The organism is Scytonema millei VB511283 (assembly GCF_000817735.3).
In the GTDB taxonomy this organism is placed as follows: domain Bacteria; phylum Cyanobacteriota; class Cyanobacteriia; order Cyanobacteriales; family Chroococcidiopsidaceae; genus Chroococcidiopsis; species Chroococcidiopsis millei_B.
The window spans coordinates 1-57,671 of record NZ_JTJC03000013.1; the positions used below are offsets into that span (position 1 = coordinate 1).

44 protein-coding genes and 2 pseudogenes (1 of these 46 running past the window's edge) are annotated in these 57,671 nt (G+C 45.4%); 23 read left to right on the forward strand and 23 right to left on the reverse strand.

Translation table 11 applies throughout. The annotated features are described in order from the left end of the window. Positions 1 to 95: 95 nt before the first annotated feature. The 3 genes and pseudogenes from QH73_RS25285 to arsM all read left to right on the forward strand — a co-directional run. Positions 96 to 359 (forward strand): annotated as a pseudogene (locus tag QH73_RS25285) (arsenic resistance protein); the annotation flags it as partial. Between the two features lie 68 nt (positions 360 to 427). Continuing rightward, the gene (gene arsC, locus QH73_RS25290; RefSeq protein WP_201278349.1) at positions 428 to 841 is read left to right on the forward strand and encodes an arsenate reductase, glutathione/glutaredoxin type; all 414 of its coding nucleotides are present in this window, start codon (positions 428 to 430) and stop codon (positions 839 to 841) included. Between the two features lie 43 nt (positions 842 to 884). Beyond that, entirely contained in the window at positions 885 to 1,688 is an 804-nt protein-coding gene (gene arsM / locus QH73_RS25295; RefSeq protein ID WP_039716896.1) for an arsenite methyltransferase, read from the forward strand. Between the two features lie 130 nt (positions 1,689 to 1,818). Here the strand turns inward: arsM and QH73_RS25300 are convergent, their stop codons facing one another. Beyond that, positions 1,819 to 3,162 carry a glycosyltransferase family 2 protein gene (locus QH73_RS25300; protein ID WP_039716897.1) on the reverse strand — a complete coding sequence of 448 codons (1,344 nt, stop codon included), beginning with the start codon at positions 3,160 to 3,162 and terminating at the stop codon, positions 1,819 to 1,821. A 314-nt stretch (positions 3,163 to 3,476) separates the two neighbouring features. Here QH73_RS25300 and QH73_RS25305 point away from each other — a divergent pair, with 314 nt between their 5' ends. Together QH73_RS25305 and QH73_RS25310 are read left to right on the forward strand one after the other, a co-directional pair. Then, a complete protein-coding gene (locus QH73_RS25305; RefSeq protein WP_039716898.1) occupies positions 3,477 to 4,229 on the forward strand; it encodes a class I SAM-dependent methyltransferase in 753 nt (250 codons plus the stop codon). A gap of 134 nt (positions 4,230 to 4,363) precedes the next feature. After that, positions 4,364 to 5,455 (forward strand): iron-containing redox enzyme family protein, encoded by a 1,092-nt coding sequence (locus QH73_RS25310; RefSeq protein ID WP_039716899.1) that lies wholly within the window; start codon positions 4,364 to 4,366, stop codon positions 5,453 to 5,455. A 54-nt stretch (positions 5,456 to 5,509) separates the two neighbouring features. On the opposite strand, the gene QH73_RS25315 is transcribed toward QH73_RS25310, so the two are convergent. The 5 genes from QH73_RS25315 to QH73_RS25335 form a co-directional block, all read right to left on the reverse strand. Further along, positions 5,510 to 6,226 carry a class I SAM-dependent methyltransferase gene (locus QH73_RS25315; protein WP_039716900.1) on the reverse strand — a complete coding sequence of 239 codons (717 nt, stop codon included), beginning with the start codon at positions 6,224 to 6,226 and terminating at the stop codon, positions 5,510 to 5,512. Between the two features lie 116 nt (positions 6,227 to 6,342). Further along, the gene (locus tag QH73_RS25320) at positions 6,343 to 7,674 is read right to left on the reverse strand and encodes an MFS transporter (RefSeq protein ID WP_236147176.1); all 1,332 of its coding nucleotides are present in this window, start codon (positions 7,672 to 7,674) and stop codon (positions 6,343 to 6,345) included. Between the two features lie 27 nt (positions 7,675 to 7,701). Further along, positions 7,702 to 9,300 carry an FAD-dependent oxidoreductase gene (locus tag QH73_RS25325; protein ID WP_039716901.1) on the reverse strand — a complete coding sequence of 533 codons (1,599 nt, stop codon included), beginning with the start codon at positions 9,298 to 9,300 and terminating at the stop codon, positions 7,702 to 7,704. 136 nt (positions 9,301 to 9,436) lie between these two features. Continuing rightward, positions 9,437 to 9,649: a DUF8622 domain-containing protein gene (locus QH73_RS25330; protein WP_236147177.1), complete on the reverse strand. Its 213-nt coding sequence runs from the start codon at positions 9,647 to 9,649 to the stop codon at positions 9,437 to 9,439. Further along, a complete protein-coding gene (locus QH73_RS25335; RefSeq protein WP_039716902.1) occupies positions 9,649 to 10,728 on the reverse strand; it encodes a PIN/TRAM domain-containing protein in 1,080 nt (359 codons plus the stop codon). Before QH73_RS25335 ends, QH73_RS25330 begins: the two co-directional genes overlap by 1 nt. 791 nt (positions 10,729 to 11,519) lie before the next feature. On the opposite strand from QH73_RS25335, the gene hemW reads away from it, so the two are divergent. Continuing rightward, a complete protein-coding gene (gene hemW / locus QH73_RS25340; protein ID WP_374189071.1) occupies positions 11,520 to 12,824 on the forward strand; it encodes a radical SAM family heme chaperone HemW in 1,305 nt (434 codons plus the stop codon). 132 nt (positions 12,825 to 12,956) lie between these two features. Here the strand turns inward: hemW and QH73_RS25345 are convergent, their stop codons facing one another. Continuing rightward, a complete protein-coding gene (locus tag QH73_RS25345) occupies positions 12,957 to 13,376 on the reverse strand; it encodes a hypothetical protein (protein ID WP_199197183.1) in 420 nt (139 codons plus the stop codon). Positions 13,377 to 13,717: 341 nt separating this feature from the next. Here QH73_RS25345 and QH73_RS25350 point away from each other — a divergent pair, with 341 nt between their 5' ends. The 4 genes from QH73_RS25350 to QH73_RS25365 all read left to right on the forward strand — a co-directional run bounded on the left by QH73_RS25350 (position 13,718) and on the right by QH73_RS25365 (position 17,284). Continuing rightward, complete coding sequence (locus QH73_RS25350) at positions 13,718 to 14,788, forward strand: glycosyltransferase family 4 protein (RefSeq protein WP_039716903.1); 1,071 nt, start codon at positions 13,718 to 13,720, stop codon at positions 14,786 to 14,788. Positions 14,789 to 14,821: 33 nt separating this feature from the next. After that, entirely contained in the window at positions 14,822 to 15,010 is a 189-nt protein-coding gene (locus QH73_RS25355) for a hypothetical protein (protein ID WP_132867541.1), read from the forward strand. A 309-nt stretch (positions 15,011 to 15,319) separates the two neighbouring features. Further along, a complete protein-coding gene (locus QH73_RS25360) occupies positions 15,320 to 16,348 on the forward strand; it encodes a zinc-dependent alcohol dehydrogenase (RefSeq protein WP_039717727.1) in 1,029 nt (342 codons plus the stop codon). A gap of 138 nt (positions 16,349 to 16,486) precedes the next feature. After that, on the forward strand, positions 16,487 to 17,284 hold the full coding sequence (locus tag QH73_RS25365; protein ID WP_039716904.1) for a hypothetical protein: 798 nt from the start codon (positions 16,487 to 16,489) through the stop codon (positions 17,282 to 17,284). 122 nt (positions 17,285 to 17,406) lie between these two features. On the opposite strand, the gene QH73_RS25370 is transcribed toward QH73_RS25365, so the two are convergent. The 4 genes from QH73_RS25370 to QH73_RS25385 all read right to left on the reverse strand — a co-directional run bounded on the left by QH73_RS25370 (position 17,407) and on the right by QH73_RS25385 (position 20,010). Next, a complete protein-coding gene (locus QH73_RS25370) occupies positions 17,407 to 17,943 on the reverse strand; it encodes a Dps family protein (RefSeq protein WP_039716905.1) in 537 nt (178 codons plus the stop codon). A 246-nt stretch (positions 17,944 to 18,189) separates the two neighbouring features. After that, positions 18,190 to 18,807 (reverse strand): helix-turn-helix domain-containing protein, encoded by a 618-nt coding sequence (locus QH73_RS25375; protein WP_052290197.1) that lies wholly within the window; start codon positions 18,805 to 18,807, stop codon positions 18,190 to 18,192. A gap of 238 nt (positions 18,808 to 19,045) precedes the next feature. Beyond that, entirely contained in the window at positions 19,046 to 19,612 is a 567-nt protein-coding gene (dps, locus tag QH73_RS25380) for a DNA starvation/stationary phase protection protein Dps (RefSeq protein WP_039716906.1), read from the reverse strand. A gap of 134 nt (positions 19,613 to 19,746) precedes the next feature. After that, positions 19,747 to 20,010, reverse strand: a complete 264-nt coding sequence (locus tag QH73_RS25385; protein WP_015154887.1) for a ParB N-terminal domain-containing protein — start codon at positions 20,008 to 20,010, stop codon at positions 19,747 to 19,749. A gap of 239 nt (positions 20,011 to 20,249) precedes the next feature. Here QH73_RS25385 and QH73_RS25390 point away from each other — a divergent pair, with 239 nt between their 5' ends. Next, entirely contained in the window at positions 20,250 to 21,935 is a 1,686-nt protein-coding gene (locus tag QH73_RS25390) for a SpoIID/LytB domain-containing protein (RefSeq protein ID WP_374189072.1), read from the forward strand. A 36-nt stretch (positions 21,936 to 21,971) separates the two neighbouring features. Here the strand turns inward: QH73_RS25390 and QH73_RS25395 are convergent, their stop codons facing one another. From QH73_RS25395 to QH73_RS25405, 3 genes are all read right to left on the reverse strand, one after another. After that, entirely contained in the window at positions 21,972 to 22,151 is a 180-nt protein-coding gene (locus tag QH73_RS25395) for a hypothetical protein (RefSeq protein WP_132867542.1), read from the reverse strand. After that, complete coding sequence (locus QH73_RS25400) at positions 22,120 to 22,419, reverse strand: ferredoxin (RefSeq protein WP_015154889.1); 300 nt, start codon at positions 22,417 to 22,419, stop codon at positions 22,120 to 22,122. Before QH73_RS25400 ends, QH73_RS25395 begins: the two co-directional genes overlap by 32 nt. A gap of 153 nt (positions 22,420 to 22,572) precedes the next feature. Beyond that, a complete protein-coding gene (locus QH73_RS25405) occupies positions 22,573 to 22,749 on the reverse strand; it encodes a hypothetical protein (protein WP_165587781.1) in 177 nt (58 codons plus the stop codon). A 460-nt stretch (positions 22,750 to 23,209) separates the two neighbouring features. Here QH73_RS25405 and QH73_RS25410 point away from each other — a divergent pair, with 460 nt between their 5' ends. The 6 genes from QH73_RS25410 (at position 23,210) to QH73_RS25435 (ending at position 30,159) form a co-directional block, all read left to right on the forward strand. Beyond that, positions 23,210 to 24,073: a Tab2/Atab2 family RNA-binding protein gene (locus QH73_RS25410; RefSeq protein ID WP_039716908.1), complete on the forward strand. Its 864-nt coding sequence runs from the start codon at positions 23,210 to 23,212 to the stop codon at positions 24,071 to 24,073. A gap of 159 nt (positions 24,074 to 24,232) precedes the next feature. Then, entirely contained in the window at positions 24,233 to 25,540 is a 1,308-nt protein-coding gene (locus QH73_RS25415; RefSeq protein ID WP_201278350.1) for a TldD/PmbA family protein, read from the forward strand. A 59-nt stretch (positions 25,541 to 25,599) separates the two neighbouring features. After that, the gene (locus QH73_RS25420; RefSeq protein ID WP_039716910.1) at positions 25,600 to 26,187 is read left to right on the forward strand and encodes a GDSL-type esterase/lipase family protein; all 588 of its coding nucleotides are present in this window, start codon (positions 25,600 to 25,602) and stop codon (positions 26,185 to 26,187) included. Between the two features lie 167 nt (positions 26,188 to 26,354). Further along, the gene (locus tag QH73_RS25425; protein WP_039716911.1) at positions 26,355 to 29,048 is read left to right on the forward strand and encodes a chloride channel protein; all 2,694 of its coding nucleotides are present in this window, start codon (positions 26,355 to 26,357) and stop codon (positions 29,046 to 29,048) included. Between the two features lie 148 nt (positions 29,049 to 29,196). Beyond that, the gene (locus QH73_RS25430) at positions 29,197 to 29,616 is read left to right on the forward strand and encodes a WD40 repeat domain-containing protein (RefSeq protein WP_132867543.1); all 420 of its coding nucleotides are present in this window, start codon (positions 29,197 to 29,199) and stop codon (positions 29,614 to 29,616) included. A gap of 360 nt (positions 29,617 to 29,976) precedes the next feature. Further along, entirely contained in the window at positions 29,977 to 30,159 is a 183-nt protein-coding gene (locus QH73_RS25435; protein ID WP_132867544.1) for a hypothetical protein, read from the forward strand. A gap of 46 nt (positions 30,160 to 30,205) precedes the next feature. Here the strand turns inward: QH73_RS25435 and QH73_RS25440 are convergent, their stop codons facing one another. The 3 genes from QH73_RS25440 to lpdA all read right to left on the reverse strand — a co-directional run bounded on the left by QH73_RS25440 (position 30,206) and on the right by lpdA (position 33,069). Next, the gene (locus QH73_RS25440; protein ID WP_039716914.1) at positions 30,206 to 30,463 is read right to left on the reverse strand and encodes a DUF5340 domain-containing protein; all 258 of its coding nucleotides are present in this window, start codon (positions 30,461 to 30,463) and stop codon (positions 30,206 to 30,208) included. A 204-nt stretch (positions 30,464 to 30,667) separates the two neighbouring features. After that, on the reverse strand, positions 30,668 to 31,549 hold the full coding sequence (gene trpC, locus QH73_RS25445; RefSeq protein ID WP_039716915.1) for an indole-3-glycerol phosphate synthase TrpC: 882 nt from the start codon (positions 31,547 to 31,549) through the stop codon (positions 30,668 to 30,670). Positions 31,550 to 31,638: 89 nt separating this feature from the next. Beyond that, a complete protein-coding gene (gene lpdA, locus QH73_RS25450; RefSeq protein WP_039716916.1) occupies positions 31,639 to 33,069 on the reverse strand; it encodes a dihydrolipoyl dehydrogenase in 1,431 nt (476 codons plus the stop codon). Between the two features lie 89 nt (positions 33,070 to 33,158). Between lpdA and QH73_RS25455 the strand changes: the two genes are divergently transcribed. The 6 genes and pseudogenes from QH73_RS25455 to QH73_RS28490 all read left to right on the forward strand — a co-directional run. Then, on the forward strand, positions 33,159 to 33,404 hold the full coding sequence (locus QH73_RS25455) for a hypothetical protein (protein ID WP_132867545.1): 246 nt from the start codon (positions 33,159 to 33,161) through the stop codon (positions 33,402 to 33,404). Positions 33,405 to 33,543: 139 nt separating this feature from the next. After that, complete coding sequence (locus QH73_RS25460) at positions 33,544 to 34,482, forward strand: helix-turn-helix transcriptional regulator (RefSeq protein ID WP_165587782.1); 939 nt, start codon at positions 33,544 to 33,546, stop codon at positions 34,480 to 34,482. 229 nt (positions 34,483 to 34,711) lie between these two features. Next, on the forward strand, positions 34,712 to 35,215 hold the full coding sequence (locus QH73_RS25465) for an AMIN domain-containing protein (protein WP_201278351.1): 504 nt from the start codon (positions 34,712 to 34,714) through the stop codon (positions 35,213 to 35,215). 134 nt (positions 35,216 to 35,349) lie between these two features. After that, the gene (locus QH73_RS25470; protein WP_052290198.1) at positions 35,350 to 36,840 is read left to right on the forward strand and encodes a TonB-dependent siderophore receptor; all 1,491 of its coding nucleotides are present in this window, start codon (positions 35,350 to 35,352) and stop codon (positions 36,838 to 36,840) included. 215 nt (positions 36,841 to 37,055) lie between these two features. Further along, on the forward strand, positions 37,056 to 37,295 hold the full coding sequence (locus QH73_RS29255; RefSeq protein ID WP_039716312.1) for an IS1096 element passenger TnpR family protein: 240 nt from the start codon (positions 37,056 to 37,058) through the stop codon (positions 37,293 to 37,295). Beyond that, positions 37,184 to 37,597 (forward strand): annotated as a pseudogene (locus tag QH73_RS28490) (ISKra4 family transposase); the annotation flags it as partial. The gene QH73_RS29255 and the pseudogene QH73_RS28490, both read left to right, overlap by 112 nt. Positions 37,598 to 37,829: 232 nt before the next feature. Here QH73_RS28490 and QH73_RS25490 read toward each other — a convergent pair. From QH73_RS25490 to QH73_RS25515, 6 genes are all read right to left on the reverse strand, one after another. Continuing rightward, positions 37,830 to 39,215, reverse strand: coding sequence for an aspartate aminotransferase family protein (locus QH73_RS25490; RefSeq protein ID WP_039716920.1), 1,386 nt, complete (start codon positions 39,213 to 39,215; stop codon positions 37,830 to 37,832). A gap of 156 nt (positions 39,216 to 39,371) precedes the next feature. After that, a complete protein-coding gene (locus QH73_RS25495; RefSeq protein WP_236147178.1) occupies positions 39,372 to 45,308 on the reverse strand; it encodes a non-ribosomal peptide synthetase in 5,937 nt (1,978 codons plus the stop codon). 16 nt (positions 45,309 to 45,324) lie between these two features. After that, complete coding sequence (locus QH73_RS25500) at positions 45,325 to 46,365, reverse strand: TauD/TfdA family dioxygenase (protein ID WP_039716921.1); 1,041 nt, start codon at positions 46,363 to 46,365, stop codon at positions 45,325 to 45,327. A gap of 15 nt (positions 46,366 to 46,380) precedes the next feature. Next, positions 46,381 to 51,321 carry a non-ribosomal peptide synthetase gene (locus QH73_RS25505; protein WP_039716922.1) on the reverse strand — a complete coding sequence of 1,647 codons (4,941 nt, stop codon included), beginning with the start codon at positions 51,319 to 51,321 and terminating at the stop codon, positions 46,381 to 46,383. Further along, complete coding sequence (locus QH73_RS25510) at positions 51,318 to 54,890, reverse strand: non-ribosomal peptide synthetase (protein ID WP_063777351.1); 3,573 nt, start codon at positions 54,888 to 54,890, stop codon at positions 51,318 to 51,320. The genes QH73_RS25505 and QH73_RS25510 overlap by 4 nt, the downstream gene beginning before the upstream one ends. Then, positions 54,880 to 57,671, reverse strand: partial view of an aminotransferase class III-fold pyridoxal phosphate-dependent enzyme gene (locus tag QH73_RS25515; protein WP_052290201.1) — the 3' portion only. The gene runs 1,558 nt beyond the window's last position; the window shows 2,792 of its 4,350 coding nt (coding positions 1,559-4,350); its start codon lies beyond the right edge, outside the window; the stop codon is at positions 54,880 to 54,882. The genes QH73_RS25510 and QH73_RS25515 overlap by 11 nt, the downstream gene beginning before the upstream one ends.

A 57,671-nucleotide genomic window follows, 5' to 3' on the forward strand; every position in this document is an offset into this window, starting at 1 on the left:
CAAACCTCCGAGACTTTTATCTACCTTGCCATGATCCGTATCATGGTTAGGCGGCTGGCATAAAATCTCACCCTTCAAAACTTTTCAAACATCCTCTAAAACTCAAACTTGCTTATGAAGATGCTGCACCTGCGGCGTTGATCGGAGCCAGCAATCATTTTGAAGTGGCGATCGCTACGGCGGTGATGTTATTTGGTCTAAATTCTGGCGCTGCTTTGGCTACTGTGGTGGGAGTCTTAATCGAAGTACCAGTCATGCTCATGCTAGTAGAAATTTGTAAGCGTACAGCAGCTTGGTTTCCTCGCGAACCAGAAAAAGCCTCCCTGCGCGATCCGCGTTGTGTCAGTGCTTTCAAGTAAGAAAAATTTCGATAGATTCTCTTCCAGTCAACTTATTTTTTTGACTTTTAACTTTTAACTTTTGACTTATGAAAAGAGTCATCTTTGTCTGTAAAAAGAATTCTCGCCGTTCCCAAATGGCAGAGGGTTTTGCACGAAAACTAGGAATAGGAAAAATTGAAGTTACCAGTGCTGGGTTAGAAGCGAGTCACGTCGATCCGGTGACAGTAGAAGTGATGTCAGAAGTTGGAGTAGACATTAGCCATCAAACTTCAAAATCCTTAAACGAATTTAACCCAGAAAATTACGATGCTGTCATTTCTTTATGTGGTTGTGGTGTTAACTTACCTGAGTCTTGGGTATTAAGAGAAGACTTTCAGGATTGGCAATTGGAAGATCCAGAGGGACAATCGATAGAAACTTTTCGACAGGTGCGATCGCAAATCAAAGAAAGGGTTGAATATCTGATTCAATTTCTAAGCAATGAAAAAGCTAATATTTAAATAAAATCTACTCAGCTTTCTAACGATTGAGGAAATTACAACTATGGACGGCAATGCAGTAAAACAAAACGTGAGAACGGCTTACGGTAAGATTGCTCAACAACAAACAGGTTGTGGCTGCGATACTCCTACCGCTGACACAACAGAATTTGCGGTTGCTTTAGGTTATGCAGAAGCGGAACTCAATATAATTCCAGCCGAGGCGAATTTAGGACTGAGTTGTGGTAATCCTACCGATTTAGCGCAACTCAAGCCAGGTGAGATTGTTCTCGATTTAGGTTCGGGTGCGGGTTTTGATTGTTTTATTGCTGCGACGAAAGTTGGTGCTACAGGCAAAGCGATCGGTGTAGATATGACACCAGAGATGATCGTCAAAGCAACAGAAAACGCTCAAAAATCGAATGTACAAAATGTAGAATTTCGATTGGGAGAAATTGAAAACTTACCCGTAGCAGACGAGACTGTAGACGTAGTTATTAGTAATTGTGTCATCAATCTATCTCCCGATAAGCCAAAAGTCTTTCAAGAAATTTATCGAGTTTTAAAACCAAATGGCAGAATTGCCATTTTCGATACAGCCCTCAAACAGCAACTTTCTGAGTCAGTGCGACAAGATATTGCTGCTTATGTTGGTTGTGTAGCTGGTGCTTTATTAGTAGATGAATATCAAAAGATTGTCGAAACTGCTGGATTTCAAAATGTCAAGGTAACAGTCAGACAAGCGTCTTCTTGCTGTGGAGATGCAGAAACAAAAGATCCAATAGGGCAAGCAATTGTTGCTGCATCAGGTGTTAATGCAGCTTGGCAAAATGATGTTGTCAGCGTCTACGTAGAAGGAGATAAGTAATTCAAAAGTCAAAAGCTAAAAGTTAAAAAATGAGTGTTTCAATAAAAAGGTTTCAGCTAAACCTGCTTTCTATCTTACAGTGAAGAAAATTTCCCCAAGCCCAAGTCTGAAATGAGAGGCTGTTTCAGATTTAACTTGTTCTATGGCAGTAGCTAAAAGCGGTATCCGTGCTGAAATTTACTTTTTTGACTTTTGCCTTTTGACTTTTAACTTTTGTCTTTCTTCGCTGGTGGCGCAATTGCTCTAACCGAATGCGCAAAGCTGAGATTGCTTCCTGAATTGGGACGAGTTGCCAACGCTGCTTCCAGATTCCTTCTGCTTGTTGACGCTGTTCTACCTTTTCCCAAAGTAAGCCGAAGGTTTGAGATTGAGCTAACTCTGACATTAACCATAGCCAGTTCACACCCAAGGCATTTGCTACCAGAGCGATCGCATTGTGGGTTGGTTGGTAGTCATAAAGATAACTCCACCACAGGACTCTCAGCTGATGTCGCCACTCAAATCGAGCTTCTACTTCAGCCGCCGACTCTACCAAAAATTGTTGCTGCGATCGCCCCATTTCCACCCATTTGCTCAGTTGGTTCGCCAATCCTACATCTGTGCGTCCTGTAGTCCGAGCTGATGTGAAGACGCGCACGCGGGTACTGTGACGAAAACGAGCATTAACTCGCAATAGTGCTTGGTAGAACGCCACATCTTCAGGAGTGCGGACTGGTTGCATTCCTCCTGCTTGAGCATACATCTCAACTGTGACGGCAAGGCTCGCCCCGTAGTGTTGAAAGTGGCGGGGGATGAGATCGGTTGGATCGGGTTCTAGATAAGCTTCTAACTCGGCAATCAGAAAGCGGTAGCCGACTTCGCGCAGATGACAAGCTCTTGTATAAGGATCTAAAGCCGTGCGACCTTCACGATCTGTAATAATTCGTCCGCCTACAGCGTCAGCACCGTTGGCAATTTCGTCTAAGATAGCAGCGATCCAAGTCGGCGTAACCCGCGAATCTCCATCTGTAGAGGCAATGACTCGTCTTTTACCACCAATAGAACTCAGACGACGATAAGCTTCATCCATCAAGACTTGACGCACTCGACCGATATAAGCCTCAGCCGCAGGAAATGTTTTTTCAACTACGTGTAGAACCAGATCGGGATGAGTATTCGCAAAATTGCGGGCGATCGCAGCTGATTCATCACTGCAATTATTTGCCAGCAGAACGATCTCATAGCGATTGCGATCGAGCGACTTTCCAGTTAAATCGAGCTGATGGTACAAAGCCAAGAGCGTACTTCCTAAAGTATCGGCTTCATTACGCACGGGAACGATAACGCAAACTTCGCACTGGGATAGTGGCAGAGTTGTAACTAAACGCTGATGAAATCGCTCGAATAACCAACTTTGATAGGATGATGCTTCGCGATCGCGCCAATTCTTTTTGCCATGCCAAAGAACACGCCGAGGCGTGTCAGTCCAATTCATTACGATTTGTAAAACTTTGTTACGTGTTAATTTTGCTACTTAAATCAGGAACATGAAATCTGTCCAATGGCTGATTATCGCTATTAAAGTAACTCCTAAATTAGATATGACGTTAAAGTCACGTAGGCTATTCAGTCGAGATCTGCTTAAAAAATGACGCAAAAGCAGATGAAAACAGAAGATATTGAATATAAAAGCTTTAAGTCCATGTGATATTCAATACATATCTTAATCTATCCAATTGAGGATGGATAGGATGTTTTTCGTACTGATAAATTGCTAGATAAATGTTTAAAGTAAATTAGGGCGTATCAATGGCATTATTGAGGGAAGAGTTACCACCCGACCGGAAAACCTCTGAAGAAGAACGCTTTCAAGATGACTATTATTCTTACTTTGAGGCTCCTGAAAATGCTACGCGGTATGCCCCTTCAGTTTGGTTCCTCAATGAGGCTTTTCAGCAACAATCATTTTCCGTACTAGATTTGGGATGTGGCAACGCAGCTTTGAGTAAATATTTACCAGAGCGTTGTGAATATGTTGGAGTCGATCATAGTGAAGCAGCGATCGAACAATGTTTAAGCCTATATCCTAAAAAGCAATTCATTGCCCAAGATTTATCAATATTACTACCGGAACTTGCTTCAGACAATAAGAAGTTTGATGCAGTAGTACTAGCTGGGCTACTATTCCACAATGTTGATAAAGAAACTTTAGAGAAAAAAGACGATCGAGACCTGATTCAATTTTGTTTGAGTCAGTTGACAAGCGAAAAGGGATATTTGGTGATTATTGTGCCTTTTGCCTATGGCAACCATCCATCGCACAATTTGTTTGTTCGAGCCGAATGGTTGCAAAGGTTAGTAGAAGATATGCTAAGTGCGGCAAAGGCAAAAATTGTCTACGAAAATATCTCTCTCCAAATCGGGTTGGATGAAAAAGTTCGGCAGCAGAAGCAAACCCCTGACTGGTTTGTGGCAGATAGCAATGCAGATTATGCCAACAATTATGCTGGAACGTATATGGCGGCTTGGACGTTTATTGCTTCAGCTAATGGTAATGGGTAATTGCTTATTTCACTACTCTTGTACTGGCGCACAGATGTACGCTCCTACGACTTATTAAATAACCAATGGTAGATGTATCGTGCAGTAACGATGAGTGAAGATTATTAGAGTTATCTCAAGGATGAAGCAGATAAATGCACAGCGACATCGTAACCTCAAGCGCTGAGCCAAAGATTACGCCAACGCTAACAGCCACTCAATACTACGAACAGGCACAGCAGTTTATTCAACTGCTAGAAATGGAAGATCTAGATCGAAAGCTGACTGCACAGCCTCAAATCGCGACTGAGTTTGAAAAAGCGATCGCAACGGCAATTGAGGCGGCTTATTCGCAAGCATCTAGTGATGATGCAGCACATCTGTTTCTCCAGCGCGTACTTTATCGCATCAATCGGCTAAAACTATTCTGGTATGACGATTTGCGGCGCTATACTAACGAGCGATCGCCCTACTTAAGCAAAATTCGCGATCGGATTGAGGCAGTTTGGCAGCAGTGGGAATTGAGCCAATTCGATCTCGTTGCATTTCAAGGCATAGATATCAGACAAGCACTACTCGATCGCGTCGCTGTCGATCTCGAACCACCATTGTCTGACGATGCTCGGTACTTTCGCGATCGCGTCGGTGAAGCAGGCTACCGTCGTCTGTTGGCGATCGCGTCTCTAGATGGATTGGTAGAAGCAAGCCAGCTATCCCGCACTCTGGGAGGCGTGGCAAATGAAGTGCATTCGGTGTTGACGCGATTGCTCGTAGAAGAATACGGTGGTGGTCGTTTGGGACGCAAGCACTCTTCCCACTTTACAACGATGCTTGAAGCAGTGGAAATGCAAACTCAACCAGAGGCATATTTCGATCTCGTGCCTTGGGAGGTGCTAGCAAGCATCAATCATAGTTTCTTGCTCACCGAGCGCAAGCGTTACTTCCTGCGTTACATTGGTGGGTTGCTTTACGGAGAGCTTTCCGTACCAGCTGGGTTTCGCAACTACCGAGCTGCTGGCGAACGACTGGGACTATCAGCAAACGCCATGAGTTATTGGGATTTGCATATCAAGGTAGACGAACTACACGGACGCTGGATGTTAGATGATGTTGCCTTACCACTCATATCTCAATATCCTCATGATGCCTGGGAAATGGTGTTAGGCTACGACCAGCAAAAGTTTTTGAGCGATCGCGCAGGTGCAGCTGTAGCGCGATCGGTACGGGAAGCAGAGCAAATGGGATGATAAAAAAGCCCCCCTTTTTAAGGGGGGTTGGGGGGATCTTCAAGATCTCTGAGATTACAAACAAGTCATCAACCGAGAAAATTCTGTAGATAAATCGACTTTGCAACCACGTTTTTTGGTAAATAAAACACCCGCTAGAAGATAGATATTTCCCGAACAAAACGCTCTGTTATCCTTTTGTAGCTCTTGAATTCGGTTTTTAACTTTTTGCTCGGAGCTATAATAGCCAAACTTTAGAGGTGAAATCATGAAATTGCTAACAGAGTATCCTTGGGCGATCGCGTAGTTAATTAATCCGACTGGATCGGAATAACTAGAAACCATAACCAGGACATTTTCGTAATTTAACGTCAAAAGCTTTTGAGTGATGGTAATTCCATCTATACCACCATGTAATAAAGGCTGCAAAAGCTTGTTATCCAGTGCTGGTAGATAAGGTGGGTTTGAAATCAGATATTTAGCATGTGGTTTAGTAGCATCAAAAAAGCAGCGATTATCTACTTTATACTTGTCACTGAGTTCGTATGCTTCAACCTTTGAATTTGCCTCTTGACAAGCTAGATTATTTAACTCAAATCCATGTACGATTCCGTTGAACTTTGTTCTTAGTAGTGACTGAATTACAGGACTACCATCGCCAGAACCAAATTCTGTAATTGATTCTGAATTAGAACAATTTTTTAAAACTAAAGTTTCTATACAATGTGAATAAAAATTAGATTCTTCTGGGCAAAAGAAAATATTTTGTAAGGGTTGAGGTGAGGTAAGCATGTAACTCTATACAAGATGACTATAAAAACAGTAATGTACGAACATTTTTATCAACATCCATCTCAAGAGTTATAGCTCAACTCGCTAGTTTATTTTTAGAGCGATCTTTTTTAGTATTATTTATCACAATTCTCTAAATCTAGAGGAATAAAATAAAGGGTGAATATTCCTGGGATCGCTAGCAAGCAGACCAAAATAAAAAACATGGGATAGCCTAAAACTTGTTGAAGATAGCCGCTGATGAATCCAGGTAGCATCATTCCTAAAGCCATGATACCTGTAGAAATAGCAAAATGAGAGGTTTTGTATTCTTCCTTGGCAATATAAATTAAATAAACGCTATAGGCTGCCATTCCCAATCCATAACCAAATTGTTCTATAGCTACTAATAAATAAACTAATTGAATTGAAGGCTGAGTGTAAGCCATATAAACATAAAATAAATTAGGTAAATTCAGAGCGATCGCCATCCACCAAATTATTTTTTTCAGCTCAAATTCAGCAATTAATCCGCCACCAATTATTCCACCTAACACTAAAGCAAAAGTTCCTATAGTTCCGTAAGCTAATCCTACATCTGAAGTAGAAAGCCCTAGCCCTCCAACTGCGGTTTCATCCAACAAAAAAGGGGCAGATATTTTCACCAACATTCCCTCACCAAATCTGTAAAGTAGAATAAAAGCAAGAACTGCCAGAATTTTTGTTTGACTGAAGTAAGACCACACAGCTTGATTGTAAAAGCTAAAAATTGCCTTGACCGATACTTTTTGTTCTATATCATTAGTAGGGATAGGTAAAAGAAACCAGTGAAAAATAACGATCGCCGCAAAAATCAAGGCTGAAATGGCGATCGCGATCGTCCAACTTAAAGCAATATCTTCCAAATGTATTTCTAATTGTCCTGCTAAAAAGACAACAATTCCAGAAGCGAAAATTGAGGCAAATCTGTAAAATGTCGAGCGAATACCAACAAAAAATGCTTGTGCATCTCGTTCGAGGGCTAACATGTAAAAACCGTCAGCAGCAATATCGTGGGTAGCTGAAATAAACGCTCCAATTCCTAAAATTATTAGAGAAAATAAAAAGAAGTTGGAAACTTGAAACGAGTAAGCTAAACTTAATAAACAGAGAGTTATACCCAATTGAGTAGAGATCGTCCACTTTCTTTTCGTGGCGTAACCATCTACAATTGGTCCCCAAAACATCTTTAATACCCAAGGCAAGTACAAAAAACTCGTCCAAAAAGCAATTTGGGTATTATCTACACCTAATTGCTTGTAGAAAATTACAGAAACATTGTTAATGATGACGTAAGGAACACCCTCAGCAAAATATAGCGTCGGGACAAACAGCCAAGGGAAAACTCGACTATGAAAACGGGAGTCGGGAGTCGGTAGGGGCGCACCGCTGTGCGCCCGTACAGGAGAGTCGGGGGAAGAACTTTTCATCCCTATAAGCAAGTCACAAGTTAAAAGTTATAAAGTCAAACCCTGCAATTTCAACATCCCCACTAAATCTACATCGGGACGGCGTAATTCATCTGGCGCAGGCATTCGATCCAAGCGCATTAATTCTACAATGGCAGCAGCCTCCGTATCCCTTTGACTAGCCGCAGCAGCCAAAACGCGATCGCCTTGGACGTAAAATGCCATAAACTCTCGCTGTTGTAAGTCACCCTGAAAAATAATTTCATCCCACTGTTCGGCGTGCCCGACATAACGGAGGGGAAATTGAAATTGCATCGTCCAAAAAATCGGTACGCCACGATACTTTACCTGCTGTCCCGCCATATTATACGCAGCAATGCGTCCGTGTTGTGCCGCAACCCGCCAGTGTTCGATTCGCGTGGGTTCTCCCGTTCGCCAATCTGGATATCTGGCAATGTCCCCCGCAGCATAAACGCCATCAGCAGCTTGTAAATACTCATTGACTTGGACGCTACCATCTTTTGGGTGTAACTCCAACCCTTGCAAAAATTCAGTTGCAGGTTGAACGCCAATTCCTACCACTACCAAATCGGCATCCAAGCGATCGCCATTATCTAACACTACAGCTTCAACTTTGCCATTGCCTTCAATCTGAGTCGCTTTTCTCCCCAGATGGAACTTCACGCCATTTTCTTCATGAACTTGTTGAAATACTTTGCCAATTTCCGCCCCTAGAATCTTCTCAAAAGGCAACGTAGAGGGGGATACTACCGTCACCTCCAAACCCTGTTGAGTCAATCCAGAAGCGGCTTCCATGCCAATAAAACTAGAACCAATAACCACAGCACGTTTAGCATCACCTGCTACCGCTAAAATGCGATCGGTATCGGCAAAGCTACGAACCGTAAAAATATTTTGCAAGTCGCTACCAGGAACGTTGAGTTGGCGTGGCTTACCACCTGTGGCTAATAGTAAGGCATCATATTGCAGCGGATCGCCACTGGCAAAAGAAATTAACTGACTATTGACATCAACTTGCACCACCTGTTTGTTCAGCCAAACTTCAATCTGGCAGTCTTGGTAAAATTGAGCCGATCGCAGTGGCATGTCATCTTGAGTTACTTTACCCGTCAAGTAATCTTTACTCAACCAAGTGCGATCGTATGGTAATCGGTCATCCTGCGTCACCATCACGATCCGTCCCTGATAACCCGCTACTCTTAACGTCTCGGCGGCGTGCGCCCCTGCTGCCCCTGCGCCTAAGATGACAAACGTGCGTTTATCTTCAGGGTTATACTCAGCCATATTCGGCTGCCTGCGCCCAGCAGCATTTTCTGGAATACTAACAATAATGCGATCGCCTTCTATTTTTACTTTATATTTTTGTAGAGAATCCAAGCCTGGAGGTTCTTGCTGTTCGCCTGTCGTCAAATCAAAATAGGCATTGTGCCAGGGACAAACAACATGGTTTTCGCACAATACCCCTTCTGCTAGCGGTGCTTGGTAATGGGTACAATATGCCCCCAGCGCGTAATACTTATCTGCTAGACGCACCAGTAACACATCAGTCTCACCCACAGAGACTTGTCGCATTTCCCCATTTTGCAAATCGTTGACACCAGCAACGACAGCTTCCAGCTGCGGCATAGTTACACAAAAATAGAATTTAGTCAGATAGGGCGATCGCAGCCCTACTGTAGACTATCGAGCGATCGCCCCACATTTACACCCCCCAAAGGATGAAGTGGTGCGTGGTGACAGATAACTGATAACTGATAACTTTTCACTGATTTTTCCGTGCTTTCCAAGTGCCACCATAGCGGTAAAAAGGGTTATCTTCACTTACACTAGCCCAACAACTCTCACACACGAAAACCCACGTTGCCGACTCGTCGTATTGTACGCGAAACAAAATCGGTGCGGGTTGCCCACACCGATCGCAAAGTTTTGTCCGAAGCTTGCGCCCCATATGCCCCGTTTTACTTCCTATAACCATTAAGCATAAGCTGATGCTTGTGGTTTGGCGAAGATCATTCTTCCTGCTGAGGTTTGTAAAGCACTCGTTACAACAACGCGCAATTCGCCACCAATATAGCTACTACCATCCTCAACAACTACCATCGTTCCATCCTCTAGGTAGCCTATGCCTTGACTGGGTTCTTTGCCTTCCTTGAGAATCTTCAAGTCAATATTGTCTCCTGGCAGGTAACTGGGGCGTAGGGACTGTACCAGATCGTTGAGATTCAACACGGGGATTTTTTGTAGACTCGCTACCTGAGACAAGTTGTAGTCGTTGGTTAAAAGAGTACCGTTGATCTCTTGCACGAACCGGACTAACTTAGCATCTACTGTAGGGACATCTTCGTAGTCAGTCGAATGAATGGCAATGCGTTCTGGATAACTTGCTTGGATGCGGTTGAGGATTTCTAACCCCCTCCTACCCCGCAATCGTTTGAGATCCTTTGCCCCGTCTGCTAGTTGCTGCAATTCTTGGATGACGAACTGCGGCACGAGAATTTGTCCTTCTAGAAATCCGGTAGCTAGCAGCGTTTCGATTCGACCGTCGATAATACAACTCGTATCTAAAACCTTAGTTGCCGCAGGTTTTAGCGTTCCCTCTGCGACTAACATCGTCTCAACTGAATTGGGATTGATCAGCCTCAAAAATGTCCGTCCGTGGGTGTCAGCCAGATTGATACCTGTAAAAGCGAAAAGGATGCTACCTAAAACCGCGACTAGGGGCTTGATAAAGCTAAAATCCTGCGGAATCGGTAGCAGAAAGAGGGGGGCTAGCATTAAGTTGGCGATTAATAGCCCCAGCACCATGCCAATTGCGCGTGTCAATAAAACGTCAACTGGCATCTCTCGAACTTTGGTTTCGAGACGGCGATAGGTCGTTTGAAAACTCAGTCCAACTCCACCACCGATCATTGCCGCAAAAACAGCGATGACTAATCGTAGCGCATCGAGATTGGTAACTTGCCGCTGCACGGTTTCTGGCAACAGCTCTATGCTGTAGAAGCCGATTCCGGCTCCTGCTATGATGAATGTAATAATTATGATTGCGTCCAGCATTGGTTAAGTCCAATTGAATTGGGGTTATACTCCATTGCTTGGATTCCCCTGTCTGGGTTGGTATGAGAATCAGCAATTTATCGATACTGGCTCTATGATATAACCTTGAGGTTATGAGGTGCTGTCCGATCGCGACGGTTAATACTACTCTTAACAAGAAGATTGTTAAAAAATAGTTTGTTTAGAAGGAGACAGGAAACAGAATGGAGCGAAAACGCAGTTCAGGTCTATTTTTTTCTTTCCCAATATCTGTGGTTCTCTTTCTTTTGGCATAATTATTTTTGGATTACCAAGCTTCAAATATATAACTATAGTTTTTAACTTCATTCTTCTATCTCCTTCTCTCCTATTTTCTTTTGTAAACTTTCAATTGTTCATAAACCAAATTTTATCCTGCTTGAGACAGGAAGCGAAATCAGTTAAGAGTTAATTAAGGCAATGTTTTTGTTAGCAGATCGCATCGAGTTTCCAAATCAATTTTCATAAACTTTATTAAACAATCATTGACAAATCTCAAGTTATCGATCCCCACTTTCAGTCTCAAGGGTAATATTACCGAAACTTTAGTTCAGTCTGAGTAACAGAAATACGAATTCTTAGATATCTCTAAAGACAAGATTCTAGCTGCGATTCGAGTTCTTTTGCCCTAAAAACTATAAAGATTTAGTATATAGAGCTACCCATTTTTGGTATGATTTTTACTAGCGAAGCCAAGTAGTAAAGCAAAAAGACACTATCAGAATCAAAAGAATTTATTCATTCCTGTTGTTTTGCGATCGCCACTTTTTACCGTGACTACCAGATTAAATCTGACTCCACGAAACTTAACTTTAGAATTAGCACATTTAGGGATTCCCAGTGCAGCTTACATACATATCCCATTCTGTCGGCGGCGCTGCTACTATTGCGATTTTCCAATTTCCGTTGTGGGGGATCGCTTGCGGGGTGAGACATCTGGCACGATTTCTCAATACGTACAGATTTTGTCTCAAGAGATTGCCGCTACACCAGCTCTAGGAAAACCTTTAGAAACAATTTTTTTTGGTGGTGGTACGCCTTCATTATTATCGAGCAGTCAGCTAGCGCAAATTATAGAAGAGCTCGAACGTCAATTTGGGATCTCTCCTCAAGCCGAAATTTCAATGGAGATCGATCCAGGTACGTTTACCCTCGCCCAACTCCAAGAATACATATCGGCTGGGGTAAATCGATTCAGTCTTGGCGTACAAGCATTTCAGCCAGAATTGTTACAAGCTTGCGGGCGATCGCACGATCTGAATGACATTTGGCAAGCTGTAGAATTATTTCGTCAGGCTCAAGTACCAAATTTCAGCATCGATCTGATTTCTGGATTACCGCGCCAAACCCTAGAACAGTGGCAAGAATCGCTCTTAAAAGCAGTGGCGATCGCACCCAATCATATTTCAATTTACGACTTAACCATTGAGCCTGGAACAGTTTTCGGGCGCTACTATCAATCGGGGGCAAGTCCATTGCCTTCAGACGAACTGACAGTGCAAATGTATTGTCTTGCCCAGCAAACTCTGACAAAGGCTGGATACGAACACTACGAAATTTCCAACTACGCCCAGCCAAACTATCAATGTCATCACAATCGAACTTATTGGGAAAATCGTCCCTACTACGGTTTTGGTATGGGTGCAGCTAGCTACACCAATAATCAAAGATTTACCCGTCCCCGTAAAACAAAAGAATACTCTGACTGGGTAGAAGATTTTATCGCTGCTGGAGGAGTGTTAGATTGTCCTCAAACTCCACCGGAGGAAGTTTTACTAGACATTTTGATGTTGGGCTTAAGGTTGCAAGAGGGAGTCAGTTTATCTACATTATCTCAATTTGGAGATGACAAAATACAACAAATTTGGACTTGCTTGCAACCGTATCAGCATCAGGGCTGGATAGCAATGACAGGGGCGATCGCCCAACCTTTTTATGCAAAAGGCTGGAACAAAGTTATTGGCAACATGTTTTACGGCGAGAACCTCGTAGGCGATTGGCGATTACGGTTAACCGATCCGCAAGGATTTTTATTTTCCAACGTCGTTTTAGCAGATTTGTTTGAGAAGTTGGGATGAGTTATTGATAATTGGTGGTTGATGGTTGACGGTTGACGGTTGATGGTTGACGGTTGATGGTTGACGGTTGATGGTTAACAGTTGACGGTTAACTGATAACTGATAACTGATAACTGATAACTGATAACTGACTTACCAATCACTCCTTTGCGGCGCGGGGCGACGACTGGGTTTTTTTTCTGGTAAGACAACACTCACATCTCTAGCCGGACAGCCAACTGCTACAGCTAAGTTGATTTTTTGATTGGCAGCTTCGTTATCTACAAAAATATATGCCAAGTCAACATTCGCGCCGTTGACTCTCACCTCCCAGAAATCCTGACTGCCTGTCGTTGCCGCTGCTAAATCTTGGATCGCGATTTGGTTGGGAATGCGATCGCCACAAGGTTCGCATAACTGATATATAGTTTGACCGACTTGCAATCTAGAAACTGCCGCTAAAGCTTGTTCTTTACTAACGTAAGCGCATTGATCTGCCCATGCTTCGGTAGCAAATCCCAAACAAACGCACAAAGATACAAAAATTGGATGCGATCGCCACTTTTTTCTCACTGTCTTGCTCTAAATAGAGGTAGCTTATTTTAACTATTGCGGGGGATTTTTAGAGCGAATTTGGTGTGAAATTACGATATCCTCTCTACCCACAATTGCTGTGAGGTAGACATACAGATGATCCCGTGGATAGATGGCTCTACACGTTAGTAAGACTTAAATTAGAATCCTAGACTTGTAGTGAACTTTACCAAAAAACAAGCCCAGTTTGGTTGTTCGCATTCCGTTTTTCATGGTATGTAAAAACTAACCATGCCAAGTATTAATACTTGCGTTGGCTGGAAAATTCATTATTCCATACCACTTTTTTCTATCTTACTACTCAGCGATCGCAATTAACTATGAAAATTGCTCAAGTTGCGCCTTTGTGGGAGAGAGTACCACCCCTTACCTACGGGGGTACAGAATTAGTCGTGAGTCAGTTGACTGACGAATTAGTACGTCGCGGTCATGAGGTGACATTATTTGCTTCTGGCGACTCTCAAACTTTGGCTCGCTTAGAAGCAGTATGTCCTCGTGCTATCCGTTTAGATCCAGAAATTAAAGACTATACAGTCTATGAAATGTTGGAAATCAGTCAAGTTTATGAAAGAGCGGCAGAATTCGATCTGATCCACTCTCACATAGGCTTGGCAGTATTGGCAATTGCTTCCCGAGTCAAAACACCAACTATCCACACGCTACACGGTAACTTTACGCCAGAAAATAGCAAACTCTTTCAGCTACATCATCAACAACCCTATATCAGCATTAGCAATGCCCAAAGGCAATTAGATCTCAATTATTTGCGAACTGTATATAACGGGATTGATGTCGAAAAGTATTCTTTCTTTGCCCAACCCCAAGAACCGCCTTACCTTGCTTTTCTAGGGCGACTGTCACCAGAAAAAGGACCGCATCACGCGATCGCAGTTGCCAAGCAGACAGGTTTACCGCTGAAGATTGCAGGCAAAATTGATGCTAGCGATCGCTCCTTTTTTGAACGAGAAATTGCACCACAAGTTGATGGTAAGCAAATTGAATATATTGGGGAAGTCAATCGCGCTCAAAAAATCGAATTACTTGGCAATGCATCTGTAACTCTATTTCCGATTACCTGGGACGAACCATTTGGCTTAGTCATGGTAGAGTCGATGGCAACAGGCACGCCAGTCATCGGTCTGAATAGAGGTTCTGTACCAGAGGTCATTTCTCCTGGGAAGTCTGGATTTATTTGTAACACCATTGCAGAAATGGTTGCTACCGTACCGCAAGCTTTAGAACTCAACCGTCAGACTTGCCGAGAATATGTGGAGCAGCACTTTGGGATTGCGCAAATGGTAGATGGGTACGAAGCAGCTTATCAAGAATTACTTGCTAACCGCATTGCTCAAAATGGACGCATTCTCTCTCAGAATCTTGCTCTTTCATAAAGATTTTTCTTTTTAATATGGAGATAACCAAGTATGATTAGGAAAATCCAAACTTGTCCGTGTTGCGATAATGCTGTATTGCGACATATTCGACATGGGAAAGTTTACTGGTTTTGCACTCACTGTCGGCAAGAAATCCCCATTTTGGGGATCGAACGAACTCCCGTAGAGACTAGTATTTCTGAGGCGATCGCCCTCGGTCAACCTTCGGTCAAAGCATAAAAAGCCTGGGCGATTAGAAATCGCCGCTATACAAACCAAGTCCGCCTGCGAGGACTGACAGTAAACGTTAATCTCTTAACCCGCGCAGGCGGGTTTTGTACGCGGCTAATGTTGGGCAACCCGTTGCCCAACCGCCCGCTTCTGTGTAGTCGAGCCAGTGCGTTGTGGAGCCAGCGCCGTGCGGGGGTTCCCCCCGTTGAGGCGACTGGCGTGGGGTTCCCCCCGTTGAAGCAACTGGCGTGCGACTTACAGTTGCCAGATGCAATTGACCTGCTACAATCAACCGCAGAAGTTACAAAGCAAGAAAAAATGCTAGCTGCGGTGCTATATGGTCGAGAAGACTTGCGTTTGGAACAAGTCGCCGAACCTAACCCAGGAACGGGAGAGGTCATATTAGAAGTCACAGCAGCAATGACCTGCGGGACAGACCTCAAGGTATGGCGACGGGGCGGACATGCCAAAATGCTCAAACCGCCAACTCTGTTTGGACATGAAGCAGCTGGAAGAATTGTCGCAGTGGGTGCAGAGGTCAAGAATTGGCAAGTGGGCGATCGCGTTGTTGCGAATAATTCCGCTCCATGCATGAAATGCTTCTTCTGTCAACGGCAAGAATATTCCCTGTGTCTCAACTTAACTTGGAATAACGGTACATTTGCGCAATACCTAAAAATTCCTGCTCCAATTGTCGAACATAATCTTTTAGCAATCCCCCCTACCTTAACGGATGAATTAGCAGCGCTAACCGAACCTCTGGCTTGCGTGCTGCACGGAGTCGCTAGGTCGAATGTAAAAGTAGGCGATCGCGTCGTCGTGTTGGGCGATGGGGCAATTGGGTTGATGTTTGTTGCCGTATTAGCCCAGCAATCGGTACAGGTCATGTTAGTTGGCGGACGCGATCGCCGATTGCAAATCGGGGAAAAGTTCGGTGCAGCCCAAACTTACAACTACCGTCAACTAGCAGATCTTCCCGCCGTAGTCAAAGCACACACAGATGGATGGGGCGCAGATGTCGTTATAGAAGCTACCGGAATCCCCAGCGTTTGGGAAACTGCGATCGCCTGCGCTAGACCTGGGGCGACAGTCAATCTTTTCGGGGGTTGTCCCAGAGATACCAAAATTACTGTAGATACAGAACAACTGCACTACAGCGAACTTACACTGAAAGGCGTATTTCACAACACGCCAAAACACGTCTGCACCGCCTTAGCCTTACTCGCCCGTCAAGAAATTCCCTTCGAGTTACTCATTAGCGATCGCCGTCCGCTACAAGACCTAGAACAAGTATTTCACGAGATGCAGCAACGGCAAGTTATCAAAGTTGCAATTTATCCTAAGTGAGTCGTGAGCGGCTAGTGGCTGGTGGCTAGTGGCTTGACTCCTTTCTAGTCACCAGTCACGAGTCACTAGTCACTGATAACTGACCACTGATTTTGGGCATCCTAAGAAATAGGAATCAAGTTCTTGCGATCGCCTAAAATGTCACTCCCACTGCTTTTTGCTCAAGCATCAGTTAAACCAAAATCTATAAAAACTCAAACTGTATCGCCTCCACCTGCTGAGTTTCCCGTTCTTTGGGCATCTGCTTCTGGCGGACTTTTCATATTAATAGTTGGTCTTGCTGTTTTTTGCAAGCTGAAATTCAAGCAGCTAGAAAAAAAAGTGAGAATGGAACAATTCCGCACTCAAGAGACACAGAAACAATTAAAGCTAGCTCTAGAAACTATTCGGAGAATTGAGGAAAACCCAGATTTAATTAATTCTCGCGAACTGAATCTTGACTATTTACGAATGCGAATGGCGGAAGAGGTGTTCCATTTCGCCATCATCAGTCAAATTAAAGCCAAGATCAAAGATAAAATCTCTCAAGCCCTGCGTCCTGCTAATAACAATGCAGGAGTTGTAGGAATTGCTGGTAGTAGTGGTGGAAAGCAAGTTGATGAGATTGTTGAAGTGGAATATGAAACTGGGGTGGCAATTCAAAAAAATAAATGCGTTTTATTTCGCGTGCAAATTCGCCTAGCTAAATTACCAATTCAAACGACTTCTGCCACAGTTAAAGATATTATTGATTGTATTGAAACTTATCTCAGCCCAGCCGAAGACCACGACAATTGGCAACCGACAATTCAAGGAAGATTGGTATATATTCACTGGGATCAAAAAGCAAAACCCACACCTTTACTATTAATGGAGCAATCTAACGAAGGAGTGAACGTAAGTTTTCGCACCCAGCGATCGACCAAGAGTAAAGATTTATTCACCCATCGAATCTAAAAACTGTAGGGTGGGCAACGCCCACCTTATTTGTATTGCTACGAATTCAATTCGTCCTAACAAAAAAGGCAACAGACTATATCTGTTGCCTTTATTTACTCACAAACTATGGTTAAATTCAACTAACGCATAGCAGGAACTTTATCTAATTCAGACTTCTTACCATCTGCTTGCAGTGCTTCACCTTCGATGAAGGAACGTAGCATCCAAGCCATTTCTTCGTGACCTTCCATCAAACCAGTCAAGAAGTCAGCCGTACCTTCGTCATGAAACTCTTCAGAACACTTGTCGATATGTTCGCGCAAATTGCGAATAATCATTTCGTGATCGTCTACCAACTGAGCTACCATTTCAGTAGCTAAGGGTACATTATCAGCTTGCTCTTGGATAGAAGCGTACTCTACAAAGCCTTTTGCTGTACCTACAGGAAAGCCACCTAAGGCACGAACTCGCTCAGCGACAGAATCAATGGTTTCGGTTAAGGTTTGATATTGTTCTTCCCACAACTCATGCAGAGAACGGAACTGGGGACCAACAACATCCCAATGGAATTTTTTAGTTTTGATCAATAGCAAATAGGAGTTTGCTAGATCTTTATTCAACAATTCGATTACGCCTGTGCGTTGTTCTTCAGATAAACCAATGTTTAGCTTACGCATAATGTATTATTGTCTGCTCTCTTACTCCTCTTCTAGTGCAACAAATTAACCCCAGTCTGGGCATCAGCCATAGGGGAGATTATGTAATCGTCCTTCTGGTAAGGCTTTGAGCTAATAACTAGGGAGCAGGGAGTAGGGAGTAGGGAGCAGGGAAAGAAATGTGGTTTCTGACTTGTGACTTGTGACTTGAATTGTCTCCTTACCTCCCTTGTCTCCCTTGTCCCCTCACTCTTCACTCCTCACTCCTCACATTGGGCTGACCTTGGCTCGATAGAGCAGCTTATCGCCTTGACGATAGCCTATATAGCGCACGATGACTCTTTCACCTGGCTGGGCGCTGCCCGATAATAGTTGATGTAGTTGGGGATCGTATTCTACTTCAGCCCCAACAGAGGCGATCGCTTCTACATCCCATTGTTGCAATAACTGCTCGATTGGTTTTACCAATGGTAACAATTTGACTGCTGCTAGCTCGGGATTTTCCTTAGCTTTTTGGGCGGCTGTGGGCCATTGCAACAACCACGATTCGATCGCCTGTAAACTAGCTAGTTGAAATTCTTTTCTAAGTTCCTGTTTTTGTTTGGCTAGTTCTGCTTGCAAGCGTTCGTATTCTCTTTTTAATTCTTTTAATTCGGCAATTGGTGGTGAATTCTCACTAGGGACTACTTTACCATTAGGCGCGATCGCCGAGAAAGTGGTCATTAGCTCCCACAATGATACTTCTAACGCTTGACTGAGCTTGAATAACACATCTACCCGCATTTGCTCGATCTCTCCCCGTCGGAGCTTGCGGATTTGCTTTTCCGATACTTTTGCTTGTTGGGAAAGTGCCTTATAACTGGAAACACCCACCCGCTGCATCATTTGCTGCAACGAATGGGTGTAATCTTGACTTGACGGGAGTTGATGGTAAATCAATGTTGAGTGATGAGTAAGCGATCGGCTATCTGCGATTATGCCACTCACGACTCCCGTACGGGCGGGTTTAATTACAGAATTATTGACTCTGGTACAGGTCTTTTCCGACTCCCGTACGGGCGGGTTTAATTGCAGAATTATTGACTCTGGTACAGGTCTTTTCAAAAAAACCCGCCCCTACGACTTATTTAACAGCAACTGGCTGTTTCATGGCAGCTCCATCTTGTTCTGTAAGCCGTCCAGTTGGTTGCAAATGTGCTTCTAGGAACCACAACCGCATATCAATTGTACGAGAGACTTCTACGTACATATCGTTGGTATCTGCGTCGTTGACTTCTCCAGTTTTATCAATCGCTTCTCGTAGGTGCTTGCCATAGATTGCTAAGCGGTCGGCTAAAGCTGCAACGTGATCCTCACCACTGTTGATGTCGTAAGGATACTCTGGCAATATCGAAAACTGGGCAGCAGCGCGAGTTGTTCCTACTGCATAGCCACCAAGAGCTGTAATCCTTTCGGCAAACAAATCGATATATCCTTCAACTTCCGTAGCAATTTCATCAAATAATTCGTGCAGTTGAAAGAAATCTGTCCCCTTCACATTCCAGTGTGCCTGCTTCAACTGAGTTTTCAAATCGGTGGTAGCAGCCAGGGTTTGATTAAGTAGCTCTACCACTTGCAAGCGAGTGTCGGTAGGAAGATCGATGCGAGTGGGGTATAAGCGACGTTGATGTTGTTGATAATTGGTACTCATATGCCTCTACTCAGTGGTTTACTCGATTTTCTTAGCTTAGAGCGATATTGCTCTAGGATGGTACTTCACAATTCAATTTTTAATCTCTATTTCAGAAGCCAAGAGTCAAAATTAACTGGTCACTGGTCACTGTTCTATGCCATGTGCATCTTCAGAACTGCACGGGGAGCCTTGCGCACTCTGGCAAGGATTGTTTCTTTCCCCAAACGCTGACAAGCTTCGTAACGATGGCAGCCAGAGAAACCGTAGTATTGTCCTTCCACTTCCAGTACGTCAATTGGCTCTTGCTGTCCGATCTCTTGAATTGATTCCATTAATGCTTTAACCTTCTGCTGGTCGTTCTCCCGTGGCAAAGGTCGCCGAATCTGATTCAAGGGAATCTCTTGTACTTTTGTCATATCTATCGCTTTGCATCACCTCTTTCTAAATCATACTCGTTATGACTTTATTATGCAACATATATTTGTACTTTCTCTGCAACTCAACTAAAGAGAGATAAAAGAGATAAATTTGTTGGAGAAACTAGGTTACACATATTAGACATTGCACCTGCACGTTTATACCAATGGAAAGAAATATTTTTAAGTCAAAAGTCAAAAGTCAAAAGTCAAAAATTAGGAGCCAAGAGTCAGGAGTCATGAGTCATGAGCCAAGAGCCAGAAGTAATTCTTCTCCCTCAGCCTCCTCAGCTCCCTCAGCTCCCTCAGCTCTCTTCTGCGGCGTACTGACGATCGCCTGCTGGATGGGATTGGCTAGTGCAACTTTGGCAGCAAGGGGTGAAGAGACACAACTCAAAGTTGGCGTGGTGCAGCGCTTCGGGGATGAATTGACAGATGAATTGACGCTGCAAGCAACACCAGGCGATCGCCTCCAGCTCAAATTTAACAGCCCAACTCAAACTCAAAATCAAACTCAAAATCAAACAGTGCGACCGCAGGAAACTCAGCTCAGCGCTAGCAATGTCAAATTAGTAGTGCAGATGCAAACCTTGGTGACACCCGTATTGCAAGAGCGGGTAGTTCTTAGCACTCATCGTAGTTTTGAGACTGCGGAAGATGCGGCAAAGCAATGGCGTGCTTTAGGGATTGAGACAGAAATTGCTCAGCCGGAACAATGGCAAGTGTGGGCAAAACGCCAAGTTTATAACACACCGTTCCTGCGGCGAATGTTGCTCAGTAGCGTCCAGCTTCAAGGTAAGAAAACCGCACATTTAGACAGCCGAATTTTGCAGCAAGTGCCGATTGTGAGTTGGGAAATCAACGGCAATCGTTATAGTAGCGATCGCCTGGAAGTGAGTACAAATAAAAATTTAATCCAAGTTCGCCAAGGCAAAGAAGATAAATATGGAATTCCCTTTGCCGGAAAACTACAACTGCAACCGAATGCCTACGGGACTTATACCTTAGTCAACGATGTACCGCTTGAAACCTATTTACGGGGAGTTGTACCCCACGAAATCGGCAGAAATGTATCTTATGCGGCGATCGAAGCGCAAACGATTATTGCTCGAACGTATGCCTTACGGAATTTGCGCCGTTTTGCGATCGATGGGTACGAACTGAGCGCCGATACCCATTGTCAAGTTTATGTGGGCTTAAAAGATACCGATCCCAATGCAGACCGAGCAATTTTAGCAACTAGAAATAAGGTACTAACTTACAACAACGAGTTAGTTGACGCACTCTATTCTTCTACAACAGGTGGAGTAACGGCTGTTTTTAGCGATGTTTGGAATGGAGCGGACAAACCATACCTAAAATCTTTGGTAGATTCCGCTTACAGCGTTTGGAACTTATCGCGTCAGAGTCTTGCTGATGAAAACAACTTTCAACGTTTTATCAACATGCAACGGGGATTTAACGAAGCGGGAACGCGGCTGTTTCGCTGGCGCAGGGAAAGTAGTATCGAACAGCTTACCCAAGACTTACAAAAATTTTTAACCAAGAATCGGAGTCCGCTAGCTAACTTCAGCCGCATTCAGCAAATACAAGTGACGCAGCGATCGCCCGGAGGTAGAATCCTCAAACTCGCCGTACAAACCGATCGCAGTAACATTTTATTAGAAAAAGATGAAATTCGCAGTGCTTTTTCTTCACCGAGAAGCACTCTATTTTATTTAGAACCCTTATACGACCAAACCAAAGGAGAAAATGCCCTCCAAGGCTATGCTTTTGTCGGTGGTGGCTTAGGGCATGGAGTTGGTCTCAGCCAAACAGGTGCAAGTGGTTTGGCAAAACAGGGGTGGAAGAGCGATCGCATCCTCAACTTTTACTATCCTGGGACGCAAATTAGGGAGTGGGGAGTCGGGAGTCGGGAGTCGTAGGGGCGGGTTTTTTGAGTTTAGCTGTACTAAAACAAATTAATCTGCGGTTAAACCCGCCCGTACAGGGGAGTCGGGAGTCGTAGGGGTGAGGAGCGAGGAGCGAGTTTTCTGTTTGTCCTCTTTGTCTCCCTTTTGTCCTCTTTGTCTCCCTTGTCTCCCTTGTCTTCTCCCGTCTCCTAGATTCCTAGTAAAGTTCTTCTTCTTTGTGTGTTTCAATCGTACAGTCAGAAGTAGGATAAGCTACGCAGGTCAAAACATAGCCACCTTCGATCTGATCGTCATCTAAGAAAGATTGGTCGGACTGGTCTACCGTTCCAGATACCATTTTGCCCGCACAGGTAGAGCAAGCACCAGCACGACAGGAATATGGTAGATCTAACCCAGCTTCTTCAGCTGCGTCCAGAATATAGGTATCGTCATCCACATCAATCGTGGTGTTTAGCCCTTCTGCCTCGTTGATTAATGTGACTTTGTAAGTTGCCATTTAGTTGTCCTCTTTATAGACGGCAGGATAAAATAAGGTATACCTGTCCTCTCAACAAGTTGCCTTTCCGAATTGGCGATCGCGGCAGGAGGATCGCAGCTCTTTCATCTGAGCGTGGGCGGACAGAACGTTGAGACGAAACGTCCCCTTCCATCACTTTTCAGCAACCATGCGTTGGTCGCTCCCATACCCTAAGAGATCGCGTTTGCGATCTGAAATTTGGCACGATCGCAACTGCTCCTCGCCAAGGCAAGGAACTCGCTGAATATCCCAAAATCTAACTTTGGGATGAGTCAAACAGTACGGGTTACTGCTTAACAGCTTCGCCATGTTTATTTGACCACATCTCTGATACTACGAGAAAAATTCTCGCTTGTAACGCCGATCCAAGCCTGATTAGTAAAGGAATTTAGTTGTTGCAAACTCATAAGAAATGCTTATAGACAAAGGCAACTCATTCCTAAATATATAAAGCATTTTTATAGTTTATATTTTTTTAATAATCAATCCTGTATCAGTTATCAGTTATCAGTTACCAGTTATCAGTGAAGAATGGGTGTGGGGTGTAGGAAATTTTGAATTTTGAATTTTCTGGCTCCCCCAGCTCCCTCAGCTTCCTCAGCTCCCGATCGCTCCCTCAGCTCCCTCAGCTCCCCCAGCTCCCGATCGCTCCCTCAGCTCCCTGCTCCCTAACAACTGATAACTGACTCACCACTCACTACTGACTAATAAGTGTCAGAAAACGTGTATGTTGATGTTAGGTGAAGTAAAGAAATCGTAATGATAGTTCATGGGTAGCATTTGGGAGATAGATTTCTACTCCCGTCCAATCTTGGATGAGAACCAAAAGAAAGTTTGGGAGGTTGTGGTGTGCGAGAGTCCTTTGGATACGCGCACCGATCCCACTCGCCTGTTTCGGTATGCCCAGTATTGTCCCAGCACCCAAGTGAATTCTGCTTGGTTGCGGACAGCATTACAAGAGGCAATGGCAAAAGCTGGAACTGCACCTACGAAGTTTCGCTTTTTCCGTCGCCAGATGAATAATATGATTACCAAAGCCTGCAAAGATTTGGGCATTCCAGCGCAACCAAGTCGCCGCACTCTGGCGCTACTGCAATTGCTAAAAGAACGGATGGATGAAGTTTATCCGCAAGAACCGGGATATCAACCTACACCAAATCCATCTGTCAAGATGGAATCATCTCCACCACAGCGCTTACCAGATGCGCTAACCGGACAGCAGTGGGCGTTTGTGAATCTGGAAGCAACGGCTTTGGCTGATATGCATGAGTGGGAAATTGCTTTTGGAGAGGCCTTTCCTTTACAGATGGTGGGTTTATCACCAGAAACGATAATTCCGGGGCTGTTGATTTTCTCAGAAAGAGCCTTGCCATTAGCAGGATGGATATCTGGACTCGAATTAGCTTTTGTCAGGGTGGAAACTAGTCCAGTAGCACGATTGCTGCTAGAAACTGGTGCTAGCGAGAGTTGGATCTTGGCTAATCTGAAGAATCCGCAAACTGTAGCAGAAGCTCAAGCTTTTGTAAGCGCTAAGCAACAAGCCAATGGCGTACATTTTATTGCCGTGCAGTCCAATCCACAAACCGAGTCGTTCTCCGGTTTCTGGCTATTACAAGAAGTCTCTATACCGTAATTGATGGGACAAGAAGGATAAAGGGGGCAAGGGGACAAGGAGACAAGGAAGACAAGGGGGACAAGGAGACAAGGAATTTCCTCGCGCCTCTCGCCTTTTGCCTCTCAACTCTCGCCCCTCTCCCGACTCCCGACTCCCGACTCCCGACTCCCTAGAATTATGAATTACGAACTACAAAAAGATAACTTAGCAGAACGACTGTTGGAGCTAGCTGCTAAATGTGGGGCAGAGGCAGCGGAAGTGTATCAGGCGCGATCGCAATCTCGACCTGTCTTTTTTGAAGCTAACCGCCTCAAGCAGCTAGAAAGCGCCCAGACAGAGGGGACGGCTTTGCGCTTGTGGCGCGATGGTCGTCCAGGGCTAGCAGTTGCTTACGGTTCTGTATCACCTGAGGCGCTAGTCGGTTCAGCCCTTGCTCTCAGCGAACTCAACGAACCCGAACCGATTGAACTTGGTAGTCACTCTCAAACGATTTATCCCAATGTAGGGCAACCGATCGCTGTCGAACAGCTGATCGATTGGGGAAAAGAGGCGATCGCCCAGATCCGCGATGCTTTTCCTGAAGTCATGGTGAGTGCTGAGTGGGATTGTGAAATGGAAACAACCCGCTTGGTTAATTCCCTGGGGCTAGATTGCCACTACACCGATACGACACTCAGTTGTTACTTATCAGCAGAGTGGGTACGGGGTGATGATTTTTTAAGCGTATCTGACGGACAAACTCAGCGCGATCGCCTCCAACCAGAAGAAGTCGTCCGACAAATCTTACAACGGCTGGCTTGGGCAAAGGCAAATGTTGCGCCCTCCACAGGGCGTATTCCAGTTTTATTTACCTCCAAGGCAGCTGATATGTTGTGGGGAACGGCACAAGCGGCTTTGAATGGTAAGCGAGTCCTAGAAAAAGCTTCCCCTTGGGCAGAACGCCTTGGTCAGTCCGTGATGGCAAAAGCTTTGACGATATATCAAGACCCAGAAGCAGGACCATTTAGCTGTCCGTTTGACGATGAAGGGACTCCTACCCAACACCGCGTATTCGTTCAAAATGGAGTTCTACAAAATTTTTATTGCGATCGCGCTACAGGCAGACAGTTGGGTACTGCCACCACCGGAAACGGTTTTCGCCCAGGCTTAGGTAGCTATCCTACACCTGGGTTATTTAATTTATTAATAGAACCTGGTACGAAATCTTTGTCAGATTTGATTAACTTATTAGACGACGGACTGATTGTAGATCAAATGTTAGGTGGTGGCGGTAGTATTTCGGGTGATTTTTCAATCAATATCGATCTCGGCTATCGAGTTAAAAACGGTCGAGCGATCGGTCGCGTCAAGGACACAATGGTTGCAGGCAACATCTATAGCGCTCTCAAACAGCTAGTTGCCCTCGGCAGCGATGCTGATTGGAACGGTTCGTGTTACACTCCATCTCTAATTTTAGAAGGATTATCAGTGACGGGAAGGGGCTGACAGTTATCAGTTATCAGTTATCAGGGAGCAGATCGGCTAATATTCACAAATGACCGCTTATGCGTATCTGTTTTGTTGGCGATTCTTTTGTCAATGGTACGGGAGATCCTGAGTGTCTCGGTTGGACGGGGAGAATTTGTGTTGCTGCCCAGAAACAAGGGTATGATGTAACTTATTACAATTTAGGGGTTAGAAGAGAAACTAGCGCTGATATTAAAGCGCGGTGGTTGCAGGAAGTTTCTTGCCGCTTAAGCAAAGACTACGATGGTAGAATCGTGTTTTCTTTTGGGACAAATGATACGACTATAGAAACTGATAAAACTCGGATAAAATTTGTTGAATCTATAGAAAATGCACGCCAAATTTTACAGGTAGCTAAACAAAGATTTCCGGTCTTGATGGTAGGAGCGCCTCCCATGCTGGATACAGAACAAAATTCTAGAACTGTTTGTTTGTTGAAACAATTCGAGCAAATTTGCTTGACAATAGATATTCCTTATTTAGATATTTTCGCCACTTTACAAAAATCAGATACTTGGTTACAAGAAGTAGCAGATTATGACGGCGCTCATCCCCGTGCTGCTGGTTATCAAGAAATTGCTAACTTAGTTCAAAATTGGTCGGGATGGCAGTCTTGGTTGACTTGATGGATTGCCGATCGCGAAACTATTTAGGTAGCCCTTCAAGATTTTGTCTCAAATTATGACGAATTGTGGCATCCTGTAGCAAATGATGTGTGGGTAATAGATAGCGAGCAATACTTACCCTACAGTTACAATTTTCCTAACCTCCTGCCTCTAGACTCTAGCCCCTGATGCCTGTCCTCCGCCAATACTTGCGCCACTGGATGCGTCCCCGCCGCACCAGCGCGATCGCCGAAGCTTGTTTAATTGGATTAGTTGCCGCTTTGTCTGCGGTATTGCTGAAAGCTGGTTCTGGCTGGTTTGGGGCAATGCGAGTCCATCAATCTAACCTATTTCCAGCCTGGATTTTGCTGCCATCTTTTGGTCTGACTTTTGGATATTTGTCTGGTTTGCTGGTGGAACGATTAGCCCCAGAAGCAAGCGGTAGCGGTATTCCTCACGTTAAGGCAGTACTTGCCAACGCTGCGACAGACATATCATGGCGGACTGCTGGTGTCAAGTTACTCGCTTCAACCTTAGCAATTGGTTCGGGGTTGACCGTAGGTAGGCAAGGACCAACCGTACATATAGGTGCAGCCTTAGCCGCCCAATTTAGCCGCTGGGTTCCCACATCTCCCGACCACCGCCGCCAGATGATTGCCGCAGGTGCAGGTGCGGGATTAGCTGCTGCTTTTAATGCCCCCATTACGGGGGTTTTGTTTGTGGTTGAAGAATTACTCCGCGATTTGTCGAGTTTGACTTTGGGGACGGCGATCCTCGCTTCGTTCATCGGTGCCGTCGTGTCGCGGATTTTAGGTGGTCGCAGCCTAGATTTGAGTTTGGTATTGACTGCTCACTCAACCTCATTCTCGTTAATTGAACTGCCATTTTTCTTGTTACTGGGGATCTTGGCAGGGTTGCTAGGTTCTCTCTTTCATCGTGGCATTATTGCTAGTTTAAAATTTTATCGCCAGTTACACATTAGCTTATCCCTACGGATTGCCTTAGCTGGCTTAATTTCCGGTATGGCGATCGCCCTTTTACCTCCTACCTTTCGCGATAATAGTGGTTTGAGGGAATTTCTGATTACTGGAGATGCCAGTTTAGAATTAGCTGCGATCGCCTTTGTCGCGCAGTTTAGCCTCACTTTAGTCGCTTTTGGTTCGGGAGCGCCAGGAGGATTATTCGCCCCGAGTCTGATTATTGGTTCAGCTTTGGGTTATGTGGTTGGTTTGACCGAGTTTTATGTTTTAGGGATTGGTTCCCCGGCTACCTATGCCTTAGCAGGGATGGGGGCATTTTTTAGCGTCGTTTCTAAAGTCCCGATTACGGCGATCGCGATCGTGTTTGAGATGACCACCGATTTTAACTTAGTCTTACCGTTAATGATCGGCTCGGTAACGGCGTACCTAATTGCCGAACGGTTAGCACCTGGATCGATCTACGATAAAATCTTGCAACTCAACGGGATTAACTTAGAATCAGCAGCTACACCCAAGGGCTTTCTTGCTGAGTTGACAGCAGAAGACGTGATGCAACGCCGAGTAGAAACTTTAGGGGCGCAGATGACGCTGGATGAGGCTGTACAGGCGTTTTCTCGCTCCCACCATCGCGGCTTTCCCGTAGTTGATAATAGTAAGCTAGTTGGAATTATCACCCAAACCGATTTGGCAAAAACTCGCGATCGCTCCTTACCCGGGAATGCTCCAATTAGCGAGGTGATGACTCCCCAACCCGTCACCGTCAGTCCTCACGCGACTCTCGCCCATGTATTGTATTTACTCGATCGCTACCAACTCAGCCGCTTACCCGTAGTGGAAAATCGGCGAATGGTGGGAATTATTACCCGCGCCGATATTATCCGCGTTGAAGCCGACAAACTCAACGGCGAGACAGAACAGACGGGACCGCAGCCAGAACCATCTTACATAGTCTATCAAACGCGATCGCCCAGTACTGGACGCGGCAGAATTTTAGTGCCGATCGCTAACCCTCAAACTGCGGAATCGTTGTTGCAAATGGCTGCGGCAATTGCCCGCGATCGCGATTACGAACTAGAGTGCATTCAAGTTATCCTCGTCTCTCGCCGTAGTTCCCCCGCTGAAACTTCCGTGCAGACTGGGAAAAGCCGCAAGTTACTTCGTCAAGCCGAGGTGATAGCGAAAAAGCAAAAAATCCCCGTCCATACTCAAATTCGGGTAGCTCACGACACTGCTCAAGCAATATTAGAGACAATTAAAGAACAGCACATCGATATTTTGTTGATGGGATGGAAAGGTAACACCATCACCCCTGGGCGAATTTTTGGCAACGTTGTAGACACCCTGATCCGCCAAGCACCCTGCGATGTCGTATTGGTGAAATTACCGGAAGATAGGCAAGAGGCAAGAGGTGAAAAGCAAGAGGCTTTTTCCCAACTCCCTTCCCCGACTCCCGACTCCCTAGTACGGGCGCACAGCAGTGCGCCCCTACCGACTCCCTCATTTAACCGTTGGCTAGTCCCGATGGCAGGTGGTCCCAATGCGAAAGCAGCAATTAAATTGTTACCTGCGCTAGCTTCTCTAGGAGAAGAACCAGAGATCCAACTGTGTCAGGTGTTTGAATCTAAAGAGGCAAAACCCGATTTAAGCGTATTACAACAAGCAATTCGTTATTTAGTTAAATACCGACAATTATCAGGCAAAGTCACCGCAGTACCAGTTGTATCAAGTTCTGTTGCAGATGGTTTAATTAATTTGGTCAAGACTGAAGATTTTGATGTTGTGGTTTTGGGTGCCAGTCGAGAAGGGATGTTGCAGAATGCGATTAAAGGTAATATTCCGGCTCAAATTGCCAATCGCGTCGATAGTACGGTGATTTTGGTGCGCGGTGAAATTGATAAGTAATTAGGTTGAATTTACCTTTAGGTTCATTCTTTGTGACTACGCCGGAGAAGATCCCCCCAACCCCCCTTATTAAGGGGGGCTAAGAGGGAGCGAATCTATAAGAAAATAAGTAGAATTGGGATTTTCAAATATTCATGTAAAAAGTTGAATGGCAGGAAATTTTCAACACTTCAAAAAATTTACTCTTTCTCATACTTGGGAGACAACATGGTGTATCGCTTCAATGGCTCTCAGTCCTGATGGAACAATTTTAGTTTATAGCGAATTTGATGATTGGACTTTTAAAGATTCAGGTTTTGATGTATTTGATTTGACAATAGGACAGCAAGTTTGCTACTTCGATACTGGTAGAATTCGTGGTTATGGTAGAAGTTTTGCCCTTAGCCCAAACGGAAGAAAAATTGTTTGGAGAAGCGGTAATACAATTACAGTGGGAGATTTGACGATAGGAAAGGGAATTCGCACATTTCAAGACAGCGCTGGTTCGATCGCCGTTAGTCCTGACGGAAAAAGTATTATTTGTTTTTCACCCGAAATTGCTAAGATGTTCGATGTAGAGACGGGATAAACAATATCTGTTATTACATCTCCTTCAGAAGCAGAAAAGTTTATTACTACTAGCTCAGATGGAAAAATTATTATCAGTCAGTTAGATAATGCGATCGCCTTGTGGGATTTGCGATCGGGTCAGCAAATTTGCCATTTCACAATTACACTGCGAGATTTAAAAACAGGCAAAGAACTTCGGAGTTTTAAAGCTCTCACAAAGCCAGTTAAATTCCTAACACTTAGTTCTGATAAGCAGACTCTTATTACTATTAATTCTAACGATACAATTACGCATTGGGACATCAAAACGAGAAAAGAAACTCATACTTTTGAATGGCGCTGTAATCTACTGAAGGCTATAAGCACCGACAGCACAATAATGATTACTTCCAGCAAAGATGGAATTATTATCAGGGATTTATCTAGTGGAAAGAAACTAAACTTTCTCCCAAAAGATGAGGTAGAGTCTCTAATTATCAGTGCTAACAATCAAACGATCGCCTATAATAAATTTCGCGGCGGATATGGCGGTTATTTTGTCAAAGTTTGGCAAGCACTTTAGAGGTATTGAGCTGACTTTTATGAAGTAGAATTCTACATCTGTAAAATCATAAAACTGTAGAATGCTCTGTAGCAGCTAATTCGGATTCGCTTTGATTTAAAGACCAACGAAATTCATAATCTACATGAGCTTGCTGACAACTAGCTTCCAGTTGCTTTTGTTGAGCCGCAGCTTTACGTAAAGAAATAATCAATTGTTGCACTTGCTCTGACAACAGAGGATCTTGCCTAACAATAGGTAATGTTTGTTGCTCTAATAACTGCAATACGGCTTCGTAGTGAATTGGAGAAGGGAGGGGAATCATAAGTTAACTTGTAAGTCGTAAGTCGTAAGTCGTAATTGGGAAGAGCAAGGAAAGGAAAAGTTCTTCTCTTACTTGCCTTATCTTTCCCATTTTCTCCTCACTAATCAAAGGTTAAAAGTTAAAAGTTAAAAGTCAAAACTGAGGAGTCAGAATTTATGACCGATCGCTCACTACACCCCACACCCCACACCCTTTCTGCACTACTCACTCTATTAAAGAAGCGATCGCGGTTCCTGGTTCTGGCTGCTTGACTAAAGACTCGCCAACTAGCACTGCTGCTGCACCTGCTTGGGTGACTACAGCTACATCGGCTGGCGCGTGAATTCCCGACTCGCTGACAACTAAAATATCTCGTTGTTTCAATTGTGGCTGACGTGCGGTTAATAGGTGACTAGTTGTTTGCAAATCGACAGAAAAGTTTTCTAGATTGCGATTGTTAATCCCTACTAAAGTTACGCCATCCAAAGCCAAAACGCGATCGAGTTCTTCTAGAGTATGGACTTCAATTAAAGCGGCTAACTTCAAAGCTTTAGCAATTTTGATGAAATATTGTAAATCGCGATCGCTCAGAATTGCAGCAATCAACAACACCGCATCAGCACCCCGTAGCCGTGCTAGATACATTTGGTAAGGATAGATAATAAAATCCTTACACAACAAAGGCACATCCACCGCAGCGCGAATCTGTTCTAAGTAATCAAAACTGCCTTGAAAGAACTTGCTATCTGTAAGTACCGAAATACAACTTGCGCCACCTGCTTGATAAGAAAGCGCGATCGCAACTGGATCGAAATCTTCGCGCAATACGCCTTTACTCGGAGAAGCTTTTTTCACCTCAGCAATCACAGATGGAGAAGTCTTGCCTTGACGCAAAGCAGCGACAAAATCGCGGCTAGCAGGTAACGAAAGAGCTTGTTTTTGTAACTCTACTAGCGGTAGTTTCTCCCGCATTCGATCGACTTCAATCTCTTTATGCCACACAATTTCTTCTAAAATATGCTGCGGCTTTGCACCAGGCACTGATACCTGATAACTCAAATAACTGATATCAATAGACGGATTTGGCGGACGACGGCGGATTTGCATTAGTAGGGAGTAGGGAGTAGGGAGTGGTGACTAGTGGCTAGTGGCTGGTGGCTAGCCCTCACAAATGACAAATGACAAATGACGAATAACTAAGCATGAACTGCCCGTTTATATGCTTCATCCAAGACTTCAGAAAGGGTAGGATGGGCGTGAACGAGGAAGGCGAGGGAATGAACTGATTGACGATTGGCGATCGCAGCTGAGGCTTCGTGGATTAAGTCGGAGGCGTGGGAACCGATGATGTGGACTCCCAAGACTTCCCCTGTATCTTGACGGTAGACGACTTTGGCAATTCCGTCTGCATCGCCGTCTGCTAGCGCCTTGGAGTTGCCTTTAAAGTAAGTTCTGGCGGTTTTGATGGTAAATCCTTCCGCTTCTCCTAATTCCTTCGCAGCCGTTTCTGTCAACCCAACATAGCTAATTTCGGGGTGGGTGAAGGCAGCGGCGGGAATGCTGCGATAATCAATTTGACGCTGGCGATCGCAAATATTTTCGACTGCGACAATTCCTTGCGCGGATGCTGCATGAGCTAACATCATTTTCCCTGTAGCGTCGCCAATTGCCCACAGGTGAGGTACGGGTTCGCCGCCAGATAACACAGCCATGCTGTCATTGACGGGAATATAACCACGACGATCGAGTTCTGCGCCTACAGATTCTAAACCCAAATCCTTTGTAGCGGGAATGCGTCCGGTGGCAACTAAGCAGCCGTCTACTTCCAGCGTATCGACATATTCTTTCGTTTTAAAATTTGCCAGTTCGATGACAACTGGAGAACCAGGAATAACTTTCTTGGCGTAAATGCCGACATAAGTTTCAATGTCGCGGGGAGTAATTAAAACTCGTTCGGCAATTTTAGCAATATCGCGATCGAACCCTGGCATTAATTGGTCTAGGGCTTCAATCATGGTAATTTCGCAGCCTAAAGCTGAGTAAACATCGGAGAATTCTAAGCCGATGTAGCCGCTACCAATGATGGCTACCCATTGAGGTAAGGATTCTAATTTAACTGCTTGGTCGCTGGTAAATACAGTCTTGCCGTCAATTTCAATTCCTGGGGGAACGAAAGGTACGGAACCAGGAGCGAGGATAATATCTTTAGCGGTAATCGTTTTGTCGCCGCTATCGCTAGTCACCGTGACTTTCTGCTGTCCCGCAACTTTTCCCCTACCGCGAATCGTGTCAACTCCTACACGCTTGAGGCTATTTGTCAAGTCACCTTGCAGCTTACTGACCAAATTTAAAGCATGATTGGCGATCGCCTGACGGTCGAACCCAACATTTTCTACCTGAATACCTAGTGCTTTCAAATGGTGTGCATCGCGCAATTCCCGCACTCGTCCCGATGCTGCCAACAGTGCTTTAGAGGGAATGCAACCGCGATTGACACAGGTTCCGCCCATATCAGCTGCTTCAATAATCGCTGTCTTTAAGCCACAGCTGACGGCATGTAAGGCAGCTCCATGTCCGCCTACCCCAGCGCCAATAATGACTAAATCGTAATCGAATCCCTGACTCACTGAAGTCTCCTCGTGCTTGTTGCTTTTCTTATTCTCTGATTGAGATAGGTTTTAGTGCAAGTTTCTCCTGAAGGCGGGAGTAGGGAGTAGTGAAGAAAGGGTGTGGGGTGTGGGGTGTGGGGTGTAGGGAAGTTTTGAATTTTGAATGCGTGAATTTTGAATGCGTGAATTTTGAATGCGTGAATTGTTTTGCTCCCTCAGCTCCCTCAGCTCCCTCAGCCCTCTTCTCTCCCTCAGCTCCCGATCGCTCCCTCAGCTCCCGATCGCTCCCGATCGCTCCCTCAGTTCTCTTGTCTGCCTTGTCTTTCTTTAGCCCCTTCTTCGGATTTGCTTAAGCGATCGGCGAAATGCATAATACTACAATGTCCTATTAAGAATTTTTCTTATTTGTTAGATACCGAGCGTGAGAAATGTCTGTGGCATTTCGAGCAACACTGAAACATCTGGGTATTGAGATATTCGGGCATGGGGATAATGGAGTCACTGACTGAAGTAGAATTTGACGAATGGTGTCATGAAACTCTGGTAAAAGAGGAAACTTACTGCGATCGCCATGGATTCGATGTCATTTCCAGGCGACAACATGGCTTTGGCGAACATTACACTCGATTGGTGGAATTCCACTCTGGACTGGAACTAGAAATTTGGGAAGGCAACTTTTACCACGATGAGAGCGTATTGGGGCAACATGATGAGTTGATGCCTTTGGTGTCGAAGTTTTATCTGTCGGGCAATCATCACGTTCTTACCCCAGGAATTAAAGAGATTTCAGACGATTATGTTGAAAGCGGCGGACAGCATTATCTATTGTATTTACCTGACATCAATGAAATCGAACAGTGGTCGGCAGGCGATCGCGTTAAACAGATCCGCATACAATTTCCGCTTGATTGGTTGCAAGTCTATTGCAAAGAGCTAGATTCATTACCAATACCACTGCGATCGCTCCTCGATCGACCTAATCCACCGCGATTTCATCGATCGGGTGGAGGTATAACACCTACCATGTTACGGGTATTAAAACAAATTGACGATGCTCCATATTCGGGTGCGATCGAACGAATCTATCTTGAAAGCAAAGTTTTAGAATTGCTAGCGTTGCAATTCAATCAGTTGGCAGAAAACGAACGAGCTATCCATCCTCTCAGTAGTCTCAAACCCGTCGAAATCGATCGCGTTTATCAAGCACGAGATATTTTGATCGGACACCTCGACAATCCCCCATCCCTACTAGACTTAGCAAGAATGGTAGGGTTGGGCGATCGCAAGCTCAGACGCGGCTTCCGAGAAATCTTTGGCATTACCGTATTCGGCTACCTGCACGACTATCGCATGGAACAGGCACGATTGCTACTGTGTGTCAATAAAATGCGGGTAGCAGATGCAGCGCAGACGGTCGGATATTCTCATTGAGAACACTTCATTGCCTCGTTCAAGCGCAAGTTTGGTATTACCCCTAAAGAATGCCAGATGGGAAAAAAGTAGTTGCGAATTCTATTCGTCGGATGCTTTGAGGAACTTCAGCTAAGTGCCGCTTTTGGGATAAAAAATTGCCGTTCTACTGATATGGACATGGGATTCGAGATTCCGTAGGCTAATGCTACGACATTACTGAGAATCATTTTTTATTGGTGTGAGTGAGATGAAGGCACTGTGTTCCTGTTTATTGGGTTTTCAACTACTTAATTTAAGAGTTTTGGCAACAACTCTGGTATTACTTGTTGCACCGCCAGCTTTGGCAGAAGCGGTTAACGTCGTCGAATCTAGAGATGATTACCCTCCAGCTTCGCTGTCCCTACAGGGGGGTGCTTTGATGGCACAACAAACTAGCTCCCAAGTGACTGCGGTGCAACTGCAACAAACAGATAAAGGACTGGAAGTTATTTTAGAAACACCAGATGGAAAGTCATTGCAAGTCTTTCCTAGTAGCTTTGGCAAAACCTTTGTCGCCAATATTCCCAACGCTCAACTAGCAGAAGGTAAAACTTTTCGCCAGGAAAATCCCAGCTCGGGAATTGCATCTATTGCCGTGACTCAGCAGGGGACGAATAGTATTCGAGTCACGGTGACGGGAACCAGAGATTTACCCAAGGTGGACGTGGGAAGAGGCGATGCGGCGGGCTTCGCCAATGCTCTGTTACCCTAACTCTAACACCTGCGATCGCACCTACAGCACAACAACCCGCACTTACACCACCTACAACTGAAACAGAAACAGCACCAGAATCAACACTGCAAGAAGACAAATTTCCCCCTACACAAGGACAACCCGAACAACCAGTGGTAACGTCACCAGGAGATGAAGAACAAGAAATCGTGGTGACAGGCGAACAAGAAGGATATAGCGTTCCAGATGCTTCGACTGCGACTAGAACCGATACCCCCTTGCGCGACATTCCCCAATCGACTCAGGTTGTACCGCGTCAGGTGATTGAAGATCGGCAAATTACCAGAATTTCAGATGCAGTACGAAATGTGTCAGGTGTCACCGTCCAAAGAGAGTATGGTGATTATTCAGATGCCTATAACATTCGCGGATTTACGACTTATGACACCCTCAGAAATGGGTTTCAAGGATTTTCTACTATCGTTCCATCTAACAATATCGAACGAGTCGAAGTATTAAAGGGACCAGCTTCCATCTTGTACGGTCAGTTTGAACCAGGTGGAGTAGTTCACTACATTACCAAACAACCCCTGAGCGAACCCTACTATGCAGCTGAATTTACTGCTGGCAGTTATGACTATTACAGCCCTTCAATCGATTTTTCTGGTTCATTAACGGGGGATCGAAAGCTTCTATATCGCTTAAATACTGCTTACACTAGTTCTGACAGTTTTGTTGACTTTGTGGAGCGAGATGTATTTTCGATTTCCCCCACTTTGACCTACAGATTTAGCGATGCCACGACACTAGCATTAAGCTATGATTATATTCAATCGGATGGTGTTCATTATGATGGTTTCGCCCCCGATCCGCGATTTTTTCAGGCTCCTATCAATCGATTCACAGGGGAACCTGATGGTAATGACGATGAGACAGAAAGACACGAAATTAATTTAACATTCTTACATCGCTTTAACGACAATTTAGAGTTTCGCAGTAATTTCGCTGTCTCAATCGATCGCTCTAACAACTCTATTTTTCGACCGAGGGGACTTGAGGATGATGGTCGTACTGTAATTCGGTCTTACGAGCGCAATCTTTTTAATGACAATGACATCTACACTTTGCAAAATAACCTAATTGCAAAATTCAATACAGGAGCGATCGCGCCTCAGCTTTTACTAGGCTTTGATTGGTCAGAGGATACCCAAGAAAATGTGAATTTGTTTCTTGATGACGGAGAAGTTGCATCGCTCGATTTATTCGATCCTATTTATGGTACGCCAATTCCAACTCAACTCAATGGCACTGACGCTGAGTTTGAAAGTAGAATAGAAACCCATGCTATTTATCTACAAGACCAATTAACTTTACTACCAAATCTGAAACTCTTAGTCGGTGGCAGATATGATTTTGTTGATAACCGCACAATTACTCAATCTTATAGAGGCGAAAATATCCTTTCCACCGACGACATCACTGATGAATCATTTTATGATGAAGCATTTTCACCCCGTATCGGCATAGTTTATCAACCCATCGAACCGATTTCGCTTTATGCTAGCTACAGTCGTTCTTTTGCGCCAAATAACGCTCGGACAGCCAGCGGCACACCCATAGAGCAGATGCATCCATTTTCTACCGCCATGACAACTGGCGGGTAGGACTGAACTTCAAAAATCTATTTGACAAAAAATATTATGAATCCCAAGGTGACTGGATACGTTCTGGTGCGCCTTTTACTGTCTTGGGAACGGTTTCAGTAGAGTTTTAAATCCTTTGGCTTAATCTCAGATGAGATCCTAACCTTTTTAATCCTTCTATGAGGAGAGCGATTTTTTTCGGGGGAGATGGACTGGCAATGCGGTAAGATGACCCAATGTCAGATTCTGAGCAACTTGCCATCTACCAACTTCAGATTGTTATCCTGGGCATCAGTCCCATGATTTGGCGTAGGGTAAAGATCCGCAGTGACAGCACAATCGCCGATTTGCGTTACATTATCCAGATAGCAATGGGATTGTATACCGCACGTTATTTGGTAAGTTACATCTTAAATGCCATCGACTATTTCACTGCCCGTGCCAAGAACAGCCAACTCGTAGCTTTAACCCATTAGCCGACTTACTACCAGAACGCACTTCAACAGAACTATTGTACCTAGAGTCCAAGTTTGGCTCTTTGATGTCTTACGGACTCTGTGTGAAACTATTGCAGGAAGTACTAGCAACAGAAGAAGAAATCAACACTACATCGGTACGGAATAACTTACACTCAATTGGTCAACGTTTAGAGGACGAATTGAGTGAAGAAAAAGGAGGAGACATCGAAGGTTGTCCAAGAGATTGGCAGGAATTGCCCCGACCTGATTTACCTTTGGTACTGGGAATGGATGTCGGATATGTTCGTTCCTACGACAAAACATTTTGAAAATAAAAAAGTAGAAATTACGCTGACTGACCAAAATTGAGTCGTCTTCACAGCTTTGATGAATGCTAAAAGCTGGCGGAAAGCTGAAGCTGATGCCTCAAATTTTAGTGAATGGGGCGGAGCAGATAGTAGTAAACTAGGACAGCATACAGCAGTTTTGAATTCTGATAAAAGATTCTACTGGTGTTTGCAACTCATTAGAGAGACAACATAATCTAAAACTCTACTGAAGCAACAGACCTAGATTTTGGAGTTCCTCTACACTATCCTTAAAAACCTGCACAATGCGAACTATATCTTCATCAGTATGGGCTGCGGATAAGTATCCTCCTCCTCCAGGTAGAAGCAGAACCCCTCTGTCGATTAAGTTATAATTCAACAACATCAGACTCTCAAACGATGCAGAAATTCCCGAAGTCGCAGGACCGATAATCGAGCTGAAATTTGCCATGCGGAGCGGTACTGCTTTGGTGGCAAAGTAAGCATTCAATTCAGCAATAAATTGTGACGTGCGGTGAGCTAATTGCTCTTGCAGAGTCGATCCTTGCGACTTGAGATATTGAAGAACAGCTCGTGCAGCCGCGATCGCCAGTGGATGTTTGCGAAAAGTCCCTGCAAATAATGTCTGATTCGCTTGAGGATAGGAAGCATCTCCATAATTCCACATCCCACCATCGATGCGATCCATGTAAGTAGCCTTACCAGCGACGGCTCCAATTGGCATCCCGCCACCAACGATTTTTCCATATACGGCTAAATCTGCTGCCACATCAAAAAAAGCCTGAGCGCCACCTGGATGCAGGCGAAAGCCAGTCACGACTTCATCAAAGATTAACGCTATTCCCGATTCTGCGGTTAATTGCCTTAGTTGGTGGAGAAACATGCGGGGATCTCGATCTGGTCTTTGTCTTTGGATCGGACTCACTAACACAGCTGCTAATTCTTGGCGACGAGCTGCGATCTCATCGAGCGATCGCGGATGCATAAAATCTAAAACTAAAATATCCTCGGCAGCACTGGGTGGTATACCTGGATAAATTGGCACTGAATGCAGATTGTCATCTACCGTTTCTGCTTGAACCAGCGTTTGATCGCTATGACCGTGATAGGAATGTGAAAATATTGCAACTTTGTTGCGACCTGTGACTGTTCGTGCTAAACGGATTGCAGTCATGATTGCTTCTGTGCCTGTATTACTAAAGGCGACTCGTTCCATCCGCGTTAGTTCGCAAAATAGCTCTGCCACCTCACCCACAAACTCTAGTTGGGAACCGAGTTGTATGCCTTGCTCTAGCTGCTCTGTCAGAGCTGCTTGAATAAAGGGAGGATTGTAGCCAAAGAGATTGACTCCTAATCCCATGACGAGATCTATATATTCATTCCCATCGACATCCCACATTCTGGAACCCGCAGCACGTTTGCTAGCGATTGGATAGGTCATTTCTTTAAAGGGAAAACTGAAATCTTCCGTTCCTCGCTCGTCAGCTAAAAAGGGGCGATAGGTCTGCGCCAGTTGTTTTGATGTTTTTGTGCGCTCGGTGTAACGCATGATGAATTGCTCCAAATACGTTTGCTGGCGGGACTGGTTCTCTAGGGCTGTTGTTTTCATAGTTTTAATGAAGTTTTTCGAGCAGAAAATGTTTGAAAAGTCATTTGTCAGGTAGGGTGCGTTACACCAACGCATCCCACATTAACTTGATAACGGTTTCCAATTGGGTAAAACACGCGATCTGTAGGGGCGCACAGCTGTGCGCCCCTACACATGTCACGCACGCAGTCGAGAATTGCTATGAGGAGCATCGAGAAAACCGCTTTGAATCAGGTAGGAAAAGTAATTATTGAGTAACTGGGGATCTATGGGCGGACACGCAATCGGGATTTCTGCAAGTTCTTCCACCATGTTTCGCTCGGATGCTGGAGTTGAGCTAGAAGATTCTGTTTCGTCGCGATCGCTAAAAAAAGGTATGAGTGGATACAGGGGATTGTCTGGGGACATTTTTTCGTTAAGTAGCTCTGCTTGAAACTGGTTGTAATCAATTGGTTGAAGTGGATAGCCAAACGATCGCATCCAGTTCGTTAGCTCGAACCAGCGCCAGGGATGGGGATGACAGAGGTGAAATACGCGATCGCGAGATTTTTCCTGCTGCGATAAATGAACGATCGCTTTGCTGAGATAATCTACAGGAGTCATGTCTACGGTTGTATCGAGAGCGGGCGCGTATCCCAGTTGGATAATGCCTTTGATCGTTCTGTAGAGGCGATCGTTGGTATTACAGACACCCGTTTTGCTATCCCCCGAAATTCGTCCTAAGCGGTAAATGCAAGCAGGAATACCTCGGTGGTGGGCAGTTGCAACTAACTTTTCTGCTACCCATTTCGTTTGAGCGTAGCCAAAAGATGGTATGTGGTGGCGATCGCACTCGTACAGTTCTCGCATATTTCTAGTTTCAGTGCGATCGTTGGCGGACAACACGCTGAGAGTTGAAATGTAGTGTACTGGCTTAACTTTGGTTAGGCTTGCCAGTCGCAAAACTTCCTGAGTTCCCAGCACGTTAGTTGCTTTAAGGGCAGAGTAGGGATAAACCAAATTAATCGCCGCGCCATTGTGGTAAATGACATCGATCGCACTTGCCAGCAATTGAAACTGCTTGTCAGCAAGACCTAAAAGTGGTTGCGATAGATCTCCGATAACAGGGATGATGCGATCGCTCAAAGACTCATGCCAAAGCAAATAGGATGCCAAATTGTTTTGAATCTTCTGTTTGCCCGATTCAAGATTGGCGGCACGTACCAAGCAATAAATCTCAGCATCGGTCTGCTGTAGTAACTCGTAGAGTAAAAAAGCTCCTAGAAATCCTGTCGCTCCAGTTAAAAAGATTCGATGTGTTTTTTGACTGTGGCTAATGAGATCCCCCCAACCCCCCTTGTTAAGGGGGGCTAGAGGGGAAGAACCCCCCTTAACAAGGGGGGCTAGAGGGGAAGAACCCCCCTTGTTAAGGGGGGCTAGGGGGGATCTTCCAGGTTCTAGTTCTTGTGAACTAATATCATCTGTAGGCTGAAAAGATGTATCAGGACGAATTGCGGCATCGAGTACAGCCTCAGCTTTTAAAACGGCAGCAGTTATTTTACTAGCAGCAGGTACTACTTCCGGTAAGTTAGCAGATTTGGATCCTATAGCTTTGAGGGACTGACAATAGGCGATGAGCTGGCGCAATATTCCCAAAAAACTGTTTGCCAAATTTTCAATTGTGGCTCGGCGATGAATTGCTTCGCTGTAAGTCCAATCCAGTTGTAACTGACCTTCAGCCACAATACCGTTAATATCTAGTAAGTAGGCTCTGCTTCCCTGGGGGCTGCGTCCCGAACCGCAAGACTCGTAAGCTGGGGCAAACAGAGACGATTGGAAGACTCGATCGGACTGTCCCAGATAGTTAAATTGGATCTCCGCTTGAGATCCTAGTTGCGAGCCACTGAGGTAGCGCAGCACGCCATAACCAATCCCGCGATTGGGAATAGCTCGCAGTTGTTGTTTGACTGTTTTTAAGGTATCACCTAGATCGTTCGCTGTGCCTAAGTCCAGCAATACCGGAAAGATGGTAGTAAACCAGCCCACAGTGCGCGATAGATCGATATCGTCAAAAATTGCTTCCCTACCGTGTCCCTCTAAATCGATGATGTGTGAGTTTGCGCCCGTCCACTGTTTCAAAGCTGGCGCTAGTGCTGCCAGCAACACATCACCCATTTGGGTTTGAGCGGCTGCTGGTACTTCCTGCAATAAAGCTTGGGTTTCTTCTCGACTCAAGGCGATCGCGACAGTACGAGCCTGAGCTACCGTGTTCTCGCCGTCAGGAAAATCGAGCGGTAGGCGAGTTATTTGTTGCCGAGTTACTGCGAGCCAGTATTCTAGTTCTTGTTGCAGTGCTGGCGATCGCGCGTAATCTGTCAATCGCTCTGCCCAATGTTTGAATGCAGTGGTTTTGGGTGGTAACTGGATTGTTTCACCTTGGCTAAGCTGTTGGTAAACAGTCTGGAGGTCTGAGAGTAATATGCGCCACGACACACCATCAACGGCTAAATGGTGAATGACTATCAGCAAGCGGCTAGGCTGACTAGCACCCAGATCGAAAAAAGCTACCCGTATTAGGGAACCCGATGATAGATCTAGGCTAGCTTGGATTTCGTTAGCAGCAGAGGCGATCGCTTCCCTTTGCTCTGCGGGTGACAATGCCGACAAATCGATTTGGGTAAACGTCTCTATTCCGTCAAAGTCAGCATTAAACTGCTGCCAGACAGACTCTTGGCGAACGAAGCGCAAGCGGAGAGCGTCGTGATACTCAACTATTTTCTGCACTGTCTGTCTCATCAGTGCTGGGTCGATTCGCACTTCCAGCAAAACGGATTGATTCCAGTGGTGCGAGTCAGGTAGATTTTGCGCAAAAAATCGCTGTTGAATCGGAGTTAGGGGAACTCGACCCGTCACGATTCCCTGTTCGGCTGAGATCGCTTGGTGTTTGCCAACTGCTGCTGCTAATTCGGCAATTGTTTGATTTTCAAACAGTTGTTTTGGGGTCAGTTGCAAACCCGCTTGGTTAGCTTTGGCAACCACCTGCATATTCAAGATAGAATCTCCACCCAGCTCAAAAAAGTTATTGTAGATTCCTACCTGCTCCAATCCGAGAATCTGCTGCCAAATCTCAGCCAGCATTTTCTCGACAGTGGTGCGGGGTGCGGCAAACGTGTCTGTTTCCGGTGCGATCGCCTCTGCTGCTGGCAGTGCTTGAAGATCCACTTTACCATTGGGTAAAAGCGGCATTGCTTTCAGTTTGACGAAAGCTGACGGAACCATGTACTCGGGCAATTGCTGCTGTAAAAATTCTCGTAATTCGCTAGTTGTGGGAGCAGACTGTTTTTCCGGTACGATACAGGCAACCAAATGCTTGATGTCCGGTCGATCTTCTCGCGCTACAACTACAGTCTCCCGTATCGCAGGATGTTGCCTCAGCGCCGCCTCAATTTCCCCTAACTCAATACGGAAACCATGAATTTTGACCTGGCGATCAATCCGTCCCAGAAATTCAATATTTCCATCAGGTAGGTAACGAGCCAAGTCCCCAGTTTTATAGAGGGGTGTGGGGTGTGGGGTGTGGGGTGTAGGGTGTAGGGATTTTAAATTTCTTTCTCCCTGCACTCCCTGCTCCCTGCTTTCTGACTCCCGACTCTCCCAAAAAGGATTGGGAATAAATCGTTCTTGCGTCAAATCTGGGCGGTTGAGGTAGCCCCTCGCTACGCCAGCGCCACCGATGTAGAGTTCACCAGGTACGCCAATGGGTACTGGTTGCAGATTCGGATCGAGTAGATAGATCTGCGTGTTGGCAAGCGGACGACCCAGAGGCACAGTCTGAGAAACTTGTTTGGTTTGTTCTGCTGCGATCGCAAAGGTGGTTGCACCTACAGTAGCTTCTGTTGGACCATAGTGGTTAAAGATTTGGCACGTTGATAATTGCTGAATCTGCTCGATGAGTTGCCAGCTACAAGCTTCGCCACCTAAAATGAGTCGCTGTCGCGGTAAGATTTGTTCTGGGCGAGAAGCTGTGAGTAAGGCGCTGAGGTGAGAAGGAACGATCTTGAGACAGTCAATAGGATGGCGATGGAAATAGTCTGCTAGTGCCTCTGGGTTGGCAGCACGTTCGGAGGAAATTACGTGGAGACAGCCACCACTACACAGACAAGGGAAGATTGTCGTGTTGCCTAAGTCGGCGGCAAAGGTGGAAACAGCAGCAAAGCTATTACAGGTAGAAAAGTCTAGTCTTTGGGCGATCGCGTTTATATAGTTAAGTAGTTGCCGATGCTCAACTGCAACTCCCTTGGGTTTGCCTGTCGAGCCAGAAGTAAATAGCACGTAGACTAAATTCTCTGGTTTCACCTCACTGGTGAGATTTTTATCGCTTTCAGTCGCAATGTCGTGCCAATCAGTGTCCAAATAGACGATTTGCGCCGTGGATTGAGGCAGCGATTCGACGAGATGTTGTTGAGTTAACAGCACCTTGACTTGAGCGTCTTGCAACCGGAAGGCTACGCCATCTTGCGGTAAGCCAGGATCTAGAGGCAGATATGCGCCACCAGCTTTGAGGATGCCTAAAAGTCCTACGATGAATTCTAGCGATCGCTCGACAAATAGTCCTACTAGTACCTCTGACGTTACTCCCAATCGCTGGAGGCGATGCGCGAGTTGGTTAGCTTGCTTGTTGAGTTCGGCGTAGGTGAGTTGTCGATCTTCAAAGACAACAGCAATATTATTTGGTGTTTGCGTTGCTTGTGCCTCGAAAAGTTGGTGAATGCATCGCTCTTGTGAATAGTCGGTTAGGGTTTGGTTGAATTCAACTAATAATGTGTTGCGATCGCTTGGACTCAAGATTTCTAGCTGACCAATTTCTGCTTCTGGACAATTGACAGCACTCGCTAACAATGTTTGAAAATGGCTGGATAAGCGTTCGATCGCTGCTGTGTCAAATAAAGTTGAATCGTAATGAAATTCTGCGGTCAAAGAGGCATCTTGAAGCAAGCAAGATAGTTTAAGATTGAAGCGATCGCAACAGACGTATTGCTGAATGACAGCAAATGCAATTTCATCAGTGTAATATTTCTGCGGCTGTTGCCAAAAATCAAAACAAATTGGAAAAAATGCCAAGCTGGGATCGTTTTGTTCTAGCTTTACATTTTCCCAGCTAAAATATTCTTGCCATTGCTCGATTTCTACTGTCGCTTGTTCGACTTGTTTTAAGATTTCCTGAAATTGAGAGCGATCGTTTAAATGACAAGATAGCGGTAAATACTTTTCTAGCAATCCTAGCGATCGCTCTAATTCTTCGTATTTACGACCGTCAAAAGCTCGACCGAGCGTAATCTTCTCTTGCCTAGTAAAACGCCATAATATAACCAGCCAACAAGTCAATAAGAAATCAGAAATAGAACAATCGTATTTTTGTGCGATTGCTTCAAGTTGACCTAATAAATCTGAATCAATTTTGAAACTCAGGTACTGCGGTTTAAATTCTGCTTTCTGTTTTAATCTATTTTCAATGGGTAACTTTAAGCTTAAAGCATTAAATAAGTCTTGCTTGCACCAATATTCTACTCCTACTTTAGTATCTTCTGCTTCAAACAGCTCGTTTTGCCATTCAGAGATATCTACATATTGCGTGAGTTCGTCAGATAATTCTTTGTCGTCCAAACAAGCTATATACAAATGGCTAAGTTCGCGCACAAAATTATCAATAGTTGCACGATCTGCACAGAGAGATGGAAGGCTAATGAGCAATATATCTTGCCGTGAAGACAAGTTGATTAAAGATATATCTAAAAGCGAGCTTTGTGTTAAATCCAAGGACGTTTTGAGTCGTTCAATAAAAACCTTTTGAATATTGGCATCTTTACAAATTTCGTATTGAATAGATACTGTACTGCGATCGCCGATAACCTGAAGCGGAATTGTCATTCCAGGTAAACAACAAAAATTTGTCCGTAAAATTTCATGTCGGGCAACGACTTTTTGTAAAGCTATCTCTAAAACTTTTATATCTAAATTTCCCTCGATTAAGAGAGCAAATTGAGTGCGATAAGTTTGGCGATCGCTTTGCTGTAACAGCCATAAATGCTTTTGTTGCGGGGAAAGTCGATAACCTTCGATGATTTCTGGTTGCATTTTCATGCCTCTGTGGTTAAATACTGCTACTAAATGGTTCGGACATCCCAACTAAAACTTTGCGAGAACCAACAAATGGCATTCGTCCGTGACATGACAACATATTGTCTAATAACAATACATCTCCTGTCTGCCAGGGGAAAATAATTGCTTCTTGTTGATAGATTCCCCGAATCTCCTCCAAAACAGAATCTTCAATTGGAGAACCGTCGCCATAATAGGCGTTACGCGGTAATTCTTCTTCTTTAAACCCAGCTAAAAGACCGACTCGAACAGATGGATTTAAGTTTGATACGTGAAATAAATGTGCTTGATTAAACCAAACAGTTTCGCCTGTTTTTGGATGGGTGGCGATCGCCTGACAAATTTGTTTAGTTTTGAGCCGATCTTTATCCAACCATTCTATCTCAATACCTGCATTGCGGCAGTAATTTTCTACTTCAGATTTGTTTGTAGTTTGAAATACATTTTCCCAAGAAAGATCGAATTCTTTACGATAATTTCGCACGTACATGACTTGTTTTTGCTGAAACTTTTCTCTAATTTTTGAATCGATTCGATCCAAAACTCGGCGACTGTCAGCAATTGGGGTTTCTCCTCCCTGTTGAGCGTTCTCAAAGCAATAAAAATAAATTTTCATGCACCAATGACGGGAGTATGACATTTCATTGTGCAGTGGAATAGATTGACTGGCAGGATATTCAGTTGAAGTGTAGATGTTGCCGCTAACGTGACTGCGCGGTGTAGAACGATAAGTGTAAGGTAATAATTCTCCTGAAGTCACTTGAATGAACTGCTCGAAATCGGTAACTCCATTTAATTGAAAGTTGCGAAAAAGTATGCCTCCATGCTTCAGTAAATGTGTGGCGATCGCCTCGCGATTGTGTTTTGCCCAAGCACACAAATCTAGTCGCTCGTTAGTCGGTTGAATTAGCAAAGGTAAAGGGCGATTTGGCAGTAAATTATCGATCGCGATCGCTCCTGCTTGGGAGAGGCTAATCGCTTTTCGCCGCAGGTTGCTTAAGTTTTTTAGGCTGGGCTTGGAGATGTCTTTCATAGTTAAGTTGACTACTTATTGCGTGCCGCGCCTTGGATGGCGTTGATGCTTTTTGAATTTTTGCAAACTCGCTTTTTCTAGTTCCTTAGCTTTGGCGATCTGTCGTTCGCGATCGCGGTTAGCTAAGATTTGGGCGATCGCGCTTAACTTCAGATCGGGTTGAGTGACAATCTGGTGCAAAAGTATTTCTAAACGCTCTGCCATTTGGGTAATAGTATTTGACTCAAATAAATCGACTCGGTAGCCAAATGAACCGTGTAAACCTGTTGGACTTTCTTCCAATTCCAGCCGCAAGTCATACTTAGTCGTCTGATTGTCAATCTCTAATGGAGTCAAATGCAGTCCCGATAACTCTGGGGTTGGCATGGGAGCATTTTGGAGAACGAACCACACTTGAAATAGCGGATTGTAACTTGAGTGACGGTCGGGCTGCAATTCTTCCAGTAGTTTCTCGAAAGGCACGTCTTGGTAAGTATAGGCTTCTAAGGTACGCTGACGCACGCGACCCAGCAACTCTCGGAAACTGGGATCGTCGGATAAATCGGTACGCAGTACCAAAGTGTTAATAAAAAATCCAATTAGCTTTTCAACTTCTGGCTGGGTGCGGTTGGCGATCGGCGATCCGACTGAAATATCTTCCTGTCCCGTGTAGGAATACAGCAATGTCTTGAATGCCGCTAGCAGAGTCATGAATAAGGTGACTCCTTCGCGCTGACAGAGATTTTGAATTTCTGCGGTTAAGGCTTTGGGTAGGAGAAAAGATTGTTTTGCACCCCTAAAAGTGCGGACTGGCGATCGCGGTTTATCTAGAGGTAGTTGTGTCAAGGGAGGAGCGCCGCTAAGTTGCTGCTTCCAGTAATTCAACTGAGTTTCCAACACTTCCCCTTGCAACCAATGGCGCTGCCAAATAGCAAAGTCTGTATATTGGATTGTTAAGTCGGGTAGAGGCGAGGATTCCCCAGTGGTAAAGGTTTGATAGAGCGCCGCCAGTTCTCGAACGAGTATGCCCATAGACCAAGCATCGGAGACAATATGATGCATTGTTAGTAGTAATACGTGTTCTGTATCGTCTACTTGCAGCAGCATCACTCGCAGTAACAGATCTTGAGCCAAGTCGAAGGGACGGTTAGCTTCCTGGCGAGCTAGTTTTTGCACTTGGGCTTCCCGTGTGGGATGCGATCGCAAATCTACGACTGGCAGAGATAAATTTAAAACTGGATCGATAACTTGGAATCCTTGTCCGTCAAGTGTGACAAATTTAGTCCGCAAGGCGGCGTGACGCTGTACAATTCGATTTAAACTTTGTTCCAGCGCCGCAACATCGAGCAAGCCTGTCAAACGTACGGCTGCGGGCAGGTTGTAATACGGATTGTTGGGTTCCAGTTGGCTGAGCAGCCATAGCCGTTGTTGCCCGAAGGACAAGGGTAAATATCCCTGCTGCGAAACAGGCTCAATTGGTGTTGCTTCCCGTCCTCGTCCGAGCTTCATTGCTATTTCCACTCGCTCGGAAAATTTAGCGATCGTTGGCGACTCAAACAAATAACGCAAGGGTAACTCGATCTCAAAAGCAGAACGCACCCGTGCCATGACTTGAGTTGCTAGCAGGGAATGTCCGCCTAACTGAAAGAAGTTGTCGTGAATACCCACTCGTTCTAACTTCAAGACATCAACCCAAATGGCAGCTAGCAGCTGTTGGACGGGGGTACGAGCAGCAGTATCAGGCTTTAACTCAGCGCTAGCCGGATCGGGTGCGGGTAGGATTTGCCTGTTAACCTTACCATTGGGCAAGAGCGGTAGTGCTTCTAAAATGACAAAGTGGTTGGGGATCGCGTACTGGGGCAGTTTCTTTTCTAAAAAGCCGCGCAGTTGAGACGCGATCGCCTGCTGCGAGTGCAACACGACATAAGCAACCAAACGGCGATCGCCTGGTTCGTCCTCCCGTGCCATAACAACAGTATCTTTTACCTCTGGGTGTTGGCTGAGAACTGCCTCAACTTCTCCTAATTCGATCCGAAAACCCCTAATCTTGACTTGGTGGTCGATCCGCCCCAGAAACTCAATATTTCCATCTGGTAGATAGCGAGCCAAATCTCCAGTTTTATAGAGGGGTGTGGGGTGTGGGGTGTGGGGTGTAGGGTGTAGGGATTTTAAATTTCTTTCTCCCTGCACTCCCTGCTCCCTGCTTTCTGACTCCCGACTCTCCCAAAAAGGATTGGGAATAAATCGTTCTTGCGTCAAATCTGGGCGGTTGAGATAGCCTCGGGCTACGCCAACACCACCAATGTAGAGTTCGCCAGGTACGCCGATGGGTACTGGTTGTAAATGGGGATCGAGGATGTAAATCTGTGTGTTGGCAATCGGACGACCGATAGGTACAGTTCTTAAATGGCTATTTTTTTGGCACTGCCAGAATGTCACGTCGATCGCCGCTTCTGTGGGACCGTACAAATTATGCAATTCGCAATCTAGATGTTGAAAGAATTTTTCTTGCAATCCAAGGCTGAGGGCTTCGCCGCTACAGAAAACTCTCCGCAAGCGATCGCATCGATCTAAATCGCGATCGAGAAATACTTGCAGCATGGAGGGGACAAAATGCACGGTGGTAATTTGTTCTTGGGCGATGATGTTAACTAAATAATCGCGATCGCGATGTCCCCCTGGTTTGGCGATAACCAGACACGCGCCAGTTAACAAAGTCCAGAAAAATTCCCAAACGGAGACATCAAAGCTAAACGGAGTTTTTTGCAGTACCCGATCTTGACTTGTCAGTTGGTATGCCCGTTGCATCCACAGCAGGCGATTGCAAATGCCCCGATGGGTATTCATTGCCCCTTTTGGTTTTCCCGTAGAACCAGAAGTATAAATAACATATGCTAGGTTTTCCGACCGGAGATCGCTGACCGGATTCGTTGTTTGCTCTCTAGAAATTTTTTCCCACTCAGTATCCAAACAAATAACCTGCGTTTGACGATCGGGTAGCCCAGCGATCTGCTTTTCTTGAGTTAACAGCACTGCGACTTGGGAATCTTGCAGCATAAAAGCTAATCGTTCTGGGGGATACTCTGGGTCAAGCGGCACGTAAGCCCCTCCAGCTTTGAGAATTCCCCAGAGTCCGACTACCATTTCTAGCGATCGCTCCATGCAAATTCCCACCAGTACCTCTGGTTTGACTCCGAGTTGCTGTAGATAGTGGGCGACTGCATTTGCTCGCTGGTTCAACTCTCGGTAGGTTAGATGCTCGTTTTCAAAGACTACAGCAATGGCATCAGGGGTTTGCTCAACTTGCGTTTCAAATAAATGATGCAGGCAAGTCGGTAGGGGCGCACAGCTGTGCGCCCGTACAGAGGAGTTGGGAGTCGTAGGGGCAGGTTTAGCAACAGATTCATGGCTTACGTCAATAAATCTTGGTTCAAAACCTGCCCGTACAGAGGAGTCGGGAGTTGGTACGGGCGGGTTTCCAAACCCGCCCGTACAGGTATTGTTCCATTCCACCAGGATTTGCTGTCGCTCTGCTGGTGTTAAGAGCGGTAAATCCCCGATGCTGCGATCGGGATTTTCAATAACGCCTGCTAGCAAGGTTTGGAAATGCCCTAGCATCCTGGCGATCGTGCCGCGATCGAATAGATCGGTATTGTATTCTAGACTGCCCGTCAACCCGCGATCGGTTTCCGTCATCCACAAGGTCAAATCAAATCTTGCCGTAGTACTATCCGTTTCCAACAGGTCTAGGGTCAAACCTGGGAGTTCCAAAGCTGACATCGGCACGTTGAGCGCAAACATCACTTGAAATAAAGGCGTGTGGCTCAAGGAACGCTCCGGTTGCAATTGCTCTACCAACTGCTCGAAGGGTAGGTCTTGATGGGCATATGCTCCTAAAGCCACTTGACGCACTCGGCTCAACAGCTCCCGAAAATTGGGAGTACCTGCCATATTGGTACGCATAACCAAGGTATTCGCAAAGAATCCGATCGCTGCTTCGATTTCGCTCCGATTGCGGTTGGCAATGGGCGAACCTACGAGTAAATCTTCCTGCCCCGTGTAGCGATAAAGCAGGGTTTTGAATGCCGCTAATAATGTCACGTACAGGGTGACATCTTCCCGCCTGCTCAAATCTTTCAATGCTTCAGTTAAAGCTAGAGGCAAGGTAAAAGATTGCACTGCTCCTTTAAAAGTCTGAATTGCAGGTCGAGGACGGTCTGTAGGCAATTCCAAAATCGGGGCGCTGCCCTCTAGTTGCTGTTGCCAGTAAGCGATTTGGGTTGCTAGTACTTCTCCTTGTAACCATTGCCGCTGCCAAACAGCAAAGTCTGCATATTGAATCGATAATTCTGGTAAGGGTGAGGGTTTGCCGCTAGCAAAAGCTGCGTATAGAGCAGCGAGTTCGCGAATCAGTATGCCGTTAGACCAACCATCAGAGATAATGTGATGGATTGTAGATAGCAGTATATGCTCGGACTGGTTCAGCCGCAGGAGAGTAAACCGTAACAGTGGAGCTTCTGCTAGGTTAAACGATCGCGTTGCCTCTACTGTCGCAAGGCGTTGCACTTCAACCTCCCGTTCTGCGGCGGGGAGTTTTTCTAAGTCGATGACTGGCAGTTTCAAAATTAAACTAGGAGCAATGACCTGGACTGGTTGCCCATCTACCTGATGGAAAGTCGTGCGTAAAACTTCGTGACGGCGCACGATTTCGTTAAAGCTTTGCTCCAAGACTGGTAAATTCAGCGCTCCTACGATTCGCAGAGCAACAGCTTGGTTGTATAAGGGATTGCCTGGATCGAGGCGATCGAGAAACCACAACCGCTGTTGAGCAAAGGACAAGGGAAAAGTATTGGTATCGCGACTTTGGGGCTGAATTTTGACAGACGAGACATTACCGCGTTTCTGCCTCAGCCGTTGCAGTAGTAAATCGCGTTGCTGTGGAGATAGATTAGCAATATTGGCGATCGCGTCACTCATTTTCTGCTTCCTTCCCGATCGTTCGACTCTGTTTCGCTGGCAAGTAATGTTTGAATTTCTGCTTCCGAAAGCTGCTCTAGTTCTGCTAACGTTTGGGCAAGCAATTCGCTGTCAGTCTCTTGGGCTAGTTTTTGGGCAATTTTCACGGCGAGATCGGCTACAGTAGGGGCGGCGAAAAAATCGCGCAGGGGTAACTCGATCTCGAAAGCGTCGCGCACGCGAGACACAACTTGAGTTACAAGCAAAGAGTGTCCGCCGAGGTCAAAGAAATTGTCGTTAATCCCAATTCGCTCTAGCCGCAACACTTCTGCCCAAATTTCCACCAGAGATTTTTCTACAGGAGTCCGAGGTGCAACAAAAGTATCTGCTAAATCGGGTCTAGATGCGTCCGGTGCAGGTAGCACTTGCCGATCCACCTTGCCATTGGGAGTCAAAGGTAGTTGCTTCAACAGCACAAAAGCAGATGGCATCATGTACTCGGGTAGTTTATCTTTCAAAAACAAGCGCAAATCGTTAGTACTTGCAGTGCTTTGACTGGGAACGACGTAAGCAACCAAACGGCGATCGCCCAGCTTATCTTCTCGAACGATGACAATCGCTTCCCTGACCTGCGGGTGTTGTCTCAGTGCTGCCTCAACTTCTCCTAACTCGATGCGGAAGCCGCGCACCTTGACCTGATCGTCCAGCCGTCCTAGAAATTCCAGGTCGCCATCTGGTAGGAAGCGCACTAGATCGCCAGTTTTGTAAAGTCGAGAGTCGGGAGTCGTAGGGGCGGGTTTAGCAAAAGATTCACGGCTTACGTCAATAAATCTTTGCTCAAAACCCGCCCGTACAGGGGAGTCGGGGAAGAGAGCTGAGGGAGCTGAGGGAGCTGGGGAAGAAAGAAATTTTGAATTTTGTTCACGAAGTGTAGCGTTAGCGTCTATTTTGACTTTTGAATTTTCCCAAGGGTTGGGAATAAATCGTTCTTGTGTCAAATCTGGACGGTTGAGGTAGCCTCGGGCTACGCCAGCACCAGCAATATATAATTCCCCTGGTACGCCAATCGGTACTGGCTGCAATTGCCGATCTAAGACGTAGACTTGCATATTCGCCAAGGGACGACCTAGCGGAACTGTTGCAGAATCTTGTTGCCTTGTCTCTTTTTGCCTTGTCTCTAAGGGATAGGTCAGCACGCCAACAGTTGTTTCTGTGGGTCCATAATGGTTGATAATCCGGCAGGTTGGCGCGTACTGCTGAATTTGCTCGATGAGATTCCAACTCGCAGCCTCACCACCTAACACCAGGCATTGACGCGGCAGAATTTTGGCTGGGGAAGGCGATGCTAAAAGCGCTGCTAAGTGTGAAGGGACAATTTTGAGACAGTCGATCGCATGGCGATCGCAGTAATCCGCTAAGGCTACGGGATCGGATGCCCGTTGTTGAGAGACAATATGCAGACAGCCACCTTGACACAAAGCGGGAAATATGCATGTATTACCTAAGTCAGCAGCAAAGGTAGATACGGTGGCAAAGCTAGCATCAGTTGATAAGTTGAGTTGGGGGGCGATCGCATAAAAATAATTCAGGAGTTGCCGATGCTCGATCGCAACACCCTTGGGTTTGCCAGTCGAGCCAGAGGTGTATAGTACGTAGACGAGATTTTCAACTGTTACCTCACTCGTGAGATTCTCATCGCTATATCGCGCAATTTCATCCCAATCCGCGTCTAGACAAATTGCCCGTGCTGAGTGGGGTGGTAATGTTTCGACTAGGTGTTGTTGTGTCAAAACGATTGCTGCTTGCGCATCTTGCAAGCGGAAAGTCAAATTCTCTGCTGGTAATGCTGGATCTAGCGGTAGATATGCGCCGCCAGCTTTGAGGATGCCTAAAAGTCCTACCAACGTTAAGAGCGATCGCTCTAGGTAAAGTCCCACCAGCACCTCTGGTTTGACTCCCAACTGCTGTAAGTAACGAGCGAGTTGATTAGCTTCAGCATTTAATTGAGCATAAGTCAACTGCCGATCTTCAAAAACAACAGCGATTTTGTCAGGCGATCGCTCTACCTGAGCTTCAAATAATTGGTGGATGCATTTGTCAAGCGAGTAATCTGTCTGTGTTTGGTTTAATAGCAGTAGTTGTTGCCGTTCGCCCTGGCTGAGAATTTGTAACTGAGCGATCGCGATTTCTGGATTTTCGATTGCATGGGTTAATAGAGTTTGAAACTGGGCAGCTAAGCGTTGGATAGTATCTACCGAGAAGTAATTAATATCGTAATAAAAGGCCGTACTCAGAGAATTATCGCGTTGAGTACAAGTCAGTTTAACTTTAAACTGCTCGATGCAACTATACTGCTTGTCAAGCGAAAACGTTACACCAGCAGTAGAAATTTTCTCCGGTAATTGCTCGAATTCAAAACCGATCGGGAACGCTAAAGTATTGTTGTTTTCTGTCGTTTTTGGCGTAAAATAATCTTGCCATTCCTCGGCTTGACTGAGAGTTTTTGCGGCTAATTCTACAACTTCTTGAAAGCGTAAATCTGGGACTAAATTGGTTTCGATCGGTAGCCAGGTAGCAAGTAATCCCATGACTCGATCCAGTTCTTCATATTCTCGGCGATCGCTAGCCACTCCGATTGTAATTTCCTGTTGGGTGAGTCGCCATAAAAGTGTTTGCCAACACGCCAGCAAGACAATCGCGATAGTAGTATCAAATTTACGCGCTAAGTTTTCAATCTGGGTGATACGAGTAAGAGCAATTGCCAATTCAAAACACTCAGGTTGAAATTTTGTTTGTTTTAAAGGCTTATTTTCAAAAGGGAGTTTTAATTCTAGGGAAGCAACTCGTTCGCGCCAATATGCATTAGCTTCCTCTGCGTCCGTGTCTGCAAGTAACTGATTTTGCCATGTCGAGAATTGGCAGTATTGTACAACTTCTGCCTCCAATTCCCGACTTTGGAGACAAGCAGAATAGGAATTGCCGATTTCAGCGATTAAATTTGCAATTGTCCGAGAATCGGCACACAGGGAAGGTAAACATACGTGCAAAACATGGAGATTTGCCGACAATTTCAGTAAAGACAACCGCAACAGCGAACCTGACTCGAAATCAAAACTATGGCGACTTGCTTCTTGAAATAATGCCTCAATTGCGATCGCTTGTGCATCGTGGTTCAGATCGGACGATCCCCCCCAACCCCCCTTAATAAGGGGGGCTATGTTTCCCTCCTTTTGAAGGGGGGCTAGGGGGGATCTTTCCCAATCCTCCTGGTGAAGAGGAACTATGTTTCCCCCCTTGTGAAGGGGGGCTAGGGGGGATCTTTGAGGATCGATCGCTTGCCATTCAGGTAAGCAATCATCTACCACAGCCATAACTGGTAACTTCCGACCGGGTAGCCGCCTAAAAATCGTGCGGAAAATTTCATTTCGATAGATAATGTGTTGTAAAGCTGCTTTTAAAACCTCTGGTTGAAGCGCCCCTTCTATGGAAATAGCACACTCAGTTATGTAAGCAGGACTATCTTGCTGCAACAACCACAGGCGTTTTTGCTGGGGAGAAAGCTCAAAGCCGCTAATAGTTTCAGTTTGCATAAGCTGTCTCCTTATTGTCGATATCAGCGCGATGAATCATTTCTCCCATTGCCACCACAATTTTGCGCGAACCTATATAGGGATTGCGTCCGTGAGCAGCCAAAATGTTATCTAGCATCAATACATCTCCTTGCTGCCAGGGGAAACTAATTTCAGCCGCTTTGTAAACTGCCAAAATTTCTTCTATGACCGATGCTTCAATTGGAGAGCGATCGCCATAGTAAACCTGACGGGGAAAGTTTTCCGCTCCAAATACAGACATTAACGATTCCCTCACATCCGCTTGTAAGTAAGATGGATGGTGCAACTGGATTTGGTTGAAAAACACCGTCTCACCCGTTTGGGGATGGTTGATGACTGCCGGACGTACCTGACAAGTTCTCAAACTACCATCGGGCTTCCACTCCACGCTCATCCCTGCTTTACGGCAGTATGCTTCTACTGCTGCGCGATCGTTTGTGTGAAAGAAATCTTGCCAACTCACATCCAAGTTGTCAGTGAAGTTGCGAACGTACATTAACTGCTTTTGAGCAAATTTTTGGCGTAGTTTTGGATCGAGCAGCTGATAAATTTTTCTGGAATCAACGATCGGTGTTTCTCCCCCTTGCGCGGCTGGCTGCATACAGAAAAACCAGATTTTTTGGGGATAACAGTGTAGGTGAGAACTTTCATTGTGAAACAAGATTGCTTGCTCGGATGGATAGGGGGTAGAGCCGTAAACTTTGCCGGAAACGCCTTCACGCGGTAAATCGCCATACTCGCCGAATAACCCCGGACAGATGGCTTCAGCAAAACTTTCAAATTCAGAGGCAGAGGCAATCTTGAAATTACGGAAGAGGATCGCACCGTGATGCAATAACTTAGTTTCGATAAATTGCCGATCGCTCTTTGCCCAATCAAGGCGATCGAAATCATCCACGGTTGGAGTAATAACTAAAGGTAATGTTGCCCCAGGTTGTAAAAAATCGGTGGCGATCGCTCTATTTTCTGACAAATCCACAATTTTCGGTTGGACTGCCATAAACTTTTGCCGCTTGGCTGCTTTCTGCTGGCTCTTTTTCTCAGCTTGTCGTGCGATTTCAGCCTGAGTCTGCATTTCTAAACTGTCGATCCGAGCTTCCGGCTGTGCCACAATGCTCTGAAGTAGCGTTTCAAAATGCTTTGACATCCGGTCGATCGTCGTGGCATCGAAAAGATCGGTGTTGTACTGCCATTTCCCAACGATTCCCCGTTCTTTTTCCTCCACAAATAGCACTAAATCGAATTTAGCCGTGCCGTTGTCAATGTCGATCGGACTCAGAGTTAGTCCTGGCAACTCCAAAGCTGGCATTGTCGGCACGTTGTCCATCACTAGCAACACCTGGCAGAGAGGCGGACGGCTGCGATCGCGACATCGCAATGCATCCACCAGTCGTTCAAAGGGTAAGTCTTGGTGGGCATAAGCCCCTAAAGCTACCTCGCGCACTCGCCACAGCAATTCTTGAAAACCAGGATTACCAGATAAATCGATACGTAAGGCAAGGAGGTTGACAAAAAAACCAATTAACCCTTCTGTTTCCGGTTGGTTGCGGTTCGCGACATCCGTACCCACAACGATGTCATCTTGCTGGGTGTAGCGATGCAGCAGCGTCACAAAGGCTGCTAGTAAAGCAATGAATAAAGTGCAATTTGCCTGATGGCTTAAATTTCGCAGTGCTTGATGCAGGTTGGCTGGCAGCTCAAAAGATTGGTTAGCACCGCGAAAAGTTTGGAACTGCGATCGCGGTCTATCTGTCGGTAGCTGCAACACGGATAAATTACCACCTAGCTGCTGTCGCCAGTACGATAACTGAGTTTCTAGTACCTCCCCTTGCAATTGCTGGCGCTGCCAAGCAGCAAAGTCGGCATACTGGATCGGTAGTTCTGGTAAGGGTGAAGGTTTACCAGCAATGAAGGCTGCATACAACGCTGCCAGTTCGCTAAAAAATATACCCGTTGACCAAGCATCGGTGACAATGTGATGCATCGTGCAGAGCAATACATATTCTGTCTCATCTAGCTGTAGCAGCGTGCATCGTAGTAGGGGGTTTTGCGTCAAGTCAAAAGGCTGCTGGGCTTGCTCGGTTGCCAGTTGCAGGGCAGTTGTTTCTCGTTCGACTTTTGGCAAATGTTGCAAATCCACAACTGGGATCGTCAAGTGGAGGTGAGGGGCTATGACCTGGACTGGTTGCCCTGCAACTGTAGTAAAGGTGGTACGTAAAACTTCGTGTCGTCGAATAATTTCATTGAAACTCTGTTCCAGTGCGGCTACGTTCAGTTCTCCGGCAATGCGGAGGGCGATTGGTTCGTTGTAACCAAAGTTGTTTGGGTCGAGGCGATCGAGGAACCACAATCTTTGCTGGGCAAACGATAGCGGTAAATGCTCGTGGCGAGAAACAGGTACGATCTGGCGATCGCAGGGTAAAAAGCCTCCTGCTTGCATTTCTACTATGCTTTCCTTCACGGCAGCGATCGCTTGCTCGATCTCTGCATCGGTGTGAGCAGTCGATAAAAAACAAGTGCGTCCTTCCCAGATGTAAATTCCTTTTTCTAAGAGGTGATAGAAAAACAAATTCATCCAAGTGAGGTTGGGCGGATAAATAAACCGAAACAGGGAACCGAAATGGACAACCTGAATTGGTAATTGCTTTTGATCGAAGAAATCATTGAGCGTTGCCGCTAACTTTGCAGTTTTTGTCCCTAATTCTGCCTGTAGTTGCGCTCCACTTTGCTTGATGTGATTAAGGACTGCCCAGACACCAG

Excerpts from the sequence above, each read along its gene's own strand:
- QH73_RS25320 (WP_236147176.1), bottom strand. The coding sequence starts at position 7,674 with ATGAAAAGTTCTTCCCCCGACTCTCCTGTACGGGCGCACAGCGGTGCG.
- QH73_RS25430 (WP_132867543.1), top strand. The coding sequence starts at position 29,197 with ATGGCAGGAAATTTTCAACACTTCAAAAAATTTACTCTTTCTCATACT.
- QH73_RS25405 (WP_165587781.1), bottom strand. The coding sequence starts at position 22,749 with ATGGCGAAGCTGTTAAGCAGTAACCCGTACTGTTTGACTCATCCCAAA.
- QH73_RS25325 (WP_039716901.1), bottom strand. The coding sequence starts at position 9,300 with ATGCCGCAGCTGGAAGCTGTCGTTGCTGGTGTCAACGATTTGCAAAAT.
- QH73_RS25400 (WP_015154889.1), bottom strand. The coding sequence starts at position 22,419 with ATGGCAACTTACAAAGTCACATTAATCAACGAGGCAGAAGGGCTAAAC.
- QH73_RS25420 (WP_039716910.1), top strand. The coding sequence starts at position 25,600 with ATGCGTATCTGTTTTGTTGGCGATTCTTTTGTCAATGGTACGGGAGAT.
- QH73_RS25465 (WP_201278351.1), top strand. The coding sequence starts at position 34,712 with ATGAAGGCACTGTGTTCCTGTTTATTGGGTTTTCAACTACTTAATTTA.
- QH73_RS25510 (WP_063777351.1), bottom strand. The coding sequence starts at position 54,890 with ATGCAAACTGAAACTATTAGCGGCTTTGAGCTTTCTCCCCAGCAAAAA.
- QH73_RS25495 (WP_236147178.1), bottom strand. The coding sequence starts at position 45,308 with ATGCAACCAGAAATCATCGAAGGTTATCGACTTTCCCCGCAACAAAAG.
- QH73_RS25375 (WP_052290197.1), bottom strand. The coding sequence starts at position 18,807 with ATGATGCAGCGGGTGGGTGTTTCCAGTTATAAGGCACTTTCCCAACAA.
- QH73_RS25315 (WP_039716900.1), bottom strand. The coding sequence starts at position 6,226 with ATGCTTACCTCACCTCAACCCTTACAAAATATTTTCTTTTGCCCAGAA.
- QH73_RS25355 (WP_132867541.1), top strand. The coding sequence starts at position 14,822 with ATGATTAGGAAAATCCAAACTTGTCCGTGTTGCGATAATGCTGTATTG.
- QH73_RS25435 (WP_132867544.1), top strand. The coding sequence starts at position 29,977 with ATGATTACTTCCAGCAAAGATGGAATTATTATCAGGGATTTATCTAGT.
- QH73_RS25415 (WP_201278350.1), top strand. The coding sequence starts at position 24,233 with ATGAATTACGAACTACAAAAAGATAACTTAGCAGAACGACTGTTGGAG.
- QH73_RS25385 (WP_015154887.1), bottom strand. The coding sequence starts at position 20,010 with ATGACAAAAGTACAAGAGATTCCCTTGAATCAGATTCGGCGACCTTTG.
- QH73_RS25350 (WP_039716903.1), top strand. The coding sequence starts at position 13,718 with ATGAAAATTGCTCAAGTTGCGCCTTTGTGGGAGAGAGTACCACCCCTT.
- trpC (WP_039716915.1), bottom strand. The coding sequence starts at position 31,549 with ATGCAAATCCGCCGTCGTCCGCCAAATCCGTCTATTGATATCAGTTAT.
- QH73_RS25310 (WP_039716899.1), top strand. The coding sequence starts at position 4,364 with ATGCACAGCGACATCGTAACCTCAAGCGCTGAGCCAAAGATTACGCCA.
- QH73_RS25300 (WP_039716897.1), bottom strand. The coding sequence starts at position 3,162 with ATGAATTGGACTGACACGCCTCGGCGTGTTCTTTGGCATGGCAAAAAG.
- arsC (WP_201278349.1), top strand. The coding sequence starts at position 428 with ATGAAAAGAGTCATCTTTGTCTGTAAAAAGAATTCTCGCCGTTCCCAA.
- QH73_RS25335 (WP_039716902.1), bottom strand. The coding sequence starts at position 10,728 with ATGCTGGACGCAATCATAATTATTACATTCATCATAGCAGGAGCCGGA.
- arsM (WP_039716896.1), top strand. The coding sequence starts at position 885 with ATGGACGGCAATGCAGTAAAACAAAACGTGAGAACGGCTTACGGTAAG.
- QH73_RS25365 (WP_039716904.1), top strand. The coding sequence starts at position 16,487 with ATGTCACTCCCACTGCTTTTTGCTCAAGCATCAGTTAAACCAAAATCT.
- QH73_RS29255 (WP_039716312.1), top strand. The coding sequence starts at position 37,056 with ATGTCAGATTCTGAGCAACTTGCCATCTACCAACTTCAGATTGTTATC.
- QH73_RS25370 (WP_039716905.1), bottom strand. The coding sequence starts at position 17,943 with ATGCGTAAGCTAAACATTGGTTTATCTGAAGAACAACGCACAGGCGTA.
- QH73_RS25305 (WP_039716898.1), top strand. The coding sequence starts at position 3,477 with ATGGCATTATTGAGGGAAGAGTTACCACCCGACCGGAAAACCTCTGAA.
- dps (WP_039716906.1), bottom strand. The coding sequence starts at position 19,612 with ATGAGTACCAATTATCAACAACATCAACGTCGCTTATACCCCACTCGC.
- QH73_RS25410 (WP_039716908.1), top strand. The coding sequence starts at position 23,210 with ATGGGTAGCATTTGGGAGATAGATTTCTACTCCCGTCCAATCTTGGAT.
- QH73_RS25490 (WP_039716920.1), bottom strand. The coding sequence starts at position 39,215 with ATGAAAACAACAGCCCTAGAGAACCAGTCCCGCCAGCAAACGTATTTG.
- QH73_RS25330 (WP_236147177.1), bottom strand. The coding sequence starts at position 9,649 with ATGGTTATAGGAAGTAAAACGGGGCATATGGGGCGCAAGCTTCGGACA.
- QH73_RS25505 (WP_039716922.1), bottom strand. The coding sequence starts at position 51,321 with ATGAGTGACGCGATCGCCAATATTGCTAATCTATCTCCACAGCAACGC.
- QH73_RS25360 (WP_039717727.1), top strand. The coding sequence starts at position 15,320 with ATGCTAGCTGCGGTGCTATATGGTCGAGAAGACTTGCGTTTGGAACAA.
- QH73_RS25390 (WP_374189072.1), top strand. The coding sequence starts at position 20,250 with ATGAGTCATGAGCCAAGAGCCAGAAGTAATTCTTCTCCCTCAGCCTCC.
- QH73_RS25440 (WP_039716914.1), bottom strand. The coding sequence starts at position 30,463 with ATGATTCCCCTCCCTTCTCCAATTCACTACGAAGCCGTATTGCAGTTA.
- QH73_RS25500 (WP_039716921.1), bottom strand. The coding sequence starts at position 46,365 with ATGAAAGACATCTCCAAGCCCAGCCTAAAAAACTTAAGCAACCTGCGG.
- QH73_RS25425 (WP_039716911.1), top strand. The coding sequence starts at position 26,355 with ATGCCTGTCCTCCGCCAATACTTGCGCCACTGGATGCGTCCCCGCCGC.
- QH73_RS25460 (WP_165587782.1), top strand. The coding sequence starts at position 33,544 with ATGGAGTCACTGACTGAAGTAGAATTTGACGAATGGTGTCATGAAACT.